General features: G+C 61.7%; 50 protein-coding genes (2 of these 50 cut by a window edge). 19 read left to right on the top strand and 31 right to left on the bottom strand.

Annotated elements, in window-relative coordinates:
* The 4 genes from WI754_RS21035 to WI754_RS21050 form a co-directional block, all read right to left on the bottom strand.
* A protein-coding gene (locus tag WI754_RS21035) for an ABC transporter ATP-binding protein (RefSeq protein ID WP_349435418.1) crosses the window boundary here: on the bottom strand, positions 1 to 256 show its beginning. It extends 857 nt beyond the left edge of the window; the window shows 256 of its 1,113 coding nt (coding positions 1-256); its start codon is at positions 254 to 256; its stop codon lies off the left edge, out of view.
* A gap of 4 nt (positions 257 to 260) precedes the next feature.
* Positions 261 to 1,142, bottom strand: a complete 882-nt coding sequence (locus WI754_RS21040; RefSeq protein ID WP_018326693.1) for a carbohydrate ABC transporter permease — start codon at positions 1,140 to 1,142, stop codon at positions 261 to 263.
* Positions 1,139 to 2,020: a sugar ABC transporter permease gene (locus tag WI754_RS21045; RefSeq protein ID WP_349435419.1), complete on the bottom strand. Its 882-nt coding sequence runs from the start codon at positions 2,018 to 2,020 to the stop codon at positions 1,139 to 1,141. The genes WI754_RS21040 and WI754_RS21045 overlap by 4 nt, the downstream gene beginning before the upstream one ends.
* 189 nt (positions 2,021 to 2,209) lie before the next feature.
* Complete coding sequence (locus WI754_RS21050; protein ID WP_349437905.1) at positions 2,210 to 3,427, bottom strand: ABC transporter substrate-binding protein; 1,218 nt, start codon at positions 3,425 to 3,427, stop codon at positions 2,210 to 2,212.
* 406 nt (positions 3,428 to 3,833) lie between these two features.
* Here WI754_RS21050 and WI754_RS21055 point away from each other — a divergent pair, with 406 nt between their 5' ends.
* Entirely contained in the window at positions 3,834 to 4,862 is a 1,029-nt protein-coding gene (locus WI754_RS21055) for a LacI family transcriptional regulator (RefSeq protein ID WP_349437906.1), read from the top strand.
* A gap of 250 nt (positions 4,863 to 5,112) precedes the next feature.
* On the opposite strand, the gene WI754_RS21060 is transcribed toward WI754_RS21055, so the two are convergent.
* From WI754_RS21060 to WI754_RS21080, 5 genes are read right to left on the bottom strand one after another with little or no spacing between them, the layout of a single operon-like run.
* Positions 5,113 to 6,621: an aldehyde dehydrogenase family protein gene (locus WI754_RS21060; protein ID WP_349435420.1), complete on the bottom strand. Its 1,509-nt coding sequence runs from the start codon at positions 6,619 to 6,621 to the stop codon at positions 5,113 to 5,115.
* Positions 6,621 to 7,400 (bottom strand): enoyl-CoA hydratase/isomerase family protein, encoded by a 780-nt coding sequence (locus tag WI754_RS21065; protein ID WP_349435421.1) that lies wholly within the window; start codon positions 7,398 to 7,400, stop codon positions 6,621 to 6,623. Before WI754_RS21065 ends, WI754_RS21060 begins: the two co-directional genes overlap by 1 nt.
* Complete coding sequence (locus WI754_RS21070) at positions 7,393 to 9,006, bottom strand: acyl CoA:acetate/3-ketoacid CoA transferase (protein WP_349435422.1); 1,614 nt, start codon at positions 9,004 to 9,006, stop codon at positions 7,393 to 7,395. Before WI754_RS21070 ends, WI754_RS21065 begins: the two co-directional genes overlap by 8 nt.
* Positions 9,007 to 9,016: 10 nt before the next feature.
* Positions 9,017 to 10,018: a Gfo/Idh/MocA family oxidoreductase gene (locus WI754_RS21075; RefSeq protein WP_349435423.1), complete on the bottom strand. Its 1,002-nt coding sequence runs from the start codon at positions 10,016 to 10,018 to the stop codon at positions 9,017 to 9,019.
* The gene (locus tag WI754_RS21080; RefSeq protein WP_349435424.1) at positions 10,015 to 11,064 is read right to left on the bottom strand and encodes a LacI family DNA-binding transcriptional regulator; all 1,050 of its coding nucleotides are present in this window, start codon (positions 11,062 to 11,064) and stop codon (positions 10,015 to 10,017) included. Before WI754_RS21080 ends, WI754_RS21075 begins: the two co-directional genes overlap by 4 nt.
* A 332-nt stretch (positions 11,065 to 11,396) precedes the next feature.
* Between WI754_RS21080 and WI754_RS21085 the strand changes: the two genes are divergently transcribed.
* Positions 11,397 to 12,560, top strand: coding sequence for a dihydrodipicolinate synthase family protein (locus tag WI754_RS21085; protein ID WP_349435425.1), 1,164 nt, complete (start codon positions 11,397 to 11,399; stop codon positions 12,558 to 12,560).
* Between the two features lie 109 nt (positions 12,561 to 12,669).
* Entirely contained in the window at positions 12,670 to 13,533 is an 864-nt protein-coding gene (locus tag WI754_RS21090) for an FkbM family methyltransferase (RefSeq protein ID WP_349435426.1), read from the top strand.
* 25 nt (positions 13,534 to 13,558) lie between these two features.
* Here WI754_RS21090 and WI754_RS21095 read toward each other — a convergent pair whose 3' ends face one another.
* Positions 13,559 to 14,041 carry a class I SAM-dependent methyltransferase gene (locus WI754_RS21095; protein WP_349435427.1) on the bottom strand — a complete coding sequence of 161 codons (483 nt, stop codon included), beginning with the start codon at positions 14,039 to 14,041 and terminating at the stop codon, positions 13,559 to 13,561.
* A 232-nt stretch (positions 14,042 to 14,273) separates the two neighbouring features.
* Between WI754_RS21095 and WI754_RS21100 the strand changes: the two genes are divergently transcribed.
* A complete protein-coding gene (locus tag WI754_RS21100; protein WP_349435428.1) occupies positions 14,274 to 15,452 on the top strand; it encodes a DUF3095 domain-containing protein in 1,179 nt (392 codons plus the stop codon).
* Here WI754_RS21100 and WI754_RS21105 read toward each other — a convergent pair.
* Positions 15,442 to 16,785: a nucleotide sugar dehydrogenase gene (locus WI754_RS21105; protein ID WP_349435429.1), complete on the bottom strand. Its 1,344-nt coding sequence runs from the start codon at positions 16,783 to 16,785 to the stop codon at positions 15,442 to 15,444. The genes WI754_RS21100 and WI754_RS21105 overlap by 11 nt on opposite strands.
* 267 nt (positions 16,786 to 17,052) lie before the next feature.
* Between WI754_RS21105 and WI754_RS21110 the strand changes: the two genes are divergently transcribed.
* The 8 genes from WI754_RS21110 (at position 17,053) to WI754_RS21145 (ending at position 28,290) form a co-directional block, all read left to right on the top strand.
* Positions 17,053 to 18,405, top strand: coding sequence for an adenylate/guanylate cyclase domain-containing protein (locus tag WI754_RS21110; RefSeq protein ID WP_349435430.1), 1,353 nt, complete (start codon positions 17,053 to 17,055; stop codon positions 18,403 to 18,405).
* Positions 18,406 to 18,651: 246 nt separating this feature from the next.
* Entirely contained in the window at positions 18,652 to 20,553 is a 1,902-nt protein-coding gene (locus WI754_RS21115) for an ABC transporter ATP-binding protein (RefSeq protein WP_349435431.1), read from the top strand.
* The gene (locus WI754_RS21120) at positions 20,550 to 22,451 is read left to right on the top strand and encodes an ABC transporter substrate-binding protein (protein WP_349435432.1); all 1,902 of its coding nucleotides are present in this window, start codon (positions 20,550 to 20,552) and stop codon (positions 22,449 to 22,451) included. Before WI754_RS21115 ends, WI754_RS21120 begins: the two co-directional genes overlap by 4 nt.
* Positions 22,452 to 22,453: 2 nt before the next feature.
* Positions 22,454 to 23,452, top strand: a complete 999-nt coding sequence (locus tag WI754_RS21125) for an ABC transporter permease (protein WP_349435433.1) — start codon at positions 22,454 to 22,456, stop codon at positions 23,450 to 23,452.
* Positions 23,449 to 24,624, top strand: coding sequence for an ABC transporter permease (locus tag WI754_RS21130; protein ID WP_349435434.1), 1,176 nt, complete (start codon positions 23,449 to 23,451; stop codon positions 24,622 to 24,624). Before WI754_RS21125 ends, WI754_RS21130 begins: the two co-directional genes overlap by 4 nt.
* Before the next feature lie 60 nt (positions 24,625 to 24,684).
* A complete protein-coding gene (locus WI754_RS21135; RefSeq protein WP_349435435.1) occupies positions 24,685 to 25,893 on the top strand; it encodes a glycosyltransferase family protein in 1,209 nt (402 codons plus the stop codon).
* Positions 25,894 to 25,900: 7 nt separating this feature from the next.
* Complete coding sequence (locus tag WI754_RS21140; RefSeq protein ID WP_349435436.1) at positions 25,901 to 27,148, top strand: glycosyltransferase; 1,248 nt, start codon at positions 25,901 to 25,903, stop codon at positions 27,146 to 27,148.
* Positions 27,130 to 28,290, top strand: a complete 1,161-nt coding sequence (locus tag WI754_RS21145) for a glycosyltransferase (RefSeq protein ID WP_349435437.1) — start codon at positions 27,130 to 27,132, stop codon at positions 28,288 to 28,290. The genes WI754_RS21140 and WI754_RS21145 overlap by 19 nt, the downstream gene beginning before the upstream one ends.
* 7 nt (positions 28,291 to 28,297) lie before the next feature.
* Here the strand turns inward: WI754_RS21145 and WI754_RS21150 are convergent, their stop codons facing one another.
* Positions 28,298 to 28,975 (bottom strand): class I SAM-dependent methyltransferase, encoded by a 678-nt coding sequence (locus tag WI754_RS21150; RefSeq protein ID WP_349435438.1) that lies wholly within the window; start codon positions 28,973 to 28,975, stop codon positions 28,298 to 28,300.
* Positions 28,976 to 29,013: 38 nt separating this feature from the next.
* Between WI754_RS21150 and WI754_RS21155 the strand changes: the two genes are divergently transcribed.
* From WI754_RS21155 to WI754_RS21165, 3 genes are all read left to right on the top strand, one after another.
* A complete protein-coding gene (locus WI754_RS21155) occupies positions 29,014 to 29,613 on the top strand; it encodes a hypothetical protein (RefSeq protein WP_349435439.1) in 600 nt (199 codons plus the stop codon).
* Between the two features lie 8 nt (positions 29,614 to 29,621).
* Positions 29,622 to 32,339, top strand: a complete 2,718-nt coding sequence (locus WI754_RS21160) for an ABC transporter ATP-binding protein (RefSeq protein WP_349435440.1) — start codon at positions 29,622 to 29,624, stop codon at positions 32,337 to 32,339.
* 123 nt (positions 32,340 to 32,462) lie between these two features.
* Positions 32,463 to 32,924 carry a Crp/Fnr family transcriptional regulator gene (locus WI754_RS21165; RefSeq protein WP_026203499.1) on the top strand — a complete coding sequence of 154 codons (462 nt, stop codon included), beginning with the start codon at positions 32,463 to 32,465 and terminating at the stop codon, positions 32,922 to 32,924.
* A 21-nt stretch (positions 32,925 to 32,945) separates the two neighbouring features.
* Here the strand turns inward: WI754_RS21165 and WI754_RS21170 are convergent, their stop codons facing one another.
* Positions 32,946 to 34,754, bottom strand: a complete 1,809-nt coding sequence (locus WI754_RS21170) for a metallophosphoesterase (RefSeq protein WP_349435441.1) — start codon at positions 34,752 to 34,754, stop codon at positions 32,946 to 32,948.
* Between the two features lie 229 nt (positions 34,755 to 34,983).
* On the opposite strand from WI754_RS21170, the gene WI754_RS21175 reads away from it, so the two are divergent.
* Positions 34,984 to 35,814 carry an MBL fold metallo-hydrolase gene (locus WI754_RS21175; RefSeq protein ID WP_349435442.1) on the top strand — a complete coding sequence of 277 codons (831 nt, stop codon included), beginning with the start codon at positions 34,984 to 34,986 and terminating at the stop codon, positions 35,812 to 35,814.
* A 31-nt stretch (positions 35,815 to 35,845) separates the two neighbouring features.
* On the opposite strand, the gene WI754_RS21180 is transcribed toward WI754_RS21175, so the two are convergent.
* The 8 genes from WI754_RS21180 to WI754_RS21215 all read right to left on the bottom strand — a co-directional run bounded on the left by WI754_RS21180 (position 35,846) and on the right by WI754_RS21215 (position 43,854).
* Complete coding sequence (locus tag WI754_RS21180; RefSeq protein WP_349435443.1) at positions 35,846 to 36,589, bottom strand: polysaccharide deacetylase family protein; 744 nt, start codon at positions 36,587 to 36,589, stop codon at positions 35,846 to 35,848.
* Position 36,590: 1 nt separating this feature from the next.
* Positions 36,591 to 37,685 (bottom strand): glycosyltransferase family 4 protein, encoded by a 1,095-nt coding sequence (locus tag WI754_RS21185; RefSeq protein ID WP_349435444.1) that lies wholly within the window; start codon positions 37,683 to 37,685, stop codon positions 36,591 to 36,593.
* Between the two features lie 68 nt (positions 37,686 to 37,753).
* Positions 37,754 to 38,830 carry a sn-glycerol-3-phosphate ABC transporter ATP-binding protein UgpC gene (gene ugpC, locus WI754_RS21190; RefSeq protein ID WP_349435445.1) on the bottom strand — a complete coding sequence of 359 codons (1,077 nt, stop codon included), beginning with the start codon at positions 38,828 to 38,830 and terminating at the stop codon, positions 37,754 to 37,756.
* Positions 38,827 to 39,762: a PfkB family carbohydrate kinase gene (locus WI754_RS21195; protein ID WP_349435446.1), complete on the bottom strand. Its 936-nt coding sequence runs from the start codon at positions 39,760 to 39,762 to the stop codon at positions 38,827 to 38,829. The genes ugpC and WI754_RS21195 overlap by 4 nt, the downstream gene beginning before the upstream one ends.
* A gap of 1 nt (position 39,763) precedes the next feature.
* Positions 39,764 to 40,786 carry an SIS domain-containing protein gene (locus WI754_RS21200; protein WP_349435447.1) on the bottom strand — a complete coding sequence of 341 codons (1,023 nt, stop codon included), beginning with the start codon at positions 40,784 to 40,786 and terminating at the stop codon, positions 39,764 to 39,766.
* Entirely contained in the window at positions 40,783 to 41,628 is an 846-nt protein-coding gene (locus tag WI754_RS21205) for a carbohydrate ABC transporter permease (protein WP_349435448.1), read from the bottom strand. The genes WI754_RS21200 and WI754_RS21205 overlap by 4 nt, the downstream gene beginning before the upstream one ends.
* Positions 41,628 to 42,512 carry a sugar ABC transporter permease gene (locus WI754_RS21210; RefSeq protein WP_349435449.1) on the bottom strand — a complete coding sequence of 295 codons (885 nt, stop codon included), beginning with the start codon at positions 42,510 to 42,512 and terminating at the stop codon, positions 41,628 to 41,630. The genes WI754_RS21205 and WI754_RS21210 overlap by 1 nt, the downstream gene beginning before the upstream one ends.
* Positions 42,513 to 42,615: 103 nt before the next feature.
* A complete protein-coding gene (locus WI754_RS21215) occupies positions 42,616 to 43,854 on the bottom strand; it encodes an extracellular solute-binding protein (protein ID WP_349435450.1) in 1,239 nt (412 codons plus the stop codon).
* 232 nt (positions 43,855 to 44,086) lie between these two features.
* Between WI754_RS21215 and WI754_RS21220 the strand changes: the two genes are divergently transcribed.
* Both WI754_RS21220 and WI754_RS21225 read left to right on the top strand, forming a co-directional pair.
* Entirely contained in the window at positions 44,087 to 45,313 is a 1,227-nt protein-coding gene (locus tag WI754_RS21220) for an ROK family transcriptional regulator (protein ID WP_349435451.1), read from the top strand.
* 62 nt (positions 45,314 to 45,375) lie between these two features.
* Positions 45,376 to 46,236, top strand: a complete 861-nt coding sequence (locus WI754_RS21225) for an aldo/keto reductase (protein WP_349435453.1) — start codon at positions 45,376 to 45,378, stop codon at positions 46,234 to 46,236.
* 20 nt (positions 46,237 to 46,256) lie between these two features.
* Here WI754_RS21225 and WI754_RS21230 read toward each other — a convergent pair whose 3' ends face one another.
* Positions 46,257 to 46,739: an anthrone oxygenase family protein gene (locus tag WI754_RS21230; protein WP_349435454.1), complete on the bottom strand. Its 483-nt coding sequence runs from the start codon at positions 46,737 to 46,739 to the stop codon at positions 46,257 to 46,259.
* A complete protein-coding gene (locus WI754_RS21235) occupies positions 46,739 to 47,569 on the bottom strand; it encodes an NAD(P)H-binding protein (RefSeq protein WP_349435455.1) in 831 nt (276 codons plus the stop codon). Before WI754_RS21235 ends, WI754_RS21230 begins: the two co-directional genes overlap by 1 nt.
* A gap of 157 nt (positions 47,570 to 47,726) precedes the next feature.
* Between WI754_RS21235 and WI754_RS21240 the strand changes: the two genes are divergently transcribed.
* Positions 47,727 to 48,365, top strand: coding sequence for a TetR/AcrR family transcriptional regulator (locus WI754_RS21240; RefSeq protein WP_349437907.1), 639 nt, complete (start codon positions 47,727 to 47,729; stop codon positions 48,363 to 48,365).
* A 52-nt stretch (positions 48,366 to 48,417) separates the two neighbouring features.
* Here the strand turns inward: WI754_RS21240 and WI754_RS21245 are convergent, their stop codons facing one another.
* The 8 genes from WI754_RS21245 to WI754_RS21280 all read right to left on the bottom strand — a co-directional run.
* Positions 48,418 to 49,947: an FGGY-family carbohydrate kinase gene (locus WI754_RS21245; RefSeq protein ID WP_349435456.1), complete on the bottom strand. Its 1,530-nt coding sequence runs from the start codon at positions 49,945 to 49,947 to the stop codon at positions 48,418 to 48,420.
* Between the two features lie 31 nt (positions 49,948 to 49,978).
* Positions 49,979 to 50,821 (bottom strand): class I fructose-bisphosphate aldolase, encoded by an 843-nt coding sequence (locus WI754_RS21250; protein ID WP_349435457.1) that lies wholly within the window; start codon positions 50,819 to 50,821, stop codon positions 49,979 to 49,981.
* The gene (locus WI754_RS21255) at positions 50,794 to 52,542 is read right to left on the bottom strand and encodes a glycerol-3-phosphate dehydrogenase/oxidase (protein WP_349435458.1); all 1,749 of its coding nucleotides are present in this window, start codon (positions 52,540 to 52,542) and stop codon (positions 50,794 to 50,796) included. Before WI754_RS21255 ends, WI754_RS21250 begins: the two co-directional genes overlap by 28 nt.
* A gap of 12 nt (positions 52,543 to 52,554) precedes the next feature.
* Positions 52,555 to 53,550 carry an aldo/keto reductase gene (locus WI754_RS21260; protein WP_349435459.1) on the bottom strand — a complete coding sequence of 332 codons (996 nt, stop codon included), beginning with the start codon at positions 53,548 to 53,550 and terminating at the stop codon, positions 52,555 to 52,557.
* Positions 53,547 to 54,551: a sugar-binding transcriptional regulator gene (locus WI754_RS21265; protein WP_349435460.1), complete on the bottom strand. Its 1,005-nt coding sequence runs from the start codon at positions 54,549 to 54,551 to the stop codon at positions 53,547 to 53,549. Before WI754_RS21265 ends, WI754_RS21260 begins: the two co-directional genes overlap by 4 nt.
* Before the next feature lies 1 nt (position 54,552).
* Positions 54,553 to 55,545: an ABC transporter permease gene (locus tag WI754_RS21270; protein ID WP_349435461.1), complete on the bottom strand. Its 993-nt coding sequence runs from the start codon at positions 55,543 to 55,545 to the stop codon at positions 54,553 to 54,555.
* A gap of 28 nt (positions 55,546 to 55,573) precedes the next feature.
* Entirely contained in the window at positions 55,574 to 57,112 is a 1,539-nt protein-coding gene (locus WI754_RS21275) for a sugar ABC transporter ATP-binding protein (RefSeq protein WP_349435462.1), read from the bottom strand.
* A 68-nt stretch (positions 57,113 to 57,180) separates the two neighbouring features.
* A protein-coding gene (locus WI754_RS21280) for a substrate-binding domain-containing protein (RefSeq protein WP_349435463.1) crosses the window boundary here: on the bottom strand, positions 57,181 to 57,671 show its final stretch. 538 nt of this gene lie beyond the right edge of the window; 491 of the gene's 1,029 nt are visible here — the last part of the coding sequence; its start codon lies off the right edge, out of view; its stop codon occupies positions 57,181 to 57,183.

Here is a 57,671-nt window from a genome sequence, read left to right on the forward strand (position 1 = left end):
GCGCGTAGGACTGGAAGACCATGGCGATATCGCGCTTGGAGGGATGCAAGCCCGCGACCGACCTGCCGTTGATCGAGATCTCGCCCGAGGTGATCGGTTCCAGGCCGGCGATCGTGTTCAAGAGCGTCGATTTTCCGCAGCCGGAGGGGCCGACGAGGACCAGGAAGCCGCCTTCGTCGATCTCGAGGTTGATGTTCTTGAGGATTTCCAGCGAGCCGTAGGACTTGCGCAGATCGGTGATTTTCAGAAACGACATGGTCTTAACCCTTCACGGCGCCGGACATTAGGCCGCGGACGAAGTAGCGGCCAGAGACGATGTAGACGACAAGCGTTGGCAGGGCGGCGAGGATCGCGCCTGCGAAGTGGACATTGTATTCCTTGACCCCCGTGGAGGAGGAAACGAGGTTGTTGAGCGCAACCGTCATCGGCGTCGAATGGGCGCCGGAAAACGAGGCCCCGAAGAGGAAGTCGTTCCAGATATTGGTGAACTGCCAGATGACCGAGACGACGATGATGGGGCCCGAGGATGGCAAGAGGATGCGCCGGAAAATCTGGAAGAAACTCGCGCCATCAATCTGCGCCGCCCGCACCAGCTCGGTCGGAAAGGCCTCGTAGTAGTTGCGGAAATAGAGCGTCGTGAAGCCGAGACCGTAGATGACGTGCACGAACACCAGGCCAGGCACCGATCCGGCGAGACCCAGAATGCCGAGAATGCGTGCCATCGGGATCAGCACGATCTGGAACGGGATGAAGCAGGACAGAAGCAGCATGCCGAAAAAGATGCCCGATCCCGGGAAACGCCACTTGGTCAGCACATAGCCGTTCAGCGCGCCGACGATGGTCGAGATCGCCACAGCCGGAATGACCATCAGGATGGAATTGATGAAAAACGGACGAAGGCCAGTCGGCTGCACGCCGATCTGCGCGGTCGACCAGGCAGAAAGCCAGGGCTCGATCGTCCAGGTCTGCGGCACGCTCAGCATGCCGCCCTGACGGATTTCGTCGAGCGGCTTGAAGGAATTGACCACCATCACGTAGAGCGGCAGCAGCGAATAGAGCGCAAACAGGATCAGCACCGAATAGATGATCGCGCGCGTCAGGCGGCCGCTGGAAATGGCGTTGTCAGGGCTCTGGACGCTCATTGGCGCTTCTCCCCTTTGATTTCGGAATAGAGATAGGGAATGATGATCGAGAAGATCATCACCAGCATGATGATCGCCGAGGAAGCGCCGATGCCCATCTGGTTGCGGGTAAAGGTGTAGGAATACATGAACGTCGCCGGCAGTTCGGTCGCCTGCCCCGGCCCGCCGCCGGTCAGCGCGATGATCAAGTCATAGGCCTTGATGGCGAGGTGGGCGAGCACGACGAAGGCCGAGAGGAAGACCGGTCGCATTAGAGGAATGATGATCCGCCGGTAGATGGTCGTAGTCGAGGCGCCATCGATCTGTGCTGCCTTGATGATCTCGTTGTCGACGCCGCGCAGGCCCGCAAGGAACATCGCCATGATGAAGCCGGAGGACTGCCAGACGGCAGCGATCACCACGCAATAGATCGCGTAGTTGCGGTCCTTGATCCAGTTGAAGGTGAAGCTCTCCCAGCCCCAGAGGTGCATGGTGTTCTCAAGCCCGATGCCGGGGTCGAGGAACCATTTCCAGGCGGTGCCAGTCACGATGAAGGACAGTGCCATCGGATAGAGATAGATCGGCCGTAGCAGACCCTCGGCGCGGATCTTCTGGTCGAGCAGGATCGCAAGACCAAGGCCAAGCACCGAGCAGATGCCGATATAGAGCGTCGCGAAGATCGCCAGATTGGAGATCGCCCGCCACCAGTGCGGCAGGGCCCAGAGCTTGGAATAGTTGCTGAGGCCTACGAAATTGTAGGACGGCAGCATCTTGCTGTCCGTCATCGACAGGAAGCCGGTATAGACAATGAAGCCATAGACAAAAATCAGGACAATGAGGAAGCTTGGAGCAAGTACCAGCTTTGGCACAATATCCTGCAACCGGCTGCGGCTATCCATAGTGAACACCACCGTTTACTTTAATTGAATAGATGCCCTCACCCGAGCCCTCTTCCCGCAAGCGGCGAAAGGGGACGACCAAGATTGCCGCTTGCACCTTCTTCCCGTCTAAGGGGAGAAGGTGGCCGGCCCTCTTATCGAACAAGAGGGCCGGCTGAGGGGCAAAGTCAGACGCCGGTGAACGACGGCTTACTTGGCGGCTTCGACAGCGGAAGCCAGTTCCTTGACGGCATCTTCCGAAGACAGCTCACCGTTGAACTGGCGCGTGACGACGTCGTAGATCGCATTCTTCACCGATGCGGGGTTGGCATGGCCGTGCGCCATGGAACCGAACAGCTTGCCGCTGGCATTGGCTTCCGCCAGGTCCTTGATCCCCTTCTTGCCGCAGGCATCGAAATCCGTGTCCGGAACATCGGTGCGGGCAGGAACGGAACCCTTGACCACGTTGAAAGCCGACTGGAAGGTCGGGCTTTCGATCGCCGACGCCATCTGCAGCTGCGCTGGCACCTTGTCTTCGGAAACCTTGAACATTGCGAACTGGTCGGAGTTGAAGGTCACGGACCCCTGAGTGCCCGGGAAGCGCATGCAGACGAAGTCGGTGCCCGGCACCTTCTTGGCCTTCACGAATTCACCCTTGGCCCAGTCGCCCATGAACTGCAGACCGGCCTTGTTCTCGATGACCATGGCGGAAGCGAGGTTCCAGTCACGGCCGGAGAAGTTGTCGTCCACATAGGAACGAAGCTTGGTCATGCGATCGAAGGCTTCCTTCATCTTGTCGCCGCCAAGAGCTGCCGGGTCGAGATCGATAAAGGCCTGCTTGTAGAAATCGGTACCAAGCGAGAGCACGACAGCGTCGAAGATCGTCGCGTCCTGCCAGGGCTGACCGCCATGCGCCACCGGGGTGATGCCCTGAGCCTTGAAGTTGTCAAGGAGAGCGATCAGCTCATCCCAGTTCTGAGGCTCCTTGCCGCCTGCCTTATCCAGCGCTGCCTTGTTGATCCACACCCAGTTGGTGGAGTGAACGTTGACCGGCGCGGCGATCCAGTGGCCGTCATATTTGGAGAACTGCTGCAGGGCAGTCGGGATGACCTTGTCCCAGCCTTCCTTGGCGGCAGTGTCGTCGAGATTGCCGAGTGCGCCTTCCTTGGCCCAGTCGAGAATATCGAAGCCGAGCATCTGAACGGCCGTCGGGGCGTTGCCCGAGGTGACGCGGGCGCGAAGCACGGTCATGGCTTCCGTGCCACCGCCGCCGGCAACCGGCATATCGGTCCAGGAAATGCCCTTGCTTTCCAGATCCTTCTTCAGAACGTCCAGAGCAGCCGCTTCGCCGCCCGATGTCCACCAATGCAGAACTTCAACGCTCTCGGCGGCATGGACGGCCGAACCGCCCGCCATGCTGCCCATCATGATCGCTGCCACTGCCGTCGTCGTCAAAAACTTGCGCATCGTAATCCTCCCGTTTGCAAGTCGTAAAAGCGGGAAACTCCTCCCCGCCGTTGAATGCCGTCCCGTCTCAAAACGGGAAGCAATTGGTCGCGGCTCCCACCGCTGGCACATTTAAAACGTTATAAGTTACATCAAGTCAAGCGCTGCTCACAATCTCCACATCAATAGCCTTAACATACTGAATTTGGATGATTATAGGCCATTTCACCGATTTCGCACTGCAGCAAAAAACCACGATAAGTATGATTTAAAACGTTTGCACAAACGCGTTGCACATCCGTTCGTCCCGCGTTACAAAAGCGTCCTGTCATCGCCTCAGGGGAGTATTTCATTGGCTGACACTCCCAAATCCGCCCCTTCTGAAAGCATGCGGAAAAGCGGCAAGCCGACCCTGCGCACGATTGCCGACATCACCGGCTTTGCCGTGACGACCGTGTCGCGCGCTCTGAGCAATGCACCGCAGATTTCGCTCGATACCCGCAAGCGCGTTCACGAGGTTGCGGCCGAAATCGGCTATCTGCCGGATCGTGCTGCCCAGCGGCTGAAGACCGGCCGAACCAACGTCATCAGTGTGCTTCTCGATCCGCACGAGGAAATCCTCGGCTACGGCACGTCGCTGATGCTCGGCCTTGCCAAGGCGCTCAAGAACACGCCCTACCACCTGATCGTCACGCCGAATTTCATCAATGACAGCAATGTCGATGCAATCAGGCATATCGTCCGCAACGGCATGGCAGACGGACTGATCTTCTCCCGCACCGAGCCCTTCGATCCGCGAGTGCGCCTTCTGCTCGAAAACGATTTTCCCTTCGTCACCCACGGGCGAACCGAGTTCTCCGCGCCGCATCCTTACGTCGATTACGACAATTTCTCGTTCGCCTACGAGGCAACCAGGCGGTTGATCGCCCGCGGCCGCCGCAGGCCGATGATCATCCTGCCGCCGAAGCGCATGACCTTCGCGCAGCACCTGCTGCACGGGTTCATGACCGCCGTTCGCGAGGCGGGCGTGGCCTACGAGATCCCCACCGGGATCGACCTCGACTGTCCCGTCGACCAGATCCGTGACTATATCAGCCGCCGCGCCGGCGAGCCCGATGCCCCCGATGGTTTTGCCTGCGGCGGCGAAGTCTCCGCGCTTGCGACCATCACCGGCATGAGCGACCATGGCCTGACGCTTGGCGTCGAATACGACATCGTCGCCAAGCAGACGTCGAAACTGCTGATCAACATCCAGCCAAAGGTCGAGACCATCTACGAAGACCTGACGGATACCGGCGAGCAGATGGGACGAATTCTTCTCGCGCGGATCGCCGGCGACGAAACGACCGATATGCAGGTGCTGCTCACGCCGCAGATCAACTTTCCGGCACCGGAAGGCGGAGGCCGAGTTGCTTAGTGCCGAACTTACCCTCCTCTGTCGGCGACGCCGACATCTCCCCCTCGAGGGGGGAGATTGGTCGCAAGCCCTGTGGCCATAAGGGAAAAGAACGATATTCCCCCTTGAGGGGGAGATGTCACGAAGTGACAGAGGGGGGTTAGCTTCCCCGATTTCGGACGCATTTGCGCAATCAATAACGGAGTGTGAGGTCACACCCGAATTCTGTTTCAACTGGAATATCATCATGACCTCCTTTCTCTTCCCTTGATCAGCGCGGCATCCACCAGCCGGTGCGGCCGCCGATGTGCATGTTGAGCGTCTTGGTTTCGGTATAGTCCTCCACCGCATGGCGGCCGAGTTCTCGCCCGAGGCCGGATTGGCGGTAGCCGCCGAAGGGCAGTTCGGAAGCGCCGTCCATGAAGGTGTTCATCCACACCGTTCCGGCCCGCACCTTGCGGCCGATCGTCAGGCACGTGTCGAAATCGCGGCTCCAGACGCCAGCCGAGAGGCCGTAGTCGATGGAGTTGGCGATGCGAATCGCTTCCTCGGTCGTTTCGAAACTCAGAACCGAAAGCACCGGCCCGAAGACTTCTTCACGGGCCACAGCCATATCCGGCGTCACTGCAGACAGGATGGTCGGCGACATAAATTGGCCGGAGCCTAGATCGAGTGCTGCGCCGCCGTGCGACACGGTTGCCCCATCGCCGGCCGCCGCCGAGACATAACCGACGATCTTTTCCAGATGCTGCGGCGTGATGATGGCGCCGACCTGCGTCGACAGATCGAGCGGATCGCCGACCTTGACCTTGGCCGAAAGCTCGGCAACGCGGCGCGTCACTTCGGCTGCGATATCGCGATGGACGATCAGCCGCGAACCGGCATTGCAGCATTCGCCGGCATTGAAATAGGCGCCGAACACCGCAGCGTCGATGAAATCGTCGAGATTGGCATCCGGAAAGACGATCTGCGGGTTCTTACCGCCGAGTTCCAGCGAGACTTTCTTCAGGGTCTGCGCCGCATTGGTCATCGTCAGCTTGCCGACGCCGGTCGAGCCGGTGAAGGAGACCATGTCGACATCCGGGTGGCTGGTCATCACTGCGCCGACATCCGGGCCGGTGCCGGTGATGATATTGACGACGCCTGCCGGAATGCCGGCGGCCTCGAGGATTTCGCCGAGAACGAGAGTCGACCCCGATGTCAGCTCGGACGGTTTGACCACCGTGGTGCAACCGGCCGCCAAGGCGAAAGGCAGTTTTTGGCTGACGATCAGGAAGGGGAAATTCCACGGCGTGATGATCGAGACGACGCCGATCGCTTCGCGCAGGACGACGCCCAGCGTGCCGTCGCCAAGCGTGTTATAGCTCTCCCCATGCAGGTCGCGGGCAAGAGCGGCCGCATAGCGCCAGATATCGGCGGCACCGCCGAGTTCGCTCTTGGCCTGGCTGATCGGCTTGCCGGATTCGATGCAATCGAGGTACGCCAGCTCATCGGCGCGGGCAGCGATCATGTCGGCGGCCTTGAGCAGGATCAACGAACGCTCCGATGCCGTCATGCGCGGCCACGGGCCATCGTCGAACGCTTTTCGCGCAGCGGCAATTGCCCGTTCGGCATCCGCCTTTGTCGCAGCCGGGTAGCGGCTGACGGTCACGCCATGGCCGGGCGCCACGCGCTCCAGCGTCCTGCCCTCGGTCGCGTTCACCCATTTGCCGTCGATCAGCATCTGGAAGTCGCGCACCTTCGCGTCCGTCAGCGCCTTGGGCTTCACCAATACCGTCATTACCATTCTCCCTTGAATTGCGCGGGACGCTTGCCGGCAAAAGCCGCAACGCCTTCCTTCATGTCGCCGGTCTTGGCGGCCAGCATCGACCCCAGCGCCTCGACGGCCGTTCCGTTGTCCTCGCCATTGGCCGAAGCGATCATCAGCTTGCAGATTTCCAGTGCCGCCGGGCCGCGCTTGGCGATGCGGCCAGCATAATCTTTCGCCACCGCCATCACCCTGCCGGTCTCCGCCACCGCATCGACCAGCCCGACCGCCCTCGCCTCCTCGGCAGTAAACATCTCCCCGCCGAGCACCATGCGGCGCACCACCTGTGCGCCGAAGCGCTTGACGAGGCGCTGCGTGCCCGACCAGCCCGGAACCATGCCGAGACCGGTTTCCGGCAGCCCAATCTTGATCTGCACTTCCGCAATGCGGATGTCGGCAGCCGCCGCCAGTTCCAACCCACCGCCGAGCGCGTGACCGTTCATCGCCGCAATCACCGGCATACGCAGGGTCGCCAGACGCTCGAACACGCGGTGGCCGAAGCGCACCCATTGATGGCCGAACTCGTTCGGGCTCATCGCCCCCCAGGCATTGATGTCGCCGCCGGCGGAAAAGGCCTTGCCCTCGCCGGTCAGGATGACGACACGCACGTTGGCGTCAGCCTCGACCGTATCGCAGGCCGCGGAGAGCGCCTTCAGCATGTCGATGTCAAAGGCATTCAGCTTTTCCGGCCGCGCCACGGTGAGGACGGCGATCGCATCGTCGATCTCGATCTTGATCCGAGCATCAGGCATCCGACGCTCCTTCCAGTTTCCGCACCGGCTTTTGCGGCAGCGTCAGGCCGATCGGCGCCTCGTGGAACAGGGCCTCGTCCATCACTTTAAGCCGGTCGGATACGATCAGCGGAAACTCGGACTGATCGAGAATATGCGTCTGCAGATCAACGCCGGGCGCGATTTCCGTCAGCATGATGCCTTCCGGCGTCAACTTCATCACACAGCGCTCGGTAACATAGGTGATGTCCTGACGCTGCTCGACGGCGCGGCGGCCGGAGAAGGTGACATGCTCGACCTCGTTGACCAGTTTCTTCAGCTTGCCTTCCTTCTCGATCACCAGCTTGCTGTCGGCCATCGAAAGTTTTGCGCCGGCATTGAACATGCCCGAGAAGACGATCTTCTTCGCCCGCGCCGTGATATCGACGAAACCGCCCGCCCCCGCCGTTACGTGCGGCCGGAAGGAAAGTTTCGAGACATTCACCGAGCCGTCCCTGCCGATTTCGAGGAAGGAGAGCAGCGAGGCATCGAAGCCTGCACCCTGGAAGTATATGAACTGGTAGGGCGACGGCATGAAGGCATCGGCGTTCGAGGCGCAGCCGAAAGCAAAATCCAAGAGCGGCACGCCACCGACCGCACCCTGCTCGATCACCCAGGTGACCGAACCGTGCAGACCCTCCTCGAGCAGGATACGGGGCACGTTGGCCGAGATGCCGAAGCCAAGATTGACGCAGCTTCCGCCCTGAAGCTCCTGGGCAACGCGGCGGGCGATGACCTTCTGGATGTTGAATTCCGGCACGCGGAACGTGTCGAGCGGTCGGAAGATTTCGCCGGAAATGGCCGGGTCGTACTCCGTCAGCGTCGTCTGTTTCTGGTCCGGATCGACGACGACATAATCCACCAGCATGCCGGGCACGCGCACGTCATGGGGCTTCAGCGAACCGGACTTGGTGATGCGCTTGACCTGCGCAATGACGATGCCGCCATTATTGCGTGCAGCCAAAGCCTGATCGAGGCCGCCGAGGTACGCGCCTTCATGCTCATAGGTCAGATTGCCGCGCTCGTCCGCCGTCGTGGCGCGGATGATCGCCACCTGCGGCACGATCGCCTTGAAATAGAGCCAGTCCTCGCCCTCGAATTCAATCTTCCTGACCACCGGTTCGGCAGCCGCCGAAGCGTTCATCGCGCAGCCCTGGCGCGACGGGTCAACGAAGGTATCGAGGCCGATCTTGGTCAAGACGCCCGGACGCTTGGCCGCCGCCTCCCGGTGCATGTCGAACAGCACGCCGGAGGGAATGTTGTAGGCCGCGACCTCGTCACTGCCGATCATCTGCCAGATCAGCGGTGGCTCGGCCGTTGAAGGGCCGGAGGGATAGGAGCCGCCGATGATCTTCTTGAGCAAGCCCTTCCTGGCGATGTAGTCGACACCCTTGATGCCGCTCATGTCGCCGGCGGCGATCGGGTGCAGCGTCGTCAGATCGCGGGGATGGCCGGTTGCGTCGAACCGTTCGCCAATGGCTTTCAGCATCAGGTCCGGACAGCCCAGCCCACTCGACGACGACACGGAAACGGTCGCGCCATCGGGGATCAGGGAGGCGGCTTCAGCTGGGGTGATATGCTTGCTCATCAGTCTCGTCTCAAAGTCCGGTTTCGATGCGTACGGTGCCGCCGCTTGCCGCTGCCTGCATGACGGCAAGGCCCGTGCTCAGCGACCAGATACCGTCTTCGCCGCTGCAGAGCGGCTTGCCCCTGCCCGCGATCGCCTCGTCGAAGGCGACGAGCGTGTTTTGGTAGAGATTGCGGTGATCAAGCGACAGTTCGGTCTCGCCATCCATGTTGCGCAACGTGACCGTACCGACCGGCTTCTGGGTCATGCAGTCGCGGCCGATCAGGGAGCCTTCGGACCCATGTACCTCGAAGCCAGTCGTTGCGTATTTCGTGGTGAAGCCGTCATGGAATTGTGCGATCAGCCCGGATTTGAATCGCAGCACGCCCATCGCAGCGTCTTCCAGCCCTGCCTTCGCCATCCCACCATACTGGCCCAAACCAACGGCCTCGACCGGATCGTCGCCGAGCACGAAGCGCAGCGTGTCAGTATCATGCACGGTGATATCGAGAATGACGCCGCCGCCGGCCTCAGGCCTGTCGAGGCGCCAGCCCTGCAGATGCGGCGGCAGGTAGACCGCGTGAAAGACACGGGCCGCCAGAGGTTTGCCGATCGTCCCGGCGGCGATCGCGTCGCGCATGGCGCGATGGGTCGCAGCACCCCGCAGGTGATGATTGGTCGCCATGACGACGCCGGCGTCACGAGCCGCCGTCACCATCGCATGTGCGTCCTCGATCGACATCGCCAGCGGTTTTTCGCACAGAATATGCTTGCCGGCCCTCGCCGCGGCGATGACCTGGTCGCGGTGCAGCTCGTTGGTGGTGGAGATGTAGACCGACTGCACATTGGGATCGCCTACGAGATCGGCAACACTGGTCACCGACTTGGCAATGCCATGATCGCGCACATAGGCCGCACCGCGCTCGGCGCTAGTGCTCATCACCGAAACGACCTCACCACCGACGGCGCGCATCGCGTCGATCACCCACTCATGGGCAATCGTGCTTGCCCCGATCAAACCCCAATGTGTCATAACAGAGATAGCCTTTCCCTCTTGTCGGTCGCGGCGCCACAGCTCTGGCGCACGACGAGCCGCACCGAACTGACGATCGCCTCGGCATCGACCCGTCCGGCATTGATCTGCTTCAAAAGCAACTGCGCAGCCCGCCGGCCCATCCCCTGCGGATCGACGGAAACCGTCGTCAGCGCCGGCACCGCCGTCTGCGCCTCGATCACGTCGTCGAAGCCGATGACGGCAAAATCCTCGCCCGGATCGAGACGATGGGCACGCAACCCGTCGCAGACACCGAAGGCGACCGCATCGTTGAAGCAGACCGCCGCCGTCGGTCGCTCGCGCAGCAGCAGTGCCCGCTCGATAGCCGCGACACCGCCTGCCCGCGACGGCGCGGAACTGATGACCAACTCATCATGAACAGCGAGATCCATATCCGAGAGCGCATCGCGATAGCCTTCCAGCCGTTCATGAAAGACCGCCGTATCGGGAAAGCCCCCAAGGAAGGCGATGCGGTGATGACCGAGCCCGGCAAGATGCCGCACGGCTTCGCGCGTGCCGGCATGATTGTCCGAAACCAGTGACGAAACCTTGGCTCCCGCGACCTGGCGGACGACGTTGACCACCGGAATACCGCTCGCCACCAGAGACTTCAGGTCGGCAGCCTCAGTGCCACGCGCCGGCGATAGGATCAGGCCGGAAATACCGTGTTCGCGCATCGAGGATATGACCTCGCGCTGGCGATCGAGGCTTTCGGCGGTATTGGCGAGGAACTGAACATAGCCGGCCGATTGCACGACCATGTCGACCCCAACGGCAAGCTCCGCAAAGAAGCTGTTGGTCAGGTCGTTGACGACAATGCCGATGATCTTCGACTTGGCATTGGACTGGCGCAGATTGGCCGCGCCGCGGTTATAGACATAGCCAAGATCCCGGATGACCGCATTGACCTTGGCGCGGGTCCCCTCGTTGACGAGCGGGCTTGCCTGAAGCACGAGCGACACGGTCGACTTCGACACGCCGGCGGCGCGCGCAATATCGATGACCGTGACCCGTTCCTTACCCACATTCTCCTCCCAGCGAGGTCTTTCGCCTCAACATCTGTTATTAGATAATTGGAACGTTCCAAATTTGTCAAGCAGATTTCGTGAAAAATGCACCCGCAAGGCTGGCGATCCGTTATCAGCCGAACTCTCAGGCAAGCCGCACACCGTCCATCTATTTGATTTTCATCAATTATATCTAGAATTGTGGGGAAAAATTGGCCTATATGAACTCACAACGAAGAGGTCGGCACCCCTCACTGAGCGCGTCGCAGCACGATATCGGCATCAAATTACCTCTTGAAATTTGGAACGATCTAAATTATTCGGCTTGCAACATCCGAGGAGGAGCCTGCATGTCCGCCACCCTGTCGCTGCCGCGCGCCGATGGCTCGCTTGAGTCTTACCGCCCTGTCGGAACCCCGATCGCGCGGCCCGCAGCAGTCCCGACCTTCAATCGTATCGCCTATGCCGCCGCCCATGTCGTGTCCGATCCGCTGGCCGATCTGCAGCCCTGGAACCGCCCCGCCATCGATTGGGACGCAACCATGGCGTTCCGGCATCATCTTTGGGCGCTGGGCTTCAAGATCGCCGAGGCGATGGATACATCACAACGCGGCATGGGCCTTGACTGGGCCGGCGCGCAGGAACTGATCCGCCGCTCGCTGGCCGAGGCACGCAGCGTCCCGGGCGCCGATCTCGCCTGCGGCGCCGGCACCGACCATCTCTCGCCGGCCGACGCGCGCTCGTTGGACGATGTCATCCGCGCCTATGAAACACAGATAAGCTTCGTCGAACGGGAAGGCGGCCGGTCGATCATGATGGCAAGCCGGGCGCTGGCCCATGTTGCCAGATCGCCGGATGATTATCGCAAGGTCTACGGCAACATTCTTCGCCAGACGAAGGACAAGGTCGTGCTGCATTGGCTCGGGGACATGTTCGATCCGCAGCTGAAAGGCTATTGGGGTTCGGAAAATTTCAATGCCGCCCTTGATACCGTCCTATCGATCATCGAGGAGAACAGGACCAAGGTCGAAGGCATCAAGATATCGCTGCTCGACAATGCCTATGAGGTCGCGCTGCGCAACCGGCTGCCGGACGGCGTGCTCTGCTTCACCGGCGACGATTTCAACTACGCCGAACTGATCGAAGGCGATGGCCGCAAATTCAGCCACGCCCTGCTCGGCATTTTCGATGCCGTCGCACCCTCGGCATCGAAGGCGTTGGCTTCGCTGGCAGCAGGCGACCTTGCCACGTTCCGCAGCGTCATCGAGCCGACCGTGCCGCTCTCGCGCAAGATCTTCGAGGCGCCGACGCAGTATTACAAGGCCGGCGTCGTCTTCCTCGCCTGGCTGAACGGCCACCAGAAGCATTTCACCATGCCGGCCGGCATGCAATCGGCCCGCGGCGTGCTGCACTATGTCGACATCTTCCGTCTTGCCGACAACGCCAATGTGCTCGACAAGCCGGATCTGGCCATGGAGAGAATGAAGGCCTTTCTCGTCACTCAAGGGTTCTGACTTCTCTCAGACCCCCGCGATTGTTGCCGTCTTTTCGCAGAAAACGCCTTCATTTCTCGCCCGATCTCGTGTTGAAGAGGGACAAGAAAATGCGGGAGACGGCGAAGGCATGGCTGCGATGAAACCCTGGAAGCGGCGACTGCGCAAATGGCGCAACCGCGTCGCAAGACGCATCTTAAGCACCCGCCCCGGTCGCGAGATGCTCGTCAGTTCTGTCAGCCCGAACATACTGGCGATGACTGCCGATTGTGGCGACCATCTGATGACCTTCTCGCCGCACGACTACATCGGCCGGAAAATCTATCGCAAGGGCCATTTCGAGCGCGAGAACGTCGATCGCCTGCTGGCGATCCTGCGCAAGCGCGACCTGTTGAGGCAGGATACAGTTCTGCTGGAGCTCGGCGGCAACATCGGCACCCAAACCATCTATTTTGCCCTCAGCCGGGCGTTCAGGCACATCCTGACCGTCGAGCCCGATCCACGCAATTTCAAACTGTTGCGGACAAACATCGACCAGAACGGCTTTGGTGAGCGCATCACCGCGATCAACAGCGCCGCCGGCGAAAGCGAAGGAGCGCTCGATTTCTTCCTGCACCGCGACAATCACGGCAAGAGCAGCGCCCTGCGCCAGAGCGACCAGGACACCGCGATCACCGTTCCGGTAAAACCCGTCATCGCCATCCTCGCGGAAGCGGCCGTTGCGCCGGAGGAGATCGGGCTGATCTGGATGGATATCGAGGGATACGAGCCGGTCGCGGCCCGCTCGATGCAGCCGCTGCTTGAGCGCCGTGTGCCGTTCTATATGGAGTTTTCGCCAGTCTTCTATGGAGCTGACGGATCAAAGGCCTTCATCGATCATCTCGCGCAATTCTACGAGAACTGCATCATCTTCTTCGAGGACCGGCAGGTGGAGATGAAGGTGACGGCAATGCCGGTCGAACAGGAACAGTTCGACGTCCTGCTCCTGCCTTGAGAGCGAAAGACGTCGCCTGACCCGATCAGCTCTTCCGGTAGAAATAGGTCCGTCCCGGCTCGGCGCCGGCAGGAAGCGGCAGCGGCTCAAGCGCGGCATGGTCGAGCGGCAGGCCGCTTGCAGCGATGCCGCCGGAGACAAGCGCTGCGGCGACCGATTGCGGCAGCCAGGTCAGCGTATGGGCATCCTTTTCCGGATAGGCCGTACCGATATCGGCATGCGCAAAGGCAATTTCCTTTCCGGCAAACTGCTCGATCGTCTCCCGGATATCGCCGAGGATGAGATCTGCCTCCGGCGGCGTCGAATCGGGATGAGAGCCGACGGCACGATCGAAAGCGATGATGCGGTTGTTTGGAAACAGCTCGCGGATGTGATCATAGGTCCGTCCGTTTCCGAGCCCGATTTCCAGGATCACGCCATCGGGCGCAACCATCGAGTTGTCCTTGATATGGTTGAGAACAGCGCGCTGCGACTGCATGCGCGAGATAAAACTATCGAGGCGGCTCATCTAATACTGTCCATCCATTCCAAATCAGCGGCCAAATCATGCGGGCCAAATCATGCGGGTTGTCCCGCTTAACACGAGGTTGCGCAACCGGTCGACCGCAGTGGCTTGAAATAGGCTGCTATTTCAACCACGCGGCGGGATGCCGCAAGCCCGCTCGCATCCGCACATTTTTGACATGCTCGATCGTCAAACCGCCGTCGCCTGCCCTGCGCGAATATGCTAGCCTGACGGCATGAGCCAGCTTTCCAGCGAAACATTCTTCAGTACGCTTCCGGTCTTCGTCGAGTTCGAAGGCGTTGCCGACGCCAGCAACTACCGGGCGCTGCCTGCCGACTGGGCGCTGGCAACCGCCGACATCGTCGATTCGACCGGCGCGATCGAGGCGGGGCGCTACAAGGCCGTCAACATGGCGGGCGCCAGCGTCATCTCGGCGATCTTGAATGCGCTCGGCAAACATGACCTTCCCTTCGTCTTCGGCGGCGACGGCGCGCTGGTCGCGGTTCCCCCCTCGGGGGTGGAAAAAGCGCGCGCTGCCCTCTCGGCCGTGCAAAAATGGGTCACGGAAGAACTGCAGTTGACGCTTCGTGCTGCCCTCGTTCCCGTCGGCGATGTCAATACTGCGGGTCTCGAAGTGCGCGTCGCGCGCTTTCAGGTCAACCCGAACATCTCCTATGCAATGTTCGCCGGCGGCGGCTCGAGCTGGGCGGAAGCCCGCATGAAGGAGGGCCTGTTTGCCGTGCCGCCGGCACCAGAAGGCGCGCGGCCAGACCTGACCGGCCTCTCCTGCCGCTGGAACCCCATCCAGTCGCGCCATGGCGACATCGTCTCGATCATCGCGGTGCCGACCGGCTCCGGCAACAATGAAGCGTTTCAAGCTCTGATTTCCGATGTTGTCGCGCTCGCCGCGGCCGAAGAGCGGGACGGACATCCGGTTGCCGCGGAAGGTCCGCAGATTGGTTTGTCCGTAGCGGGGTTGTCGGCGGAGACAAAAACCGCCCCGAAGGGCAAACGGCTCCAGCACCGGCTTTTTATTCTCGGGCAATATCTGCTCCTCGTTTGCCTCTACCGTCTCGGCCTGACGCTCGGCAATTTCGACCCGCGCAGATATCGGCGGGAGGTCGCCCGCAATTCGGATTTTCGCAAGTTCGACGATGGCCTGAAAATGACGATCGACGTCGATCCGGAACGGCTACGCCTTATCGAGGCGCGGCTGGAGGAAGCGGCCAAGGCCGGCGTCTGCCGCTACGGCCTGCACCGGCAGGATTCGGCGCTGATGACCTGCATCGTGCCGACGCCGCTCAGCCACGACCACATGCATTTCATCGACGGTGCGGCGGGCGGTTATGCGGTCGCGGCCAGCCGTCTGAAGAAACAGGGATCCGCAGCACCTCCCGTCGCAGTTACGCCTTGAGGATCGTCTGGCCTTCGATGCCCCGTCTTGCGAAAGCATTGCGGGTGTCGACGATCAGCGGCGCCCAACGGGCAAGCCCGGCATAGTCCACCGCATCGTGATCGGTGGCGATCAACACCGCATCGAAGGCCTTCACCGACTGCTCGGTGAGCGGCACCGATTGCCGTCCCTTCAGAGCCATGTATTCGCGCGTCCGCGGAATCTCGGCCACATGTGGATCGTGATAGGCAGCGCTGCCGCCGCGTTCCTCGATCAGTTCGATCAGTTTCAGCGAGGGGCTTTCGCGGATATCCGGCACGTTCTTCTTGTAGGCAAGGCCGATCAGCAGAACACGCGAACGGCTGAGCGCCTTGCCGAGATGAATGTCGAGCGCTTCTGCGAGCCGCCCCACGACATGACGCGGCATGGCCGAATTGATCTCGCCGGCAAGCTCGATGAAACGAGTCGGCAGTTCGTATTCGCGCGACTTCCAGGTCAGGTAGAAGGGATCGATCGGGATGCAGTGGCCTCCAAGTCCCGGGCCTGGGTAAAACGGCATGTAACCGAACGGCTTGGTCTTGGCCGCATCGACCACCTCCCAGATGTCGATGCCCATCGCCTCGTAGACGACCTTCAACTCGTTGACGAGCGCGATGTTGACGGCGCGAAAAATGTTCTCCGTCAGTTTCACGGCCTCGGCCGTCGCCGTTGAAGACACCGGCACCACGGTCTGGACGGCAGCGCCATAGAAAGCCTCCATCAATTTCGCCGCCTCGGCGCCATCACCGGCGACGACCTTTGGGATGCTCGACGTGTGGAAATCGCGGTTGCCGGGGTCTTCGCGCTCCGGCGAAAAACCGAGGAAGAAATCCTGCGCCGACTTCAATCCGGTCTTCTCAAGGATGGGCCGCACGACCTCGTCCGTTGTGCCGGGATAGGTTGTCGATTCCAGCACGATCAGCTGTCCGGGCTTCAGCGTTTCGGCAATGCGGTCGCAGGTCTGGGTAATGAAGGAAAGGTCGGGATCGCGGTATTTCGTCAACGGCGTCGGCACGCAGATGATGATGATGTCGCAGTCGGCAAGCCGGCCGAAATCTGTCGTCGCCCGGAAGCGGCCTTCAGCCGTCTCCGTGGAGAGAACCGCGTCCGGCACCGCCTCGATATAGGAACGTCCGGCATCGATGGCGACGATCTTCTCCGGGTCGATATCGAAGCCCGTGACGGCAAATCCACTGCGCGCGACGGTGATTGCCAGCGGCAGGCCGACATAGCCGAGGCCGATCACGCCGGCATGGGCGGTACGGTCCGCGATCTTCGACAGAAGGGTTTCGCTTGAGGAGGAAAGGACGGTCAAATGCATGTTCCCGGCTGATCGTGGCACGCGCAAGCGGCTTTGCTGATGCCGGTCAGTTGAGGATAAAATCACCGGGTGTCAAGCACCGGCCTTAATCGCGCCGTGGCCGGACACGCAACGGTCTGCCAAATTGTTGGCGCGCAATCTGGTTTCACCGATATCGCCTCCTATATTGAGCGAGGGCAAGCGTCGGGCCACCGAGAAGCGGTTGCATATACCGGATCGGCGAACCGTCGGATTTTCCTATAGAAAGCGGCAAGAAGCGCTATGAACATCCACGAGACGAATGTTTCCATTCACCTGCTGGACCGCGTATCGAACTGGCTGCAGCAGGCCGCCCTCAACGGTGAAAATCTCGAAACGGTGGTGACAGGCTTCTGCGAAAGGCTGGCAGCGGCCGGCTTGCCGCTCAATCGCGTCCACCTGAGCTTCTCGATGCTGCATCCCCTCTACGATGCGCTGGGGTTCACCTGGCTGCGTGGCCAGGGCGTCACCGTCGAGGGTTATCGCGCCGACCCCAACGACGACAAACCCGATCGTTTTCTCCTGAGCCCCTATTACTACCTGCTCAGCAACAATCTCGACCACCTGCGCCGGCAGATCGATCCGACAGCTCCGTCCGAATTCCCGATCTTCGACGAATTGAAGGAAATGGGCGTCACCGACTACATCGCCTTCGTGCAATCCTTCGGCGAAACCTCCGGCCAGGGTATGATCGGCTCCTGGTCCACCGACGCGCACGGCGGCTTTAGCGACAACATCATAGAGGCTCTGTTGCGCATCCAGAACAGCCTGGCCGTGGCAGCCAAGATGGCTGTTCTCGGTAAACTCGCCGACAATATGCTCACCACCTATCTCGGTGAAAATGCCGGCAAGCGCGTGCTGTCGGGCCAGACCCGCCGCGGCGATGGCGAGACCATCCGCGCTGCGCTCGTCATGGCGGACATGCGTCAATCGACGGTGCTTGCGGAGAAGGAAGGCAGGCAGGTCTATATCGACACGCTCAACCAGTTCTTCGATGCAATCGCCACGCCATTCAGCCGCAACGGCGGTGAAATCCTGAGTTTCGTCGGCGACGGCTTTCTCGCCGTCTATCCCTGTGGCCGTCATCGCGAACCATCCCAAGTCGCCGCCTTGGCAGCGATGGCGGCAGTTCGCCAGGCAACGGCGCGTATGACGGAACTCAATGCCGGCCGGCGCCGGCAAGGCCTTGCCGACGTCAAATACGGCATCGGATTGCATGTCGGCAACGTCATGTTCGGCAATGTCGGCCTCAACGACCGCCTGACCTTTTCCGCCTTCGGGGCCGCGGTCAACGAGGTCGAGCGTCTGCAGGGGCTGACGAAAAAATACTCCAGGCCAATCATCGCCAGCCAGTCCTTCGCCACCTATTGCGGCGGTGATTGGGTGACGCTTGGCCACGAGAAGCTGCGCGGCGTGGGTCAGAAGGTCACGGTGCTTCTGCCCGGAGACGAAAACATGAAGCTGGACAATGGCGTGGCCATGCAGGGCCGCTCGTTGGAGACACGCTCGGAGGCAGAGCAGGTCATGCTGCTTTATCGCAACAGCAAGAAGAAAGCGCAGCCGCGCGACCTCCTCTGGAACAAGCTGTTGCAATAGAGGCCAAGGCTATTGGCGCAGCCCGCGTGGCAATAGCCTTGGCGGACATAGAACAGCACGATCCCGTTCGAATGATTGCTATTTTTTTGTTCGCCGCCACAGTTATATCCGTGCACACTTTACCAGCCGAAGGTCATGGACAGGCCAAATTCCGTGCGATAGTCTCCTTATGATGAAGCCGGGCCTCTACCCGGAGGCGAGCCTTGCGTGATCGCGAGCTGCCGTGAAACAAGGACACCTGCTGGCATGAATTCAGGCGCGGACCTGTTGCGGATCGAGGATTTGAGTATCTCGTTCGCGATGCTCGGCGGGCAGATCGACGCCGTGCGCAAGGCGAGCCTGCGCGTGCTGCCGGGCAAGGTAACGGCTCTGGTCGGCGAGTCCGGCTCGGGCAAGTCCGTCATCAGCCAGGCTGTGATGGGCATCCTGCCGAAGACGGCAAGCTGCAGCGGCCGCATCCTCTTTTGCGACCCCGCGACCGGGGAAAGACCGACCGATCTTCTGCAGATGCCGCGTGACGGACGGGAAATCCGCAACCTGCGCGGCAATCGTATCGGCAAGATCTTTCAGGAACCGATGACCTCGCTGTCGCCGCTCCATACGATCGGCAACCAGATCAGCGAATCCCTGAAAATCCACACGGACAAGTCAGGCCGGGAACGGCGCGAGCGCACCGAGGAAATGCTCGGATTGGTCGGCTTTGCCAAACCGTCGCGCGCCTTCGACATGTATCCCTTCGAACTGTCGGGCGGCATGCGTCAGCGCGCGATGATCGCCATGGCGCTGATCTGCAACCCCTCGCTTCTGATCGCCGACGAGCCGACGACTGCACTCGATGTGACCATCCAGGCGCAGATCCTGGAATTACTGCGCGGGCTGCAGACCAAGCTGAACATGGCGATGCTCCTGATCACCCACGATCTCGGTGTCGTTGCCAATGTCGCCGACGAGGTGGTGGTGATCTATCACGGCGAAATCATGGAAGCGGGGCCGGTCGAGACCATCTTCCGCAAGCCCTCGCATCCTTACCTCAAGGGCCTGATGGCCGCCGTGCCGCATTTCGACATGAAGCCGGGGGAACGGCTGAAAGCCCTGCGCGAGGTACCGGTCAATACCAGCAGCCTGCTCGGAAAGCAGAAGCTCGTCGCCCGCGCCGACCCCGTCAAGCCCGACGTTCTGCTGTCGGTACGCGACATCAGCAAGACCTTCAGCACCCGCAAATCGAGCTGGCTGACCAAGGATGCCGCGGTCGCGATCAAGGCAGTCGACGGCGTCAGTTTCGACATCATGCGCGGCGAATGTCTCGGGCTGGTGGGTGAAAGCGGCTGCGGCAAGACGACGGTCAGCAAGATCTTGATGCGCGCCGTAACGCCCGATGCAGGCGCGGTCATGCTCAACAGCAGCGATGGCCCGATCGACGTGCTGAATGCCGAAGGTGCTGGCCTGCAGGCGCTGCGCACCAAGGTGCAGATGGTGTTCCAGGACCCGGTCTCCTCGCTGTCGCCGCGCATGACGGTGCAGAACATCCTGAGCGAGCCGCTCGAAATCCATGGACGCGGCAGCGGCAAGTCGCGCGTAGAGACGGTCAAGGCCTTGCTCAAGGCGATCGGCCTCAACGAGCGTCATCTCAACCGTTATCCGCACAGCTTCTCCGGTGGTCAGCGGCAGCGCATCGGCATCGCCAGGGCGCTGGCGCTCGGGCCGGACCTCTTGATCTGCGACGAGCCCGTCTCGGCGCTCGACGTTTCCGTCCAGGCGCAGATCCTCAACCTTTTGAAGGACCTTCAGAAGGAACTGGGGCTCACCTACCTCTTCATCTCGCACAACCTCGCGGTCGTCGATTACATGGCCGACCGGATCGCCGTGATGTGCGGCGGGCGGATCGTCGAGGTCGCCCCGCGCGAGACGCTGATGCGTGCGCCTGTCCATCCTTATACGAAATCGCTCCTCGCTGCCGTACCCTTCCCCGATCTCGACCGGCCGCTCGATTTTTCGATGCTCAATCCAAGTGGTGCCGCCGACAAGCGCAGCTGGGGCAAACAGTTTTCCGATGAAGGCGATGAGGACGCTTTGTCGACGGCCGATCTCGGCGACGGCCATCTGGTCCTTGCGCGGCGAAACGCCGATGTTAGGGAGTTACGACCGTGATTACCCGCAGAACGACACTTGGACTGCTCGCCTCCGTGCTGGTACCCGGTACCAGCCGCGCCACACCGGAGCCTGATTTTCTCCGACCCTATCTGCGCGCGCAGACACTGCCGGTTCTCAGCGAGAGGATTCCGAAAAATCCGCGCCGCGTCAATCTCGCCGCCATGGGCCGGCAGCCCGGCAAATATGGCGGTACGGCCCGCATGCTGATCGGCAGCCAGAAGGACATCCGGCTGATGACGATCAACGGCTATTCCCGCCTGGTCGGCTACGACGAGAACCTGCAATTCCAACCGGATATCCTTGAAAGCTTCGATGTTCAGGAAGGTCGCATTTTCACGTTCAAGATACGTGACGGCCATCGTTGGTCGAACGGCAGCTACCTGACATCGGAGGACTTCCGCTACACGTGGGAAGATGTGATCCTCGACAAGGATCTGCGCAAGGGCGGCGTTCAGCGCGAGCTTCTCGCCGACGGAAAACCACCCGTGTTCGAGGTTCTCGATGAATTGACCGTCCGCTACACCTGGAGCGCGCCGAACCCGGACTTCCTGCCAGGTCTTGCAGCCGCATCCCCGATCATCCTGCTTCTGCCGTCTGCCTACATGCGGCATTTTCACAAGAAATATCAGGACGAATTCCGTCTGTCGGCGCTGATGAAACAATACCGCGCCAAGAAATGGGCCGATTTGCATATCAAGATGTCACGGCAATACCGCCCTGAAAATCCTGATCTGCCGACGCTCGATCCGTGGGTCAACAGAACTGCGCCGCCGGCAGAGCAATTCGTCTTCGAGCGCAATCCGTTCTTCCACCGGGTCGACGAAAACGGGCTGCAGTTGCCGTATATCGACCGTTTCCTGCTCAATATCAGCTCGTCCGAAATCATCCCGGCCAAAACGGGGGCGGGCGAGAGCGACCTTCAATCAACCGGCGTCGACTTCTCCGACTATGCGTTTTTCAAGGACTCGGAAAAACGCTACCCAGTCAAAGTCAATCTCTGGAAGAGAACGCAGGGCTCGCGCATCGCCCTGTTGCCCAACCTCAATTGCGGTGACACGGTGTGGCGTGATCTGTTCTGGGACGTGCGCGTGCGCCGCGCCCTTTCGCTCGCGATTGACCGGCACGAGATCAACATGGTCAGCTTCTATGGCCTCGGCAAGGAAAGCGCCGACACGATCCTTCCGGAAAGCCCGCTGTTCAAGCCCGAATATGCCTCGGCATGGGCCAGCCATGATCCGGGCCAGGCCAATGCCCTGCTAGACCAGGTTGGCCTTGTCCAGAGGAACAGCGCTGGCATTCGTCTCCTGCCGGATGGGCGCGAGGCGCAGATCGTCATCGAGACCGCTGGTGAAAGCACGCTCGAGACCGATGTTCTGGAACTGATCAAGGATCACTGGATGAAAATCGGCTTCTCGCTTTTCATCAAGACGTCGCAGCGCGACGTTTTCCGAAGCCGCGCGATGGGCGGCGACATCATGATGTCGATGTGGTCGGGCATCGAAAACGGAGTGCCGACGGCGGATATGAACCCGGCGCAGCTTGCTCCGAGCGCCGACGACCAACTGCAGTGGCCAGTCTGGGGCATGCACTATCTCTCCATCGGGCAAAACGGCCATGCGCCGGAATTGCCGGAAGCGGCAGCGCTCGTCGAACTTTTGAAGGAATGGCGCGGGACCGTCGATACCGCCGAAAGGACGCGCATCTGGCACGAAATGCTCGCTATTTACACTCAGAACGTATTTTCGATCGGCATCGTCAACGCCACGCTTCAGCCGGTGCTCCACTCCTCCTATCTGCGCAACATTCCCGAAAAGGGCCTCTACGGCTTCGATCCGACCTGTTATCTCGGGGTCTATATGCCGGATACGTTCTGGTACAGTAGCGAGGTTAGCTGATCATGTTGCGTTATATATTCTGGCGCATTCTGGCGATGATCCCGACACTGCTGATCATCTCCGCGCTGGTCTTTACCATTATCGAACTGCCGCCGGGCGACTATTTCGAAAGCTACATCTCCGAACTGCGTGCCCAGGGCGAAGCCGTGGACATGGCGGAGATCGAAGAGCTGCGCGCGCAATACGGCTTCGATCGTCCGCCGGTACTGCGCTATTTCCATTGGGTCGCCGGCATGCTGCAGGGCGACTACGGCTATTCCTTCGAATACCAGCTTCCCGTCAACGAGGTCGTCGGCGACCGCCTCTGGCTGACCGTGCTGGTCTCCTTCGTCACCATCCTGTTCACCTGGCTGGTCGCCTTCCCGATCGGCATCTATTCCGCCACCCATCAATATAGCTGGGGCGATTACGGGCTGACCTTCCTCGGCCTGATCGGCATCGCCATTCCGAACTTCATGTTCGCTCTGATCCTGATGTATTTTGCCAATATCTGGTTCGGCACCTCCATCGGTCACCTGATGGACCAGAAATACCTCGCCGAGCCGATGAGCTGGGAGAAGATGAAGTCGATACTGGAGCATCTGTGGATCCCGGTGCTGATCGTCGGCACGGCAGGCACCGCCGGCATGATCCGAAGGCTGCGCGCCAACCTGCTCGACGAGCTGCAAAAACAATATGTCGTGACCGCGCACGCCAAGGGCTTGCATCCGTTCCGTGCGCTGGTCAAATATCCGCTGCGCATGGCGCTCAACTTCTTCATCTCGGATATCGGTTCGATCCTGCCGGCGATTATTTCCGGTGCCGAAATCACCGCCATCGTTCTGTCTCTCGAAACAACGGGCCCGATGCTGATAAAAGCGTTGCAAAGTCAGGATATGTATCTTGCCGGCTCGTTCCTGATGTTCCTGGCGTTCCTTACGGTGATCGGCGTGCTGATATCGGATATCGCGCTCGCCTTCCTCGATCCGCGCATCAGACTGCAAGGTGGAAGCACCAAGTGACGATATCCCTTCCCGAATCCGGCGCGCCGCTGGCGCACTACGTATCGACCGCGCCCTTCGACCCGCATTCCGTCGATGTGATGACCGAGGAACAATCGCGCGTCTACCAGGCGTCGCAAACGCGGCTGATGTGGTGGAAATTCAAGAAACATCGCCTGGCGCTTTTCTCGCTCTATTTCCTCGGTTTTCTCTACGCGATCATCACCGTCGTCGAATTCCTGGCGCCCTATAACCTGCACACGCGCAACGTCGATTTCATCCATTCGCCGCCGCAGCGGGTTCATCTCTTCCATGACGGCAATTTCGTCGGACCGTTCGTCTACGGGCGTACCATGACGCTCGACATGGACACGCTGCGCCGCATCTATACGGATGATGTGAACAGGGTCGAACCGATCCGATTCTTCTGCAGCGGCGACAGCTACCGGTTCTGGGGCCTCTTCGTAGCCAACAAGCATCTGCTCTGCCCGGCCAAGGATGGGCAGATGTTCCTGCTCGGAAGCGACCGCCTCGGTCGTGACGTGCTGTCGCGCATTCTCTATGGCGCCCGCATATCGCTGACCATCGGTCTGCTCGGCATCACCATGAGCTTCGTGCTCGGGATCGTCATCGGCGGTCTCGCCGGTTATCACGGCGGCGTCTTCGACCTGATTGTCCAGCGCGTCATCGAGGTGCTGCAGTCCATCCCGAGCATTCCGCTGTGGATGGCGCTCGCCGCGATCATGCCGGTGACCTGGAGCCCGATCCTCATCTATCTCGGCATTACAGCCATTCTTGGCCTGCTCGACTGGACGGGCCTCGCGCGTGCCGTGCGCTCGAAGCTGCTGGCGCTGCGTGAAGAGGATTACGTGCTCGCAGCGCAGCTGATGGGCGCCGGTTCGAGCCGCATCATCGGACGCCACCTCGTGCCCGGCTTCATGTCGCACCTGATCGCAACGGCGACGATGTCGATCCCCGGCATGATCCTCGGCGAGACCGCGCTCAGCTTCCTGGGCTTGGGCCTTCGTCCGCCGATCACGAGCTGGGGCATCCTGTTGACGGAAGCCCGCAGCGTCAGCGTCATTGCTTTTTATCCCTGGCTGTTGTTTCCAACCATTCCGGTCATCCTCGTGATTCTAGCCTTCAATTTCCTGGGCGACGGTCTTCGCGATGCTGCCGATCCCTATAAGTGAAGTGGAATCTGATATGCTGAGGAAGATGGGCAGTGCGAGGGGAGACAAGAGGCTCCGCTCATGACCCGCCGGATCGAAGACGCCCGGATTCTGATGTACAGCCACGACACGTTCGGTCTCGGTCATCTCCGGCGGTGTCGCACCATCGCGCATTCGCTGGTCGAGGATTATCGGGGCGTCAACATCCTGATCATCTCGGGCGCCACCATCGCTGGTGCCTTCGATTATCGGGCCCGCGTCGATTTCGTGAAAATCCCGAGCGTCATCAAGCTGCGCAACGGCGAATATACCTCGATGGACCGGCATATCGACCTGCACGAGACGCTGAAGATGCGCAAGTCGATCATCCGCCACACGGCCGAGACCTTCCAGCCGGATATTTTCATCGTCGACAAGGAGCCGATGGGCCTGCAGGGCGAAGTCGAAGAGACCCTCGCCTATCTGAAAAAGCAGGGGACGACCCTGGTTCTCGGCCTGCGCGAGGTCATGGACGCGCCGCATCTGCTCGATGCGGAGTGGAAAGCCAACGACGTGATGCGCAAGATCGGCCAGTTCTACGACAACATCTGGGTCTATGGTCCGCCGGATTTCTACGATCCGCTCGTCGGTCTCGACGTCCCCCCGCACGTTCGGGTGAAGATGGATTTCGTCGGCTTCCTGCAGAGGAGCGTCTCCCCTGACGTGGAGTCCGAGCACAAGCCGAAGGGCGACTACATCCTGGTAACCACCGGCGGCGGCGGCGACGGGTCGGACCTGATCCATGACGTGATCGACGCCTATCAGGAAGATCCGACGCTCACGCACAAGTTGTTGATCGTGCTCGGCCCCTACATGCCGGCGAAACAGCGGCACAAGCTGATCACAAAATGTGCGAAGATCCCCTCTCTCGAAGTGATCGAATTCGATAACCGGATGGAAGAGCTGATCGCCGGCGCCAAGGCCGTGGTCGCCATGGGCGGCTACAATACCTATTGCGAGATCCTGTCCTTCGACAAACCGGCGCTCATCGTACCGCGCATCATGCCGCGCGAAGAGCAGCTGATCCGCGCCAGCCGCGCGGCCGAGCTCGGGCTGGTCGACATGCTCCTGCCGGAGGAAGCCAGAGACCCCATGCGCTTTGCCGCAGCCCTCAAGGCCCTGCCGGACCGACAGCCGCCGTCGAAAAGCGCTTCCGGCATGACCCTTGAAGGTCTTGCCAATATATCGCAGATCGTCGGAGAATGGCTCGGTCGCCGCGAACACGAGCACCTGACCGTCCTGAAGGGATGACTTCGCCTTGACGCAACGCCGCAAGATCGTCGTGGTGCTGAAGGGGTATCCACGCCTTTCGGAAACCTTCATCGCCCAGGAACTGCTGGGATTGGAAAGGGCCGGTTTCGAACTGGCACTGGTGGCGCTGCGCCGCCCGACGGACAAGAAGCGCCATCCGGTGCACGACGAAATCCGCGCGCCGGTTCACTATCTTCCGGAATATCTGCATCAAGAGCCTTTGCGGGTCGCCCGCGCCTTCGCGCACTGTCTCGCGAAACCCGGTTTCTGGCGCTGCCTTCCGGCGTTCCTGTCCGACCTCTGGCGCGACCGTACACGCAACCGGCTTCGCCGCTTCGGCCAGGCAATGGTTCTTGCTGCCGAATGGCCAAAGGGCGGTGAATGGCTGCACGCCCACTTCATCCACACACCGGCCTCCGTTGCCCGTTACACCAGCACGATCAAGGGGATCGCCTGGACGTGCTCGGCCCATGCCAAGGACATCTGGACGTCACCGGAATGGGAACTGGCTGGCAAGCTCGCCAGCACGCGCTGGACCGTGACCTGCACGCAGACCGGATTTGAGCATTTGCGGCATCTTGCCGGCGGTAAGCCGCATGTGCATCTGAGCTATCACGGCCTGGACCTCAGCCGCTTCGGCGCGTTTGACGGCGTGCGGTCACCCTCTGACGGCTCGCGGCCGGATGCGCCCGTGACGATCATGAGCGTCGGCCGCGCCGTTGAGAAAAAGGGCTTCGACATTGTGCTGCGTGCGCTCAGCCTGCTGCCCAGCGATCTCAACTGGCGGTTTGAACATATTGGCGGTGGCGAACAGCTGAAGCGGCTTCAGGCGCTGGCGGTCGAACTCGGCATTTCGGGCAAGGTCGTCTGGCACGGGTCCCTGTCGCAAACGGAAGTTCTGCAGCACTACCGCAACGCCGACATTTTCGCCCTTGCCTGCCGCATCACGGCAGATGGTGACCGCGACGGATTGCCGAATGTGCTGGTCGAAGCATCGAGCCAGGCTCTGGCCTGTATATCGACGAATATTTCCGGCGTACCGGAATTGCTCGTCGATGGCGAAAACGGCTTGGTCGTACCGCCGGAGGACCCGCAAGCCTTCGCTCATGCCCTGGAAAAGGCCATTCGCGATCCAGCCCAGCGTCAGCGGTTGGGCGAAGCGGCGGAAAGAACCGTGCGCCGGGAATTCGACCACCACACCAGCATCCGCCAGCTGAAAACCCTCTTCGAGACCGAATGGCAGGCAGCGCAATGACCAGCAACCGGACGGCGTCGCCGCGCGTCTTTTTCTATGTCCAGCACCTGCTCGGCATCGGGCATCTGGCACGCGCCAGCCGCATTGCCGGTGCGCTTGCCGCGGATGGCTTCGACGTAACGGTGGTGACAGGCGGCATCCCGGTGACCGGGTTCCCGGGACCGCATGTGCATCACGTCGCCTTGCCGCCAATCACCGCCGGCGACGCGGGCTTTTCCGGGCTTGCCGATAGCAACGGCAATCCGGTCGGCGACGTCTTCAAGGCAAACCGCCGCGATCTTTTGCTGACGGCATTCCGGAACAACCGGCCTGACATCGTCATTGTCGAAGCCTTTCCCTTCGGCCGCCGCCAGGTCCGCTTCGAACTTCTGCCGCTCCTCGACGAAATCGCCACGATGGACGACAAGCCCATGGTTGTGACATCGCTGCGCGATATCCTGCAGGAGCGCTCCAAGCCCGGCCGTGACGAGGAAACAGTCGCGGTGTTGAAACAGCATTTCGACCGGGTCTTCGTTCATGGAGATCCGGCCTTCGCCCGGCTGGAAGATACGTTTCCACTTGCCGCCGAGATCGCAGACAAGGTCGTCTACACCGGGCTCGTCGCAGCACCGCCCCCCGCCGAACCGACGGAGCGTTTCGACATCATCGTATCGGCCGGCGGCGGCGCAGTCGGCAATGCCTTGATCCGCGCGGGCCTCGAAGCAGCAAAGTCGATCGACAAGCCCCTGTCCTGGGCCTTGATCACCGGTCCCAATCTGCTGCAATCCGATTTCGATGCGATCTCGGCGGATGCGCCTGATCATGTCAGCGTTTATCGGTTCCGCCCGGACTTCGCGAGCCTTCTCAAGGGCGCCAAACTGTCTGTGTCACAAGCGGGCTACAATACGGTCTGCGACATTCTGCGCGCCGGCTGCCACCCCTTGCTCATCCCCTTCACCGCCGGTGGCGAAACCGAACAGACGGTCAGGGCGCAACGCCTCGAAAAGCTGGGGCTCGCCCATATGCTGACCGAGGACGCGCTGTCGCCGACGAGCATGACGCAGGCGATCGAATCGGCGCTCACAGCTTCCGGCCGTCCACCGCACACGCTCGATCTCGATGGCGCGCACCGCACCGCGGAAATTCTGCGCGGTCTCCTCTGATCGCCGATCAGACGGTGCCGATCACCATGAAGCGGGTGTATTTCTTCATCGCCAGCGAGCCGGCAAAGGCGACATGGCCGAGCGCCGTTTGCTCGCGGAAGGCGTCCAGCGAAGACACGCAATTGATGTGGGTCGGTTCGCTGAAATAATCGTTCGACTGCAACAGGACCTGCGTGCCGCGCGGCAGTAGAGACAGCCATGCCGGGAGATCGGCGATGTGCTCGCAACTGGTGTTGATCACCAGATCGGCGCCGGAGGTCTCGTAGTCGAACGTGTACATATCCTGCGTGATTGCGCGAAAGCGCTCCCCCGCCTTGACGTTCAGCGTTTCGGCCACCTCCGCGACCTCCGGATCGACATCGACGCTCTCGATCAGCCCAATTTCGAAGCGGCTGTCGTCGAAGAACATCGCCGACAGCACGCCATACCACCCGCCGAGGACGACGATGTGGTTAAATTTTCCGCCAAGGCTTTCAAACAGCCTGTCGCGTGCCCATATCTTGCTTCCAACCTGCTTGTGGTTGAAGGCCGTACCAAGGTCCGCGTCCGGATATTTGGCGACGACTTTCGCAAGACCTTCGACCAGAGAGCTTCCCGTATAAGCGGCCAGACCGCGGATGATATCGAAGGCACTTTCGTGCCAATCTATTGTGTTTGCTTCGTTTGTTCGGGTGGTTTTCATCATGCGCGTGTTGTAGTCTGGACTTTTCTGGAGTGCAAGGAATGCAAGTCAACCTGAAGGATGCCATCTCCGTTTCTGACAGCCTGGAGACGGGAAAGGACATACCGCATCTGGCAGGAATTGGTGCAACCATGCGGCAGGTCTTTGCCGCGCATTTCATGCGCGGCTGCCCGCACGTCCTGGAGATCGGTGGTCATATCCGGCCTGTCACGCCTTACCTCACCCATCATCCGCTGTCCGTGACCTCCGTCGATCCGAAAGCCGAAGCTTACGAAGCTAATGAGCTGAACGGCAGGCAATGCCACGTGCGGCATATTCAGGCCAAGTTCCAGCAGATCGATTATCACTACCAGCCCGGCAGCTACGGCCTGGTCATGCTCGGCTATTCGCTGAAGCCTTTCGGCCGCAAGGACCCGCTTGGCGAGCTGCTGTTCTCGCTGATCGACAATGCCGGGACCGTCGTCATCGAATATGCACCTGAGCTCGAACGTGCTGCATCACAGGTGCCACAGATTGTCAGCCGCCCATCGGTCAAAATCCGGGGGCAGTTCGATCTTCACCTCCACGACCCCGAGATCGCCGGCACGCCCTATGCCGCCCGGCGCTTCTACGTCCTCGACACCCGCTATTCGGTCAGTTGAACCCGCCCATGGAAAAACGTCTCTCCCGATATATCTGGACCCATACGCGCGGTCAGCAGCTCTGGATTCTGCTGGTCGTCGCGGTCTCGATGGTGCCTTATTTCCTGTCGTTCGACCTGCCCAAGCAGATCGTCAACGGACCCATTCAGGGCCAGGGGTTCGATCAGCCGGGCGCCACCCAGACCTTTATGAACATCAGTTTCGACCTGCCTTGGCTCGGCACGGTCGCGCTGTTTGACGGTATCGAACTGACGCGCATGCAGACGCTGTTCGCACTCAGCCTGGTGTTCCTGGGTTTGGTGATCGTCAACGACCTCTTCAAATTCTACATCAACACCTACAAGGGGCGCCTCGGCGAGCGACTGCTGCGGCGCATCCGCTTCGAACTCGTCGACCGCATCCTGCGTTTCCCGCCCAGCCAGTTCAAGCGGATGAAGGGGGCGGAAGTCTCCAGCATGGTGAAGGACGAGGTCGAGCCGCTTGGCGGCTTCACCGGCGACGCGTTCGTCCAGCCGGCGCTGCTCGGCGGGCAGGCGCTGACGGCGCTGTTCTTCATCTTCATGCAAAATGCCTGGCTCGGGTTGATCGCGGCCGTGATGGTCGGCGTCCAGGCGCTGATCATTCCGCGCATGCGCCGGCGCCTGCTGGTGCTTGGCCGCGAACGCCAGATCACCGCACGCGAGCTTGCCGGTCGTGTGAGCGAAATTGTCGACGGTATCGGCACGATCCACGCCTATGACACCTCGAACTACGAGCGCGCCGACATCGCCTCGCGCCTCGGCCGCATCTTCAAGATCCGCTACGACCTCTACCAGTGGAAATTCCTGGTCAAGTTCATCAACAACTTCCTCGCCCAGCTGACGCCGTTCCTGTTTTATTGCATCGGCGGTTACCTAGCGCTGCAGGGCCGCCTCGACATCGGCCAGCTGGTCGCTGTGATCAGCGCCTACAAGGACCTGCCCGGTCCCTTGAAGGACCTGATCGACTGGGATCAGACCCGTCAGGACGTCCAGGTGAAATACGTTCAGGTCGTCGAGCAGTTCAGCGTCGACCGGACGATCGATCCGTCCATTCAGGCAATCGCCATCGAGGATGCCGGTTCAATGAAACACCCGCTGGCGGCGGTCAACCTGTCGCTTGCCGACGATAGCGGCGCCAAGCTTCTGGAGCGCGTGTCCGTGCAGATCCACCCCGGCGAGACAGTGGCGATCGTCGGCGGCGCTGCCGGCGGCGGCGACATGCTGGCCGAGGCCTTCGGTCGCCTGACCTGGCCCGAAACTGGCAAGGTCACGGCAGGCGGCGACGATCTGTTGGAACTGCCGGAATCCATCACCGGACGCGGCATTTCCTATGTCTCGGCGGATGCCTATTTCTTCTACGGCAGCCTGCGCGACAACCTGCTCTACGGCCTCAAGCACGCGCCGCTGAAGGAGGCCGCCTATGAGGGCAGCCGTGCCGCCCATCGCAAATGGGAGATCAACGAAGCCCGGATGGCCGGAAACCCGGACTATGACGTCAACAGCGACTGGATCGACTATCAGGCCGCCGATGCGACCGACCCGAACGATCTTTTCACGCCGGTCCTGTCAGTGCTGGATACCGTTCAACTGTCGAAAGACATTCTCGATCTTGCGCTTCGCAGCACCGTGTCTCCGGACGATCATCCGGGCCTTGCAGAGGGCATCGTCGAGATGCGCCATGCTCTTCGCGATGAACTCGAGGAGGCTGGCTTGAGCAGCCTCGTCGTCTCGTTCGAGCCCGGTGCCTACAACACAGAGGCGACCGTCGGCGAGAACCTGTTGTTCGGCACGGCGACCGGTCCGGCCTTTATCGGCAAGGCGATCGGCAGGAACGCCTATTTCCGCTCCGTGGTCGGGCGCACCGGCCTCGACCGCATCATGTTCGATATGGGGTACAGCATCGCCGAAAACGCGGTGGAACTGTTTGCCGACCTGCCGCCGGATCACCCCTTCTTCCAGCAGCTCACCTTCATGACGGCGGACGACATTCCGGAGTATCAACTGCTGCTGCAGAAACTGAAAGGCAAGGGATTTGAGGCCGCCTCCGAGGATGAGCGGGGTGCGATTATTCGCCTGAGCTTCCGCTATATCGAGCCGCGGCATCGTTTCGGTCTCCTGACCGACGAGCTGATGGCGAAGATCGTCGATGTCCGCCGTCAGTTCCATGACGGCCTGCCTGAGAATATGCGCGGCGATATCGAGCGCTACGACCCGGAACATTATCTGGCGTCCGCAAGCCTCATGGACAACATCCTGTTCGGTCGCATCAGCCACAAGCATTCCGACGGCTCAAAGCGCATTCGTTCCATCGTCAGCTCGCTGTTGAACTCGCTCGGCCTGCTGGAGAACGTGATCGATATCGGCCTGGACTTCAATCTCGGTGCCGGCGGCAAACGCTTGACCGCCGTGCAGCGGCAGAAGCTCAATCTGGCACGTGCGCTGGTGCGCCGTTCGGATTATTATATATTTAACCGTCCGTTACCCGGTCTCGACCACCGCCTGCAGGACGAAATCGTCCGCGACGTACTGAAGCTGGTGCGCCGGGACGGACGCGATCCGGCGGTGATCTGGGTGCTGTCGAATACCGCGCTGTCGAGCCTTTTCGACCGTGTCCTGGTCTTCGACCGGGGCACACTCGTGGAGGACGGGACGCATGCGGCGCTCGTTGAGAATAACGGTATCTTTAAGGAACTTGTGTCATCATAATATCAAAGGCAAAGTCCATGCGTGCCGTGCGACGCAGGCATGGACATCCCTTCAGACAGCAGCACCGGTGAACATCACCGGCGTCTGGTCCCGGAAGGAAGAAAATGGGGAATGGGCACGGAAATGCTTCTGAAGGATGAAGTTCAAATGCTGCGGCGCGTGCCGCTGTTTTCGAATGTCGAGCCGGGAAAGCTGAAGCTTCTCGCCTTCACATCAGACCGTGTCAGCTACGATGCCGGCGAGGCCATCTTCCATCAGGGCGACACCGGCGATGCGGCCTATGTCGTGCTAGCCGGCAAGGCGGATATTCTGGTCGACTCTTCGACAGGCCCGATCAAGATCGCCGAAGTCGAGACCAATTCCATCGTCGGCGAGATCGCCATCCTCTGTGATGTCTCGCGAACCGCCACGGTGCAGACGACAACAGCGGTGGAAGCCCTGCGCATTCGCAAGGAACACTTCCTCAAGCTCCTGACCGATTTCCCCGAAATCACCATCGAGATCATGCGCGTGCTGGCCGACCGGCTGAGCCACACCACGAGCGAATTGTCCGAGGCGAGAAGCCGCGCGCGCAAGGCTGAGTAAGCGGTACTGGAGCGTCCAACCTCACCTGGTCCCCAGCCTTTCCAGTGGCGCATTCGCCGTTGGGTGCCTCAAACCGATGACCCCGGTCATGCGGTCGATACGGAAATTGCCTGACGGCAGACCGGACGCGCATTTCTCGAACATCCGGAAGATGAGGGCAAAACGGGCCTGCGCCGCGCTCGCGTCGGTCCAATCACCCTGCGCATAGAGGCTGCCAACCGCCCGATAAAGCGCCATCCGCTCCTGCGTGATCCAGCCGAAGGCGAGATCGCTGCCCATGCGCAGCCGATACCAGTCGGCCAGAAAGTCCATCGCGGAAATCTCGCGCAGCACGTCAGGTGTTGCGCCGGCGGCTTTCAGGCGGACCGAGAGGCGCCCTTGCAGCATTTTGTCATCACCGGCAGCCGCAATTGCGCCAACGGTGTCATCCGTCGCCACCGGCTTGTCCATCAGAGCCAGCGCCGCCAGATCGGCAAGGTCGAGGCTGCGGACCAGCGCTGCAATGTCCATCGGCCATTCGCGCTTGAGAAAACGTCGCCCGACCAGGTGGCCGAGATGCTCGAACAGGAAGCCACCGTAGTCGCTGACATCGAGCATGCCGCCGGCATCGAGCCCGGACGGCACGGTCTCCCGGTCGTAGGTCCGCCGCAGTTCCGGGTTCAACGGCATGGCCTCGATGCCGACGGTCTCGACATCGAGATGGTGTTCACCGATGGTGACCACCTTGTACGCGCCGGGAAAGGCAACCAGCGACGGCATCGCCACATTGATCAGGAACCGGCCGCCGCTGCGGTACCTTGCCGTGTCGTTGACATGCAGATGCCCGCTGAAATGCACATCGATGCCCGCCTCGATCAGTGCTTCGGCAACGGCCTCCACCGGAATGCGCTCAGACATCCCCGTTCTGCCAAGCAAGGAAACTTCGTCGTCCAAGGTCCCATCGAGAGGATCGAGCACGGGATAGTGGGAGAAGGCGAGCAGAGTCTTGCCCAACCGACGCGCGCGCGTCGAAACATCTTTCATCCAGCCGAAGATAAACTGCTTGTGCGTCAGCATGGCATTCCAGCCGGCGCTCGTGCTGTCGGCAAGATCCCCTGTCTCGCCCGGCACGACGCCATCGACCGGAACGAAGACATTGGCATCGATCATCAACAGCCAGACGCCGGGAAACGGCTCGATGAGATAGGACACGTCCATCAATGACCGCGTGATTTTCCCATCCGGCGAGTGCACGTCGTAAAGCCGCGCTGCCGGATCGCCATCGGTGCCGAACGGCGTTTCCCAGTGAAGATCGCCGGGTCGCGGAAAAAACCCGACATCCGCCACGGCGGCGAGCCCGTCCGGATAACCCTGGCAATACATACGTTCGCTGGTGATGATCGACCGCGCACCGCGATCGCGCACCTGCGGATCGCTGCTGACAACACTGTAGCTGCCATCCTCGTTCATGAACCGCTTGGCGCGGTGCCGGCCGGCAGCACCGAAGAGGTCGTGATTGCCGACGGTGGCGTAGAACCGCATGCCGTATCGCGCCGCGTAGCCGTCTAGCACCCGTTTCACGCCCTTGACGGTTTCCACCTGCCCGTCATCGGAATAATCACCGAGCAAAATGACATGTCGAATGCCGCTTCGCGCGATTTCATCAAGCGCGTGGTGAAGCGCAAAGTAGCTCTCGTTGAAGACCCGTGTCGACCGGGCGGTATCGGCGAGCAGCCTGAAGGTCAAGCGGCGGCCGCCCTGCACGATTCCGGGAAAGCCATAATCGGCATAAGGATCATGAAAATGCGCATCGGCAATGACGGCGATGCGCGGGTGCTCAGAGGGCGGCATAATGTCAGAGTTTCCGTCGGCAGGTTCAAACCGGATTCGTTTGCTTTCGTCTCTGCCACATATGGAAAGAAAAAGCGAATTGGTGTCTCGCTTAACCCCGGCAGTTTGGCTAACATGACTGAAATTAGGCTTGGTTAATCAAGCCTGCCATAAAAAGACGACCTTAAGAATTAAGTGGGACAGTTGCAGACGGACAGCCGATAAGGCTAGCCGTGACTGAGGCGAGAGAGTGAACGAAAACGTGTTTCGGGTGCGGTTATGGGGAGTGCGCGGCAGTCTCCCGGTTTCGGGGGCCGAATTTCAACACTATGGCGGCAACACCATCTGCATCGAGATGCAATGCGGACCGCATAGATTGTTGTTCGATGCCGGCTCCGGGCTGATGCCGGCGGGCCAGGCGCTCAAGGCCGCCGGCGTCTCCGATTTCAATCTGTTCTTCACCCACTGTCACTACGATCATATCATCGGCCTGCCCTATCTGCCGGCGCTGTTCGACCCGCATGCTTCGGTGACGCTGTGGTCGGGACATCTCGCCGGGCGCATGTCCACGCGCCAGATGATCGGCGAATTCATGCGGCCGCCGTGGTTTCCGGTCGAACCGGACATCTGCCGCGCCGCCATCAATTGCCGCGATTTCCGCTCCGGCGACGTGCTGGTTCCCTATGAGGACGTGGCGATCAAGACCGGCAGCCTCAACCACCCGGGCGGCGCGATCGGCTACCGGGTGGAATGGGGAGGCCGCGCGGTGGCACTCGTCACGGACACAGAGCATCGGCCGGGAACGCTCGATCCGGTTGTGCTCGATCTCATCGATGGCGCCGATCTATTCCTCTACGACTGCATGTACACCGACGACGAGATGCCTCGCCATGTCGGCTACGGCCATTCCTCGTGGCAGCAGGCCATCCGCCTCGCCAAGGCCGCCCGCGCCAAGCGGGTGGCATTCATCCACCACTCACCGCTGCGCACCGACAGCGAGCTCGACGCCATCCAGCGGCTCGCCACGCAGGAATTCAAAGGCGCCTTCATGGCGCGTGACGGCCAGGCGATCGACCTCTGAACAACTCGGGCTCACTGGCTGACAGCCCCGTTTATTGATCGCGCAGAATATCCCTGACCCGGCACCAGCGGCAGGCAGGGTGGCGCGCGGTGACGTCGAACAGCGCGTTCATGAAGTCCCAGACGACGTCGTCATGAACCAGATGATGGGTCAAAAGCCCCAGTGACCCACCGTGATCGAACATATGCCTGAGACGCGCGACGATCTCCCCGGCAAGCGCCATCCGATCGCGTCCGCCGCGCGTGCCGTGCCAGTCCATGACGTCTACATGCGTATTCACCACCGGCAAGGCAGACGGCTTTTCCAGGCCGTAGACCGACAGTGCTTCAAAGCCGAGGCCAGCGAGACACGGCACGAGCCCCGCATCGATCCGGTTCCACGGCGGCACGAGCACGGGAACGAAACGGTTCGGGTGCAGGCCGGCGAGATGGCTGAAGCCCCGTTGCAACTCGCCGAGCACGTCGGAAGCCGGCCGATGGCGGCCGAGCTCCTGCTTCTTTTCGTCCGCGCCCGCATAGTTCACGTGCGACCAGCCATGGACGGCAACGGTGCATGACGGCTCGCGTTCCAGCCACTGGGCGAGCGCCTCGCCGGTATGGACGGGAATGACGGCAAGCGTCAGCGGTACGGAAAATGCGCCGGTGATCTCAAGCAACCGCTCCAGCGGCGCGCTCGGCTCAACCGCATCGTCATCGCGAAGCCAGAAGCGCGCGACCTTGCCGGCCTGCTGCCACCGGTCCAGTTCCTCGGTGATGACCCTGTCAAAATCGTCCATGTTATTCCGTTCGCTTGAGATGCAGATCGAGGATCGCGCCCAACTGCCCGGCGGCCCGATCGAGCGAACGCTCCTCGCCGGCGAAAATCCGTGCGGCGCGAGCAAAGGCCTGCCGCTCCGCGTTCTGCGTCAACATCCGTTCGATCGCTTTCGCATAAGCATCGATATCACTGGGCGGTGTCAGCAGGCCGGTGCGGCTGTCAACCACCACTTCCGGCACGCCGGCGATCGCCTGCGCCACGACCGGCAGGCCCGCTGCCTGCGCTTCGAGATAAGCGAGACCATAGGCCTCGCCGCAGCCGGGCCAGACATAGAGCGCGCTCTTCGACAGGAGATCGGCGATCTCGCCAGCCGTTTTCTGTCCGTGCCAGATGATGCGTCCTTCGTCGAAGCCGGCAAAAAGCGCTCTCACTTCGCCCGCACGTGGACCATCACCGACAACGGACAGTTGCCAGGGCAGATGAGCCAGTCGTATCAGAGCATCCGCCAGCATGACAAAGCTCTGCATCTTGTCGCCGGACCGCATCATCGCCACGGTGATCAGCTGTCCGGGCTGAGGCGCAGGTTGCTTGTCAAGCAACAGGCCCGAATCGATGAAGGGCGGCAACAGGGAGAGCCGAGCATCCGGAGCCACCGCAGCGAGCCCATCTCGGTCGCGTCTCGTCAGGCAAATGTTTACGGAAGCGAGTTTCACCGCCTCCAGCACATTCGCTTGCATTTCCGCCCACAGTCCGGTGTTGCGTCGCGCGGAATAGGACGCTTCCGCCGTGACATAGGCCAAACCGAAATCGCGGGCGAGCGCCGGCCCCATCAGATCGGGCGCTTTGTAGTAGGGGTGGTAACAGAACCAGGCGTCCGGCCGGGCGGTTTCTCGCCAGCGCGCCGAAAGCCGCCCCCTCTCCGCTTCCGCCGCGGCTGCCAAAGCCCCGACAGCCACGCTCGATGCCTCGGGCATGAAGGCCCGCAGTTCCGAAGCGATCTCCACTTGATGCCCCGCACGCTCCAGCGCCGCCATCAGAAGACGCGCCATCAGCCGGTCGCCGGAGGGAACGGCATGGTTGGGAGATTTCAGCGGACAATAGAAAGCAATCTTCATCAGAATGCGGTTTAGAACATCGCACCGGCGATGGGAACGGCTCCAGGATTAGATTCACCCCGAAACGCTCAGCCCAACGCCAATTCCGTTTCCGCGTCGAAAAGATGCAGCATGTCCTCGTCGAAGGCAAAAGCCTGCTTCGTGCCTACCCCAAGCTTCGTGCGTGGCGGCAGGCAGGCCGTCACCCTTTGCCCACTCGCCCGTCCGGTCACGACCAGCTCCGGCCCCGTCAACTCGACAACCTCGATTTCAACCTCAAGCGACGGTTGTTCCGCGCTATCCCCTGCCAGCCGCAGCGCTTCCGGGCGAACCCCGATCTTGACGCGACGCCCCACGGAGACAGCTTTGAAGCGGGCGGGCAGCGCAATGGCCTGTCCCGATCCGTCCAGCCGCACCCCCTCGCCCATCACGACGCCGTCCAGCACGTTCATGGGAGGCGAGCCGACGAAACCGGCGACGTAGAGCGTAGCGGGATGGTCATAAACATCCTCCGGCGTACCCAGCTGCTCGATCCGGCCGTTGCGCATCACCGCGATGCGGGTTGCCAGCGTCATCGCCTCGATCTGGTCGTGGGTGACATAGACGATCGTCGTTCCCAACATCTGATGCAGCCGCTTCAGCTCGGTGCGCATCTCCATGCGCAGCTTGGCGTCGAGGTTGGACAGCGGCTCGTCGAAAAGGAAGACCTGCGGCTTGCGGACCAGCGCCCGGCCGATCGCGACCCGCTGGCGCTGACCGCCGGAAAGCTGGCCGGGCTTGCGATCAAGCAGGTTCTCGATCTGCAGCAGCGTCGCAGTTTCCAGAACGGCCTTTTCACGCTCGACAACCGGTACCTTGCGCATCTCGAGGCCGAAACCGATGTTGCGGCGAACGGAAAGGTTCGGATAGAGCGCGTAGGACTGGAAAACCATCGCGATGTCGCGATCCTTGGGATGCACGCCCAAAACAGAGTGCCCGCCGATCCTGACATCGCCGCCCGACGCTTCGGCAAGACCGGCAATGATGTTCAGCAAGGTCGACTTGCCGCAGCCGGATGACCCGAGCAAAACCAGGAACTCACCACTGTCGAGCGAAATGTCGATGCCCTTCAGCGTTTCGATCGCCCCATAGGTCTTGCGGATATTCTCGATCTCGAGCGCGCTCATGATGCGGCCTCTCCGGTCGTGGCCGGCAACGGGCCACCATAGCTGCGGGGGAGTGTGGAAATGGCGCGCGAGGCGACGCGGGTGCCGGCCATCAGGCAATCGGCCAGCGGCAGGCCATCCGCCAGCGCGGCGAGGAAAGCCGCATTGAAGACGTCGCCGGCACCGATCGTGTCGACGACCTTGACGCTGGGGGCCGCGACGGAAACGAATGTACCATCGGCATCGATGGCAATCGCGCCCGCAGGACCGCGCTTGACGACGACGATCGCCCCCTTAGGCATATGGCGCTTGATTTCGCGGGCTGCCTCGACCGGGTCGGAGAGGTCGGCAAGCGTGGTCGCTTCCACTTCGTTCAGGAGAGCGCAGCCACAGCGGGAAACCCAGTCGCGCGTCGCTTGCCGGTTCGCCTCTGTCCAGCCGTCGAGCGGCCAGCCGGTATCGAGCGCCAGCGTGATGTCATGGCTGTCGGCCCAGTCGAACAGAGCAGGATAGTCACGTGCCAGATCGTCGGTCAGGAACGAGCCGCAAAGCAGCGCATAGCCGCCCGAAAGCCGGGAACCGTCGAGAGCGGCCAGCACGTCTGCGAGGGAGAAACGCGGCAGATGCCCGCGTGTGGTGAAGAAGGTACGCTCGCCATCGGGATGGGTGATACCAACGGAAAGCGTCGTTCCCTCCGCCCGGATCGGCCATTTTGCAGCCCGGTGGCCGAAGGATTCGCGCAGCCAGCGGCCGAACTCGTCGGTGCCGGTATTGGCGGCGATATCGAAATCGACGCCAAGCGCTTCCAAGGCAAGCGCTGCGTTGCCGGCCGCCCCGCCGACGCGCAACTCGTCATGATCGACGATGATCTCGGTCCCCGGCTTCGGCCAAGGCTCCGCGGGCCCCAGGATCAGGTCGACATTGACGTTTCCGATCACGGCAAGCGGGCGCATGTCATTCGCTCCGGGTGATCTTGGTGGAGCGCATGGGCGTGCCGGCATTTTCCACACGCGCATCGGCAAAGGCGATCATGAACCGTTGCGCAACAGGCAGCATGGCAAAGACCGCCGCAAGCCCAGTCGCCGATGCAAAGCTCAGCGTCGTCGCGCCCTCGACCGGCGGCTTGCCGGAGCAATCGAAGACCACGACCGGCGCACCGGTTTCGACGACGGAAACCGCCATGGCGGTCACGAGATCAGCTGTCGCGTCATCCCCCCGGAACAGCACGACGCCAACCTTCGAACCCAGCATCTCCATCGGGCCATGCCGAAGCTGCCCGCCCTCCAGCGAGAAGCAGGGATAGCGGGAGAGTTCGGTCAGGCCGAGCGCCAAGGCCTCGGCCAGTCCCTGCAGACGGCGACCGGACGTCACAACAGTTGCGACATTGTCGAAAGCAGAAAGTGCGGGTTCGATATCGATGTCAGCTGGCACGTTAAGCGCCGAAAGCGCACGCGCGGGGTTCTCGCCGAGAGCCGAGAGAATTGCGAGATGCAAGGCGAAGCTCACCGTCAGACTGCGCGTCGCGGCAAAGGCCAGCTCGGTGCCGCCGACGCCGATCAAAGACGGAGCCGACCGTGCAAGAAAAGATGTACCTTCCAGGGTCAGTCCGAATGTATCCTCCGTGCCGCCCGTCTGCGTAAACCAGCGCAGCACCTCGGCGCTCTCGCCGGATTGCGATGTAATCAGCATGGTGCGCCCTTCGATCGGCAGCGGCATGCCGAGCTGTTCGGACAGGGTGACCGCAATCGCCTCGATGCCGTGGCCGCGATACAGCGGCTCGACGGTACGGTTGACGGCGTGCGAGCCGCCCATGCCGAGCAGCAGCAAACGGCCAGTCTTCGTGATCGAGGTTGCAACGGTTTTCGCCTGTTCGGCATTGTCCTCGAAGGCGGCGATGGCATCGGCATTCTGCCGCGCCATCTCGCGATCGATAGCCTGGAGCCCTGCCGGGCGATTGTCTATAGAAGTCATGATCATCCCTTGACGCCACCGCTGGTGAGCCCGGAGATCAAGGCTCGTTGCATGACAAGGCCGATCGCCACGGGCGGCAGGGCGGCAAGCACGCCCGCGGTTGCGATCAGCCCATAATCGGAAACACGGCCACCGGCGAGATCGGCGATGGCGACAGTGAGCGTCTTGGCGCGCAGGTCGGAGGTGAACAGCAGCGCGTAGAAGAATTCGTCCCAGGCAAGCAGGAAGGCAAACAGCGCCGAGGTGGCCATCACCGGTGCGGCAAGCGGCAGGGTGATGATACGCAGCGTCGCAAACAGCCCCGCGCCATCCATCATCGCCGCCGCCTCGATCTCCCTCGGGATCGCATCGAAGCCGGACTTCATCAGCCAGGTGGTGAAGGGCGCAAGGATGGTGAGATAGACCAGCGCCAGCCCGAAGACGTTGTTGAGCAGGCCAAGATGCGACAGCCCGAAATAGAGCGGCACCGCCAGCGCCACTGGCGGCAGCATGTAGGTGGCAATCACCATATAGAGCGACCAGCCGATGGCCGGCGTGCGCGACACGGCCCAGGCGGCCGGAATGGCGAGCGCCAGCGCCGCAATCGTCGCCATGCCGGCAACGACGATGCTGTTGACGAGTGAGGCGACGAAAGCCGCACCGGCGCTGTTCTCGATGCTGGAGAGCAATATGCCGTAACGTGAGAAATCGATCGCCTGCGGCCACCAGCGCAGCGGCTTCACGGTGAGATCGGCGGCCGGCGATATGCTCATGACGAAGAGCCAGACCAGCGGCGCGAGGATGACGGCGGCAAGCAGCAGCGCGAAGGCGTGGATGAAGAGGGAAAACAGGACACTCTTGCGCTCCATCAGGCGTTGCTCCCCGCGGTCTTGCGCACAAGAGCAGCATAGGCGGCGGCGAGCACCGCCACCAGCAAGGTGACGATCAGAGCAAGCGAGGCGCCGGATCCGGCCCGCTGGAAGGAGAATGCCTCCTGGTAGACGAGGATCGACAATGTCCGCGTGCTGTTCGCCGGTCCGCCGCGGGTCATCACCCAGACGATGTCGAACACCTTGAACGCCTCGATGGTGCGAAGCACCAGCGCCACCATCAGCGGACCGGCCAGATAGGGCAGGATGACAAAGCGGAAGCGGGCAAAGGGACCTGCACCATCGACCAGCGAGGCGGCGGTGATATCGCGCGGCACGGCCTGCAGCGCGGCAAGCGCAATCAATGCCACCAGCGGAAAATTCTTCCAGCAATCAGCAACAATCAGCGAGGCGAGCGCCGTTCCGGGTTCGCCGAGCCAGGAGCGGTAGGCATCGAGCAAACCGATCTGCGTTAGCGCCGCGTTCAGCGCGCCATATTCCGGATTGTAAATCAGCCGCCACAATGTCGCGTTGACGACCGTTGGCAAGGCCCAGGGCAGGATCATCAGCCCGCGCAGCACAGTACGGCCATAGAATTGCTGATTGAGGAGAAGGGCAGCAAGCACACCGAGAACCATCTCGGCAAAGACTGAAATGATCGCGAATTCCGTCGTGATGATCAGGGTGCGTCGGAAATTGGAGCTCGAAATCGTCTTCACGTAATTGTCGATGCCGACAAAATTTCCGGCGGTCCCGACGAGCTTGGCATCGGTGAAGGAGAGCCCGACCGTATCGGCAAGCGGCCAGCCGATGACGGCAACCATGACGGCGAGCAGCGGCAGCATCAGAAACCATGCACGTGTGGTCATCGAGGTCCCGGACATGGGGCTGCTCTTCCTGAAAATCATCGGATGCAAGGGGCCGGGCGGCAGGGAGGGTGCCGCCCGGAGATGGTGAACGCGAGCGAAGGGGCGGCCCCCCGCACCTTTAGAGACCGCTATTCTCGGCGGCGGTCTTCAGCGCATCCTCCGGACTGGCCTGGCCAAGCAGCGCTTCCTGAATGGCCTGCTGCAGGGCCGTCGAGAGCTCCTGATACTTCGGCGTCGTCGGCCGCGGATACATGGCGGCGAGCCCGAGCTTGGCGGCCCCGATCAGCTCCTCCTGCCCCTTGGTCACGGCCGGGTCTTCATAGGACGATGCCCAGATCGGCAGGCTGAGCTTGGCGTACTGGTTCTGCACCTCCTGAGAGGTCATGAAGGTGATGTATTTCCAGGCGTCGTCGGGATGCTTGCTGGTTGACGTGATGCCGAGCCCCATCGATCCGTTCACCGCCGAAACCTCGCTCTTGCCGGCGACGCCCGGTGCCGGCACGACGCCGACCTTGCCGGCAACCTTGCTGTCCTTGCCGGCATTGGCCAGGTTGTACATATAGGTCCAGTTCAGCGCGAAAGCGGCTTCACCGTTTTCGAACACCTTGCGGACATCCTCCTCGAGGAATTCCTTCGAATTCGGATTGGAGATGCCGGAGGTATAGCTGGACACCATGTATTTCAGCGCATCAAGACCGCCACCCGTCTGGAACGCCGGCTTGCCGCCATCGAGGAACTTGCCGCCATAGGCGCTGACCAGCGTCGTGTAATCGCAGATCGCCGCTTCCGCCTGCGACCAGCTCCAGGTGATCGGCGTCGCGAGCAGACCCTTGTCCTTGATGATCTTCGCCTGCTCGGCAAGCTCGTCCCAGGTTTTCGGCGGCGCCTTGATGCCGGCCTTCTCGAGAATGTCCTTGTTGTAGAACAGGTATTTCGTGTCGAGAATCCACGGCATGCCGTAATAGGCGCCGTCATACTGGACCGTCGTCCAGGCGCCGGGCAGCACGCCCTTCGTCATATCGTCGGTAATGCGCGAAGACACATCGACCAGAACCTTGTTGGTCGCATATTCGGCTGGCCAGATCACGTCGAAGAGCACGACGTCGTAGCCGCCGCCGGAGCCCTGCGCCAGAACGGTCTTGTCGTGCAGCCCCTCGTAAGGCACGAATTCGAGATTGACCTTGACGTCCGGATTGGCCTTGCTGAACGCCTCCGTCATGGCCCGGACATCCGCCTCGCTATAGGCCGCCTGCGCCATGAACAACGCATTGAGCGTGGTTTCGGCATAGGCATTGGTCGCAAAGAAGGCGCCGATCAGAGTGGCGCCAAGAAGCGCATTTCGCTTGGACTTAAACATGTCTTCCCTCCAGTGATGGACATCAATCGGTTCGCTGGCGCACAATTGCGCGCATCTTTCCGTAAGCCGCCATTCAGCGGCATCGGCATGCCTTGTCGAAGTGTCGCACGGTCATTAGGGGTGATCCCATCTGCCGTTTCGTTCCCTCAAGAGCTCTTCGGCCCTTTATTAAGTCAATTGATTTGACTTATTTCTTGTTCAATATTCTAATAGTGTCAAGAGGAATTTGCGAGTGAATGAGATGCGGGTGATACGAGGCAAGAGCGGCACCAATCAGGAAGGAACGAGCGCCCATAATCGCCGCGTCATGATCGATGCTCTGCGGCTGAACGGGAAATTGTCTCGCGCCGATCTCGCGCGGGCGTCCGGGCTCACCAAGCAGGCGGTCTCCAACATCGTCGATGATCTGGAGCGGGATGGGCTGGTTGTGTCGCTGGCGGCGGTGCGCAATGGTCGCGGCAAGCCTTCGATGCCCTATCGGCTGGTGCCGGAAGGTGCATTCGCAATCGGCCTGCAGATCGACCGCCACATTACACGGGTGATCGCCGTGAACCTCATCGGCACCGTGCTGGTGCGCGCCCAGGCCAATCTGCCGCCCGGCGGCCCTGCGAACGGTGCCAAGGTCATTCTCGACCTCATCACGCAGGTGAGGACTGAACTCGCCGGCATCGCGGAACATTCGGAACAGCGCCTTGTCGGCCTCTGCGTCGCCATGCCTGGGCCATTCGGTCTTGCGACCGACAATGACGATCAATGGATGATGGCGGCCTGGCAGAATTTTCCGCTGCTCGAAACGCTCGCCGCCGGAACCGGACTGGAAGTCGCCCTGCAGAACGACGCGGCCGCCTGCGCCACTGCCGAGCGCATGGTCGGCGCCGCCCACGGTGTCGACCACGCCGTCTGCCTCTATGTCGGCTACGGTATTGGCGCGGGCCTCATCCTCAACGGCGAGCTTTACGCCGGAGGCAACGGCAATGCAGGCGAAATCGGCATGGCGCTGCTACCGCCCACCGTTCGGCGCCCGGAACGATCATCGCTCGAACACCGCGCGTCGCTTGCCTCGCTCTACCAGCACCTGAATGCCGATCCGGCCGACCCGGAACTTCATGACCGGTTGAATACATTGGTCAGCAAAGACGATCCGGCGGTCGCCTCGTGGATCGATGCTGCCGCCGAGGAATTGCGCTGGGGGGTGCAACTGATCGAGACGATCTTCGATCCGCAGACCGTCATCCTGTGCTCGAGCGCGCCGGAGGCACTGACCCGGCGGATTTTCGACGCCATCCATCCCCTGCTGCCATCGATCGCAAACCGCCCCGGCCGCGCCCTGCCCCGCCTGCAGCTCGGCATGACCGATCCCTGGTCGGTGGCTCTCGGCGCCGCCGCCGAACCGATCAGCCGCGCCTTCGATCCGCGCTTTTCCGCAATCCTGAAGACGCGGGCCAGCGCCGTCGGCTAGAGTGTGCAACCATGATGTCCCGTATCCGGCTTCACAGCGACGGCCCTATATTTTCGAGATTGGTGTGGGGAGCATATCGCATCACCAACGATCCGGAGCGGCGCGAGATCGCTCACATCGCCCGCATGGTCGACACATGTCTCGACGCGGGGATCACGACGATCGATCACGCGGATATCTATGGCGGCTATCGTGTCGAGGCGCTTTTCGGCGAGATGCTGGCGAGCCGTCCCGATCTGCGCAACCGGATCGAACTGGTGACGAAATGCGGCATAGCGCTGGTCAGCCCGGCCCGGCCGGATCATCGCATTAAACACTATAACAGCACTCCCCAGCATATTCGGCAATCGCTCGAAAACTCTCTGCGCAATCTGAAGGTCGATCACATCGATCTGCTGCTTTTGCATCGACCAGATCCTCTGCTAGATGCCGCAGAGGTTGCCGGCGTGCTGGAAACCTTGGTCGGGGAGGGCAAGACACGCGCCATCGGCGTCTCAAACTACACGCCGTCGCAATTCGCGCTGCTGCAATCGAAGCTCAACATTCCGCTCGTGGCAAACCAGATCGAGTTGTCCGTCAGCCACACGGCACCGCTTCATGACGGGACGCTCGACGACTGCCAGCGCCTCGGTGTACTCCCGATGGCCTGGTCTCCGCTTGGCGGTGGCCGGTTGTTTGACCCGGAGAAGGGCAACCCGAGACTTGTCGAGCTACTGACCGATCTCGCGGCCCGCTACAATGCGGGTGGTCCGGGTGCCATCGCGCTGGCGTGGCTGCTGCGTTTGCCCTCCAAACCACTGCCGATCATTGGTTCGACCGACCCCAAACGGGTGCAGGCGCTGGCGCGCGCCGGCGAAATCGAGCTAGAGCTTCAAGATTGGTTCCGGGTGCTGGAAACGGCAACCGGGCGACCGGTGCCTTAGTTGGTTTCCGGACAGCGTAGTCAGGCAACCCGAAATGCCATGACGAAGCAACCGAGCGTACCGATGGACGACAGCGTCCGCACATGGTTCCACCTGACCCAATCGATGAGATAGGTCGATGACCACAGACGGACGGCTTCCTCGCTTTGCGGCTGCAGCGCTTCGAGCGCATTGTTCATCGGCACATTGAAGACCATCGTCACCATGATCGTGCCGACGAGGAAAAGGAGACTGCCAGCGATCACATAGAGCCTCGCCGGACTGCCGGTGAAGAACGCGACGGCGACAAGGACGAGCGACAGAAGCGTCGTTCCGAAAAAGGCCAGCATGAACCACGGATTGAGGATCACGACGTTGATCGACTGCATGGCGGCGACACCTTGCTCGGCAGGCAGGCGGCCGAGCGCGCCCATGATGCAGACGGAGAAGATGAAGAACAGGCCGGCATTGATGCCGGCGCCAATGACGGCCGAGAAGATCAGAAAGGGGAAAAGTCCGGCCATCATTTCAGGTCCTCCCAGATACCGGTTGCAGCCGTTTCTCGAACATAATCGGAAAAGTCACGCGGCGGACGGCCGAGCGCTTGGAAAACCCCATCCGTCAGACTTTCATTGCTGCCGTCAAGAACGGTGGTGAAGAGATAGTTCACAAGCCAGATGTATTCACCGGGAATCTCGGCCTCCTCGAGCATGGCGGCATACGTATCGACCGGCACGGTCGCGTAGCGGATATCCCGCCCCGTCTCCCGGCTGATCTCCGCCACTGCCTGGCGGAAAGTCATCAGCCGCGGGCCGGTCACTTCATAGGTCTTTCCGGCACGCCCCGGCTCGGTCAGGGCGGCAACGGCTATCTCGGCGATGTCATTCGCGTCGATGAACGGCTCCCTGACTTCACTCACAGGTAGTACCAGTTCACCTGCCTGGATGCCCTCGACCATGAAGGCCTCGCTGAAATTCTGGAAGAACCAGCTGGCACGGATGATCGTGCATGGGGCGCCGGACGCCTTCAACACTTCCTCAGCGGCCAAGGCTTCATCCTCGCCGCGGCCTGATAACAGGACGAGGTGCTTGAGGCCCTTCTCGACCGCCAGTTTCGACAATTGGCGGATCGCGTCCACCGCGCCGGGCACGGCGAGGTCCGGCTGGTAGCTGACATAGGCAGCGTCGACGCCTTCGAGCGCCGCCGCCCAGCCGGACGGATCGGTCCAGTCGAAGGCCGGGCTGGTCGAGCGGGACGCAAGCCTAACTTGCTTTCCCTTCGCCATCAGACGCTCCGCAACGCGGCGCCCCGTCTTGCCGCTGCCACCGAGGATCAGGATCGTCTCGCTGCTCATATGCTTCCTCCCCTTGTTATATTCAAAATGTGAGAATAACTCACATTTGCTAAATGTGATAAACCCTCGTATTTTATCCGTCAAGAGAAATTCGAAAGGAGCCATCTTGGCCAAAGGCAGGAGCGCGCCCACCGCAACACCACAAGACCAGGGCGTGATGCGCCGCGAACCGGCGCAGAAGCGTAGCCGCGAGCGGGTCGAACATATCCTGTCCTGTGCCTGCAGGTTGATTGCCGAGCGCGGCAGCGACACGATGCGCATGAGCGAAGTGGCTGAACTGAGCGGCATATCGATCGGCTCGCTCTACCAGTATTTTCCGGACAAGGCGGCGATCATCCGCACGCTGGCCGAGCGGTACAATACCGTCTCGCGGGCCTGCATCGCAAAAGGGCTTGCGCATGTGAAATCCATCGGCGACCTGCGCACAGCGTTCTCGGCCCTGATCGACGAATATTACGAGATTTTCCTCGCCGAGCCCGTCATGCGCGACATCTGGTCTGCCATGCAGGCCGACAAGGCATTGCGCGAGATCGAGCTTGCGGAAAGCCGCAAGAACGCCACGCTGCTTGCCGCCGCCCTGAAGCGCGCCCTGCCCGATGAAGACATGGAAAAGCTTCAGGTTTCGGCCCTGCTGGTGATGTATTTTGGCGAATGCGCCATGCGGCTCGCCATTTCCACCGGTGAGGCCGAAGGCAGGGCTCTGGTCGAAGCCTACAAGCAGATGGCTTATCGAAGCTTCGCGCCGACCCGGCTGCGGACGTCAGACCGGCCAGCCCCGCAGGATTTTCTTTCATGACCTGCCAGCGATTACCCCCGCGCATCGACAGCGGCCTTATTCGCATGCCTGTTCACGCCGCCACTCCTGGTGCCACAGGCTCAACCGCCGTCAACCGGCGCCACAGCGGCGCCATGGCATCGGCGATATCCCGATAGAGACGGTATCGCCGTGCATAATGCCCCTCAAGCGAGACGTTCGGACGATAGAACCGCTCCGTTCGCACCATCGCGGCCGCGCCGTCTGCGAAACCTGAGAACAGGCCAACGCCGGTGCCGGCGGCGATCGCAGCCCCCAGGGCCCCCGTTTCGCGCGAACGGGCGACCGAGACCGGAACGCCGAGCACATCGGCGAAAATCTGCGGCCAGATCAGGCTGCGCGAGCCGCCGCCGGAGAGCACTGCCTCGTTGAAGACGGCACCGGCCTTGCGCATCGTCTCGATGTGCTGCCGATGCCCGAACGCGACACCCTCCAACACGGCGCGGACCAGATGCCCCTTCGTATGCCAGCCTGCGACGCCGTAAAAACCGGCCCGCGCATTGCCATCTTGCTGCGCCCCATAGAGGAAGGGATGATAGAGCGGATCGTCGGTCGCCGGCTCGATGGCGGAGGCCAGATCGCAGCACATGTCGAAAGGCGAGCGGCCGCCCTGATCAACATCCGAGAAGAACTCTCGCACCATCCATTCGAGGTTTGCCGCCGATGTCGCACTCGACTCGATCGCCATATAGCGGTCGTGATCGAAGGTAGAGGACATAAACACCGGGCCATCGAGTTCGGGCCTGTCGATGATCACCTGATTGATGCTCCAGGTTCCTGCAATGATCGAGGCGGCGCCCGTGCGGGTGACACCGGAACCGACTGCGGAGGCGATCACGTCGAACAGACCGCCGACGACGGGCGTGCCAGCAGCAAGCCCCGTCTGCTTTGCCGCTTCCTCCGTCACCTGCCCGGCAATATCGGCACTTTCGACGAGTGGCGGCAAAAGCCCCAGGCAGTCGCCGAGGCCATAAGCCTCCATCAGGTCCCGGTCATAGCGGCGGGCGGCAACGTTGAGAAGCCCGCAGCCGGTCATGTCCGAGACCTCGCTGACGCGCTGCCCTGTAAGCCGGTTGACGATGAAATCCTTGCAGAGAAAGACGGTGCCGATCTTGGCAAAAGTTTCCGGCCGGTGGCCCTTCAGCCATGCCAGCAGCGTCGGCGTCTGCGACGGCCAAGGCCGCTGCTGGCCGATCGGATAGGTCCGGTCGCCCACACCCTCCGCCCGCCATTCATCGACCAGTCCCGCCGCCCGTGTATCCAGCGACTGGATGCCGAGAAGCGGCCGGCCGTCGCGATCGAGCGCATAGAGGCCGTTGCCATGTCCGGCGCAGCCGATCGCGGCGATTTCGTCCGGTCGGATTTTGGCCTGTTCGATGCAGGCACGGATGACCTGCCGGGCATTCGCCCAGAGCTCCTCCAGCCCGCGCTCGACATGGCCCGGGCATGGCATGCGGCTGTGTCCCTCCGCCGACGCAGCCGCGATTTCGTTGCCTTGCCGGTCGAAGATCACCGCCTTGATGACGGTGTTGCCGGCGTCGAGCCCCAACAGATAGTCTCCCATAAAGAACCCCTCCCAAGGTTCGAACCGCAGCTCAGCCCTGCCGATAGAGCGCGAAGGCTTCCTCGCCGCTCGCGTCCTCATGCACGATCGCCATCAGCCCGCGCACCACGGCACCCGGATTGGCGTGCTGATAGATGTTGCGCCCATAGACCATGCCCATTGCGCCCTGCCCCATCAAGGCCGCGGACTTGTCGAAGACGGCACGAAGGTCCTCCTTGCCGCCGCCGCGCACCAGAACCGGGCAGCGCGCCGCCTCCACGACCCTGTGGAAATCCTCCGCATTGTCTGTCGGGTCGGCCTTGATGATATCGGCCCCCATCTCGCGGGCAAGCCGCGTCAGCGTGACGATCTTGTCGGCATCGCCATCGACCATGTAGCCGCCACGTTCGGTGACCGGCTGCATCACCAGCGGCTCGATCATCAGCGGCATGCCATACTTGTCGCAATCGGCCCGCACGCGGGAAATGTTCTGCACGCATTGGCGGAACAGCTCCGGCTCGTCCGGCAGCATGAACAGATTGACGACGACGCAGGCCGCATCCATCTCAATCGCCCCGATCAGCGGCTCGGCCTCGTTCTGCAGCACGGCCCACATGTCGCGGTGGCGGATGCGATTATACGGATTGCCCATGTCGATGCGCATCACCAGCGCCGGTTTGTCCTTGCCGGGCACATCCTGCAGCAGGTCCGCCTGGCCGTAGTTCATCTGGATTGCGTCCGGTGCGGCATCGACCAATGCTTTGACGACAGCCTGAATATCCTCGATCCCACTGAGGAAGGACGGTTCGTTGCAGACGCCGTGATCGATCGCCACGTCGAGGCAGCGGCCGCCGCCGAACAGACGGTTCATCCGGACTTTGCTGTTGTGTCGCATTCTGTGCTCCTTGGTTCGTTCCTTGCGGAAAGCGTGTCCTCGTTTACGCCGTGGCGTTCGTTGAGAAGGGTGAGAAAACGGGTGCGCTCGACTGTACGCTGCGCAGGCGTCCAGCGCTTTTCCTGTGTCAGCAGGTCGAGCACGGCATCCGTCATGTCGAGCGAGAGTTCGCCCGAGACGGCCAGCGTGGTGCGCCGCAGAAGCAGATCGTCGAGATGTTCGACGGCTTCGTTGCGGATCAGGAAAAGGAGTTCGCACTTAGAATAGCCGGGATGCGGCATCGGCACGTCCAGTCCAGCAGCGACGCAGCTCGCAACAACCTCGACATCCGTGCCATAGCGGGCGAAAAGCTCGGCTGCACGCCCAAGGGAAAGCCCGGTTTCAGCGGCCAGTCGCGATATCCATGTCGCGGTATCCGACGGAAATCGCCGCCCGCCGCCGATGGCCCGCTCGGTTGTCTCGACGCGGCGGGGCCGTCCCAGCCGTTCCAGCGTCATGTCGGCCGCAAGTTCCCCGAACGAGCGAAACGTCGTCCACTTGCCGCCGATCATGCACAGCACCGGCACGCCGCCATTCTGCGGCTCGACGACGGTACAGAAATGATCGCGCGGAATGCGGCCGGTAAAATTGTCGGCACTGGCCGGCAACGGCCGAACGCCGGAGAACTGGAAGACGATCTCCTCGGGCCGGATCGATATCCCCGGCAGCACGAAGGCGAGCGACTGCAGGATATAGTCCCGCTCGTCGGCCTCGCAGCGCACGCCTTCCGGATCATCGACGCGGATGTCAGTGGAGCCGACCAGCACCTTGCCTAGATAGGGAAAGAGGATGCAGATCCGCCCGTCCTCGTTTTCGTAGTAGATCATGTGATCGGCAAGCGCGTCGCGGAGCGTCGCATTCTCAATGATCAGGTGCGAACCCTTGGTGCCGCCCACCAACGGCCCCGGCTGCACCTGCGGCGACAACAACGCGCCATTGGTGATGTCGATCCAGCCACCGGTGGCGTTGATCACGAGCCTGGGCTCGACGGTGGTAAACGTCCTGCCGACCTGGTCCTCGATGACATATCCGCCATCTTCATCGCGGCGCATTGCCGCATAATTCAGCGCCCGCGCCGCGGGATTTGCCCAAAGGCCATCCTGCAGCAGCTCGATCCCCAACCGCTCCGGATGGCTGACCCAGGCATCGAAATAGGTGGCGGAACTCTTGATGTCCGGATTGAGCGCCGGCCATTTTTCAAGCGTCGCCCGGCGCCCACGGAACTGGTGCCGCGGCATCAGGGCACGCTTGCGGGTCAGAAAATCATAGATGCTCAATCCCGCCTTGATCGTCACCGCCCCCCGGCGGCTCGGGTGGCGAGTCAAGCCCAAAAACCGGACGATGCCGTTGCCGAGGCCGGAAAAGATATCGAACACCGGTACGGTCGTCGGCAACGGTCTGACGTAATGCGGCGCGTTGCGCAGCAGCCGGTCGCGCTCGATCAGCGATTCCTGCACCAGCTTGAACTCGCCGTTTTCGAGATAACGAAGCCCTCCATGCACCATGCGCGACAGCGCCGAACTGGCGCCGGAGCAATAATCATGCTTCTCGACCAGCACCACGTTCAGCCCCTGCAGCGCCAGTTCCCGAAAGACGCTGATGCCGTTGATGCCGCCGCCGATGACACACACGTCCACCTTCGGGCTCTGGCGGAGCCCGTCCAATATCTCTTCACGTTTCATGATGGCGATCCGCTACCTGTCCATATCAGTCAGTTTCGCCGATATGGCCGCGTCGATGGCCGAACGGTCGTCCGCATCAAGCCGGATCGTCCCGGCCCTCGCATTGTCGAGCGCCTGTGCCGGATTGCGCGCCCCGCACAGCGCAAAAGTCACACCGGGCTGCGAAAGCGTCCAGGCAATCACCGTCTGGGCGATGCTTGCGCCATGCTTATCGGCAACCGGCCGTATGGAGGAAGCAAACGCCGCCGCCTTCTCCCGGTTGGAGACGGAGAAACGCGGATGGTCTCGCCGCTGGTCGTCGCCGGAAAAGATGCGATCAGGACCGATCATGCCCGAAAGCAGCCCGAGCGCCAGCGAGGAATAGCTCAGCACCGCAATGCCGTTCGCCGTGGTCAGCGGCAGGAGGTCGGTCTCGATCTCGCGATCGATCATGCTGAAGCGCTCCTGGATCGCATCGAGCCCGCCGACCGCGACATAGGTTTCCAGTTCCGCCGGACTGACATTGCTCGCCCCGATCGCCCGGACCTTGCCGGATGCGCGCAGGTCTTCCAGCGCCCGCATCGCCTCCTCGATCGGCGTCGTCGGATCCTGCCAGTGGGTGATGTAGAGATCGATATAGTCCGTGCCGAGCCGCCTCAGGCTCTGCTCCACCTCATACAGGATCGCGTCGCGACCAAGGTACCTGTGCACCGGCTTGCCATCCTGATCGAAGAAATGCCGGCCTTTCTCAGTGTGCCAGACCAGCCCGCATTTCGTCGCAATCACCGCCTTGTCACGGCGCCCCGTGAGCGCATTTCCGACAATCTCCTCCGAGCGTCCGAGGCCGTAGGCCGGCGCCGTATCGATCAGCGTCACCCCGGCATCGAGCGACGCCTGGATCGCGGCAATCGATTCCTTCTCGTCGGTACCGCCCCACATCCAGCCGCCGATCGCCCAGGTGCCGAGCCCGACCGCCGAAGCGGTCACGCCGGACCTGCCGATTTCGCGCATCAACTGCCCGCCGCTCATGCCAGTTTCCCTTCGCCATGCGCCAGCGCCAGCACCCGCGCGCCGGTCGCCTCATCCGTCACCAGCGTGTCGAGGTGATTGCCGCGCATGACGCTGAGAATCGGACCCGCCTTGTTCGGTCCGCTGGCAACGCCGATCTTCGTCGGGATCGAAGCAAACTCCGGAAGTGTCAGTGACACCAGCGACCGGTTGAGGCTGTAGTCGCACACCCGACCGTAGCCATCGAGAAGATGCGCCAGCAATTCGCAGGAGGCGCCGGAACGCTCGATCGCCGCGCGATCGGTGCTCGAAGACGGATGCAGGTCGTAATAACTCGAATCATCCGAGAGGATCGAACCGATGCCGACCACCGCAATCTTTGCCTCCCGCGCCCGTTTGAAGACATCGGCGACGGAGCGCATGTTGATCAGCATGCCCCGTTCGGCGGCGCTGTCGGCAAAGAGCGGCGCGTGAATCTGAAAAGATCGTCCGCCGAGACGGTCGGCCATCAGCGTCGAAACGTGATTGACGTCGGTATAGTGCTTGCCCTGGACGCAGCCCGTCGCCGGGATCACCTCGACATCGAAGCGCCGCGGCGCCTGCAATCCGGCGACGACGGCGCTGACACCCTTGCCGCCGGTGATGCAGATCGTGTCGCCGTCCGTAATGTCCTCCAGCAGCAGCCGGGCGGCTGCCTCGCCTACGGCCTGAAGCGCCGTCTGTGGATTATCGGAGACAGTCGGGACAACGACGGCACGGCTGATACCGCCGAGCGCCAGAAGTCGCTCTTCCATATCGACCAGCGGCTCGACCGGAGACTTGATCTTGATCTCGACGAGGCCAAGCTGGCGGCCGCGTTTGATCAGCCGGTTGACGGTGGCATGCGAGATGCCGAGTTGATCGGCGATCTGCGCCTGCGTCAGTCCTTCGAGGAAATGCAGAACCAGCGCCTGGTGCATCTGCCGGGCGATGACGATTTCCTCGCGCGGCGCGTTTGCGGGTTTGAGTTTGGCAATCGGCATATCAGGCAGCCTTCCGCTTGTGCAGGAAATGGTCGATGGAGACGGCGGCAAGCAGAATGCATCCTTTGATCATGTCTTGCCAATAGACCGAGACATCGAGCAGGATCAGTGAGCTTGTCACCACCGAGAGCAAGGCAATACCCAGGATCGCGCCGAGAATGGTCCCAGAGCCACCCTTGAGCGAGGCACCGCCGATCACGGCGGCGGCGATGATGTTGAGCTCCATGCCGGCGCCGAAGGTCGGGGTCGCAGCGCCGAACCGGGACATGTAGATCACGCCGGCGACACCGGACAGTGTGGCGCAGAGCACAGTCACCCAGAACTTCACCTGGCTGGTCTTGATACCGGAATAAAGAGCCGCCTTCTCGTTGCTGCCGGTGTAGAACACCTTGCGGAAGGCCGTCGCCCGACGCAGCAGGAAATCGAACAGCACGACCACGGCGACGAAAATCAGGATCACATAGGGCACGCCATAGAACGTGCCCTGCCCGACCGCCTTGAAGCCTGGCGGCAGCGTGAAGAGCGAAAGCGGCGTGCCCTTGGTGATGATCAGGCAGATGCCGCGCACGATCACCATGGCCGCAAGCGAGGTGATGAAGTGGTTGAGCCCCACCACCGTGACGAAGAACCCCATGATACCGCCGATGACGGCGCTGGCGAGAATGCCGATCAGCGAAGCGCTCCAGGGGTCGAGCCCCATCAGGAACAGCGAGCCGGACAGCACCATCGAGAGGCAGACGACCGAGCCGACCGAAAGATCGATGCCGCCGACGATCAACAGGATCGTCATGCCGACGACCACGATCCCCTCAACCGAAAACGACATCAGCATCGCCCGGAAGTTGCCGAGCGTCAGGAAATGCGGTGAGGCGAAGCTCATGGCGATGCAGAGCGCAAGGATGATCGCGATCAGCCCTGCCTCGCGCATCGTCCCCAGCCTCCTCCAGCCAGGCGCGCGCGCTGCCATTGTCGCTGCCAAAGTGTCGATTGCCATAACCTTGTCTCCCGTCCCTGCTTTTTCTTCAGGCGGCATGCTCTGATGCCTTTGAATTGTTGTGGCCGCCGATGCCGGATGCGAGCCGCATGATCGCCTCCTCCGTCATTGCCGCTCCCTCGACTTCGCCCATCACCCTGCCCTCGCGGATCACCAGCACCCGGTCGCAGAGGCCGAGAAGTTCCGGCAGTTCAGAGGAGATGACGACGATGCCGATGCCGGCGCGCGTAAGATCGCGCAGCAGCCGGTGGATTTCCGACTTGGCGCCGACGTCGATGCCCCGCGTCGGCTCGTCCATCAGAATCACCTTGGGATCGACCGCCAGCTGCTTGGCGATCGCCACCTTCTGCTGGTTTCCGCCCGAGAGCGACGACACCGGCATGTCGATCCCGCCCATGCGGACACCGAGCCGCCTGACGAGATCCCGCGCTAGATCGGCCTCGGCTTTGGCATTCAAAAGCCCGGCCGGCCCGGTCAGCGCCTTCAGGTCGAGAACCGCGATGTTCTGCGCGATCGACAGATCGAGGAAGACGCCGGATCCCTTGCGGTCTTCGGAGAGATAGACAACGCCGGCCTTCACGGCATCGGCATAGGATCGCGCGTGCATGGTTTGCCCGTGCAAACGCACTTCGCCTGCCGTTGTCGGGCGCAGTCCGCAAATACCTTCGGCAATTTCGGTTCGGCCCGAGCCGATCAATCCGCCGATACCGAGGATTTCGCCTTTACGCAATTCGAAGCTCACTGCATTGAAGCGGGCGCCGTCGCCGAGATTGCCGACCGACAGGATGGTTTCGGCAGACCGCTCATCCGGCGCTTGCTTTTCCGGATAGAGCTGCGTGATTTCGCGCCCGACCATGCGGCGCACAACATCGTCCGGCGTCACATCCGCCACCCGCTCCGTCGACACGTAGCGCCCGTCTCGGAACACGGTCACCCGGTCGCAGAGGCTGAAGATTTCGGCCATGCGATGGCTGATATAGATGATCGATATCCCTTGAGCCTTCAGATCGCGGATGATGCCGAAGAGCACTTGCGCTTCCGCTTCCGTCAGCGCCGCCGTCGGTTCGTCGAAGATCAACACGCGGCAATCGAGTGTCAACGCCTTGGCGATCTCGACAAGTTGCTGGCCGGAAATCGAGAGTTCTCCGACCGTGCGGCGCACGTCGATCGGCGCCAGGCGGTTCATCACCGCCTGCGCATCGCGCGCCAGCCTGCCATAGTTCATGAAGGGCGAGCGGCGCCGGTTGGTCGCTGCCATGAACATGTTCTCGGCAACCGTCGCATCCGGGCAGAGCGCAATTTCCTGATGCACGAGGCCAAGCCCGAGCGATTGCGCGACGGCCGGAGACGTCACTTTCACCGGCACGCCGTCGACAAGAACCTCCCCGTCGCTCGGCTGCAGCACGCCGGCGATGATGTTCATCAGCGTCGATTTGCCGGCGCCGTTTTCGCCGCAAAGCGCATGAACCTCGCCCCGCGCCAGGCTGAAGCTGACGTCCGTCAAGGCCTTCACCGCACCGAAGTGCTTGCTGACATTGCGGATTTCCAGAACCGGCACGGACGCCATCGCATTCTCCTCCTCACGTTTGCGGAGGCCGCCCGGAAATCGAGACCCCGGACAGCCGGCACAAAGGCCTACTCGTCGATCCCCTTGGTGCCCCGCCGCTTGAGATATTTATCCCAGTAGAAGTCGTCGGCATTCTCGGCCGTGACGATCGACAGGCCGTTGTCGACGAAGGGAATGCTCATAGGATTGAAACCGGAACGCTTCGCGTCGTTCATCGGGTCGATCAGCTCGGGGTGTTTGGCAAGCCACAACATCATGAAGCCCATGTAGCCCTGCATGCCCTGGTTCGGGTTGATCGAGCCGAACACCTGGCCCGCCTTGATCATGTCGAGGATGTTCGCATTGACGTCGGCGCACATGACGAGGATCTTGCCGCCGCTTTCGTTGTTGGCCTGGGCAGCGCCGATCGCCGAATTGGCCTCCGGCATGAAGACGGCGCCGAGGTTCGGATGGGCCTGCGCCAGGCTCATCAGGCCCTGATAGGCCTTGTTCGGATCCTGGTTCGAGGCAGCGCGGCCGACCAGCTTCATGTCCGGATATTTTTCCTCCATGCGGGCGA

The organism is Pararhizobium sp. A13, from assembly GCF_040126305.1.
Classification (GTDB): Bacteria; Pseudomonadota; Alphaproteobacteria; order Rhizobiales; family Rhizobiaceae; genus Pararhizobium.

Bases quoted from the DNA above. Each gene is read 5' to 3' on its own strand.
- WI754_RS21090 (WP_349435426.1), top strand. From the start codon at position 12,670: ATGGCTGCGATGAAACCCTGGAAGCGGCGACTGCGCAAATGGCGCAAC.
- WI754_RS21150 (WP_349435438.1), bottom strand. From the start codon at position 28,975: ATGATGAAAACCACCCGAACAAACGAAGCAAACACAATAGATTGGCAC.
- WI754_RS21260 (WP_349435459.1), bottom strand. From the start codon at position 53,550: ATGAGCGGCGGGCAGTTGATGCGCGAAATCGGCAGGTCCGGCGTGACC.
- WI754_RS21180 (WP_349435443.1), bottom strand. From the start codon at position 36,589: ATGGACGATTTTGACAGGGTCATCACCGAGGAACTGGACCGGTGGCAG.
- WI754_RS21135 (WP_349435435.1), top strand. From the start codon at position 24,685: ATGACCCGCCGGATCGAAGACGCCCGGATTCTGATGTACAGCCACGAC.
- WI754_RS21055 (WP_349437906.1), top strand. From the start codon at position 3,834: ATGCGGAAAAGCGGCAAGCCGACCCTGCGCACGATTGCCGACATCACC.
- WI754_RS21210 (WP_349435449.1), bottom strand. From the start codon at position 42,512: ATGTCCGGGACCTCGATGACCACACGTGCATGGTTTCTGATGCTGCCG.
- WI754_RS21170 (WP_349435441.1), bottom strand. From the start codon at position 34,754: ATGCCGCCCTCTGAGCACCCGCGCATCGCCGTCATTGCCGATGCGCAT.
- WI754_RS21235 (WP_349435455.1), bottom strand. From the start codon at position 47,569: ATGAGCAGCGAGACGATCCTGATCCTCGGTGGCAGCGGCAAGACGGGG.
- WI754_RS21075 (WP_349435423.1), bottom strand. From the start codon at position 10,018: ATGACACATTGGGGTTTGATCGGGGCAAGCACGATTGCCCATGAGTGG.
- WI754_RS21250 (WP_349435457.1), bottom strand. From the start codon at position 50,821: ATGCGACACAACAGCAAAGTCCGGATGAACCGTCTGTTCGGCGGCGGC.
- WI754_RS21265 (WP_349435460.1), bottom strand. From the start codon at position 54,551: ATGCCGATTGCCAAACTCAAACCCGCAAACGCGCCGCGCGAGGAAATC.
- WI754_RS21085 (WP_349435425.1), top strand. From the start codon at position 11,397: ATGTCCGCCACCCTGTCGCTGCCGCGCGCCGATGGCTCGCTTGAGTCT.
- WI754_RS21230 (WP_349435454.1), bottom strand. From the start codon at position 46,739: ATGGCCGGACTTTTCCCCTTTCTGATCTTCTCGGCCGTCATTGGCGCC.
- WI754_RS21050 (WP_349437905.1), bottom strand. From the start codon at position 3,427: ATGATGGGCAGCATGGCGGGCGGTTCGGCCGTCCATGCCGCCGAGAGC.
- WI754_RS21045 (WP_349435419.1), bottom strand. From the start codon at position 2,020: ATGGATAGCCGCAGCCGGTTGCAGGATATTGTGCCAAAGCTGGTACTT.
- WI754_RS21255 (WP_349435458.1), bottom strand. From the start codon at position 52,542: ATGAAACGTGAAGAGATATTGGACGGGCTCCGCCAGAGCCCGAAGGTG.
- WI754_RS21070 (WP_349435422.1), bottom strand. From the start codon at position 9,006: ATGAGCAAGCATATCACCCCAGCTGAAGCCGCCTCCCTGATCCCCGAT.
- WI754_RS21110 (WP_349435430.1), top strand. From the start codon at position 17,053: ATGAACATCCACGAGACGAATGTTTCCATTCACCTGCTGGACCGCGTA.
- WI754_RS21165 (WP_026203499.1), top strand. From the start codon at position 32,463: ATGCTTCTGAAGGATGAAGTTCAAATGCTGCGGCGCGTGCCGCTGTTT.
- WI754_RS21200 (WP_349435447.1), bottom strand. From the start codon at position 40,786: ATGATCATGACTTCTATAGACAATCGCCCGGCAGGGCTCCAGGCTATC.
- WI754_RS21125 (WP_349435433.1), top strand. From the start codon at position 22,454: ATGTTGCGTTATATATTCTGGCGCATTCTGGCGATGATCCCGACACTG.
- WI754_RS21270 (WP_349435461.1), bottom strand. From the start codon at position 55,545: ATGGCAATCGACACTTTGGCAGCGACAATGGCAGCGCGCGCGCCTGGC.
- WI754_RS21040 (WP_018326693.1), bottom strand. From the start codon at position 1,142: ATGAGCGTCCAGAGCCCTGACAACGCCATTTCCAGCGGCCGCCTGACG.
- WI754_RS21100 (WP_349435428.1), top strand. From the start codon at position 14,274: ATGAGCCAGCTTTCCAGCGAAACATTCTTCAGTACGCTTCCGGTCTTC.
- WI754_RS21060 (WP_349435420.1), bottom strand. From the start codon at position 6,621: ATGACGGTATTGGTGAAGCCCAAGGCGCTGACGGACGCGAAGGTGCGC.
- WI754_RS21155 (WP_349435439.1), top strand. From the start codon at position 29,014: ATGCAAGTCAACCTGAAGGATGCCATCTCCGTTTCTGACAGCCTGGAG.
- WI754_RS21160 (WP_349435440.1), top strand. From the start codon at position 29,622: ATGGAAAAACGTCTCTCCCGATATATCTGGACCCATACGCGCGGTCAG.
- WI754_RS21240 (WP_349437907.1), top strand. From the start codon at position 47,727: ATGCGCCGCGAACCGGCGCAGAAGCGTAGCCGCGAGCGGGTCGAACAT.
- WI754_RS21205 (WP_349435448.1), bottom strand. From the start codon at position 41,628: ATGGAGCGCAAGAGTGTCCTGTTTTCCCTCTTCATCCACGCCTTCGCG.
- WI754_RS21065 (WP_349435421.1), bottom strand. From the start codon at position 7,400: ATGCCTGATGCTCGGATCAAGATCGAGATCGACGATGCGATCGCCGTC.
- WI754_RS21245 (WP_349435456.1), bottom strand. From the start codon at position 49,947: ATGGGAGACTATCTGTTGGGGCTCGACGCCGGCAACACCGTCATCAAG.
- WI754_RS21275 (WP_349435462.1), bottom strand. From the start codon at position 57,112: ATGGCGTCCGTGCCGGTTCTGGAAATCCGCAATGTCAGCAAGCACTTC.
- WI754_RS21195 (WP_349435446.1), bottom strand. From the start codon at position 39,762: ATGCGCCCGCTTGCCGTGATCGGAAACGTCAATGTCGACCTGATCCTG.
- WI754_RS21185 (WP_349435444.1), bottom strand. From the start codon at position 37,685: ATGAAGATTGCTTTCTATTGTCCGCTGAAATCTCCCAACCATGCCGTT.
- WI754_RS21145 (WP_349435437.1), top strand. From the start codon at position 27,130: ATGGCAGGCAGCGCAATGACCAGCAACCGGACGGCGTCGCCGCGCGTC.
- ugpC (WP_349435445.1), bottom strand. From the start codon at position 38,830: ATGAGCGCGCTCGAGATCGAGAATATCCGCAAGACCTATGGGGCGATC.
- WI754_RS21215 (WP_349435450.1), bottom strand. From the start codon at position 43,854: ATGTTTAAGTCCAAGCGAAATGCGCTTCTTGGCGCCACTCTGATCGGC.
- WI754_RS21115 (WP_349435431.1), top strand. From the start codon at position 18,652: ATGAATTCAGGCGCGGACCTGTTGCGGATCGAGGATTTGAGTATCTCG.
- WI754_RS21095 (WP_349435427.1), bottom strand. From the start codon at position 14,041: ATGAGCCGCCTCGATAGTTTTATCTCGCGCATGCAGTCGCAGCGCGCT.